Source organism: Enterobacter sp. CP102 (genome assembly GCF_025152625.1).
In the GTDB taxonomy this organism is placed as follows: domain Bacteria; phylum Pseudomonadota; class Gammaproteobacteria; order Enterobacterales; family Enterobacteriaceae; genus Enterobacter; species Enterobacter soli.
Window position 1 is genome coordinate 400,931 of the sequence record NZ_CP104014.1, and the last position, 56,261, is coordinate 457,191.

At 54.6% G+C, this 56,261-nt stretch carries 58 protein-coding genes (2 of these 58 running past the window's edge); 37 read left to right on the forward strand and 21 right to left on the reverse strand.

Translation table 11 applies throughout. The features are described 5' to 3' along the window. The 14 genes from nsrR to rlmB form a co-directional block, all read left to right on the forward strand. A protein-coding gene (gene nsrR, locus N1249_RS01905; protein ID WP_014068620.1) for a nitric oxide-sensing transcriptional repressor NsrR crosses the window boundary here: on the forward strand, positions 1-274 show its 3' portion. The gene continues 152 nt to the left of window position 1, outside the view; 274 of the gene's 426 nt are visible here — the last part of the coding sequence; its start codon lies off the left edge, out of view; it ends in the stop codon at positions 272-274. Positions 275-312: 38 nt separating this feature from the next. Then, positions 313-2,754 (forward strand): ribonuclease R, encoded by a 2,442-nt coding sequence (gene rnr, locus N1249_RS01910; RefSeq protein WP_259834081.1) that lies wholly within the window; start codon positions 313-315, stop codon positions 2,752-2,754. A 212-nt stretch (positions 2,755-2,966) separates the two neighbouring features. Then, positions 2,967-3,971: a D-cysteine desulfhydrase gene (locus N1249_RS01915; RefSeq protein ID WP_259834083.1), complete on the forward strand. Its 1,005-nt coding sequence runs from the start codon at positions 2,967-2,969 to the stop codon at positions 3,969-3,971. Continuing rightward, entirely contained in the window at positions 3,964-4,683 is a 720-nt protein-coding gene (locus N1249_RS01920; RefSeq protein WP_259834084.1) for an aspartate/glutamate racemase family protein, read from the forward strand. Before N1249_RS01915 ends, N1249_RS01920 begins: the two co-directional genes overlap by 8 nt. 57 nt (positions 4,684-4,740) lie before the next feature. Next, positions 4,741-5,748: a glycine betaine ABC transporter substrate-binding protein gene (locus tag N1249_RS01925; RefSeq protein WP_259834085.1), complete on the forward strand. Its 1,008-nt coding sequence runs from the start codon at positions 4,741-4,743 to the stop codon at positions 5,746-5,748. Then, the gene (locus N1249_RS01930) at positions 5,745-6,515 is read left to right on the forward strand and encodes an ABC transporter permease (RefSeq protein WP_063144093.1); all 771 of its coding nucleotides are present in this window, start codon (positions 5,745-5,747) and stop codon (positions 6,513-6,515) included. Before N1249_RS01925 ends, N1249_RS01930 begins: the two co-directional genes overlap by 4 nt. Further along, on the forward strand, positions 6,515-7,291 hold the full coding sequence (locus N1249_RS01935; RefSeq protein ID WP_259834087.1) for an ABC transporter ATP-binding protein: 777 nt from the start codon (positions 6,515-6,517) through the stop codon (positions 7,289-7,291). The genes N1249_RS01930 and N1249_RS01935 overlap by 1 nt, the downstream gene beginning before the upstream one ends. Positions 7,292-7,344: 53 nt before the next feature. Beyond that, on the forward strand, positions 7,345-8,562 hold the full coding sequence (locus N1249_RS01940) for a M20 family metallopeptidase (protein ID WP_259834089.1): 1,218 nt from the start codon (positions 7,345-7,347) through the stop codon (positions 8,560-8,562). A 22-nt stretch (positions 8,563-8,584) separates the two neighbouring features. Next, a complete protein-coding gene (locus N1249_RS01945; protein ID WP_259834092.1) occupies positions 8,585-10,147 on the forward strand; it encodes an ABC transporter substrate-binding protein in 1,563 nt (520 codons plus the stop codon). Positions 10,148-10,159: 12 nt separating this feature from the next. Beyond that, a complete protein-coding gene (locus tag N1249_RS01950) occupies positions 10,160-11,116 on the forward strand; it encodes an ABC transporter permease (RefSeq protein WP_259834094.1) in 957 nt (318 codons plus the stop codon). Continuing rightward, positions 11,113-11,973 (forward strand): ABC transporter permease, encoded by an 861-nt coding sequence (locus N1249_RS01955; RefSeq protein ID WP_259834096.1) that lies wholly within the window; start codon positions 11,113-11,115, stop codon positions 11,971-11,973. The genes N1249_RS01950 and N1249_RS01955 overlap by 4 nt, the downstream gene beginning before the upstream one ends. Then, positions 11,966-12,955 carry an ABC transporter ATP-binding protein gene (locus N1249_RS01960; protein WP_259834098.1) on the forward strand — a complete coding sequence of 330 codons (990 nt, stop codon included), beginning with the start codon at positions 11,966-11,968 and terminating at the stop codon, positions 12,953-12,955. The genes N1249_RS01955 and N1249_RS01960 overlap by 8 nt, the downstream gene beginning before the upstream one ends. Next, positions 12,952-13,752 carry an ABC transporter ATP-binding protein gene (locus tag N1249_RS01965; protein WP_259834099.1) on the forward strand — a complete coding sequence of 267 codons (801 nt, stop codon included), beginning with the start codon at positions 12,952-12,954 and terminating at the stop codon, positions 13,750-13,752. Before N1249_RS01960 ends, N1249_RS01965 begins: the two co-directional genes overlap by 4 nt. 107 nt (positions 13,753-13,859) lie before the next feature. Beyond that, on the forward strand, positions 13,860-14,591 hold the full coding sequence (gene rlmB, locus N1249_RS01970) for a 23S rRNA (guanosine(2251)-2'-O)-methyltransferase RlmB (RefSeq protein ID WP_058840431.1): 732 nt from the start codon (positions 13,860-13,862) through the stop codon (positions 14,589-14,591). A gap of 82 nt (positions 14,592-14,673) precedes the next feature. On the opposite strand, the gene N1249_RS01975 is transcribed toward rlmB, so the two are convergent. Next, complete coding sequence (locus N1249_RS01975; RefSeq protein WP_259834101.1) at positions 14,674-15,963, reverse strand: MFS transporter; 1,290 nt, start codon at positions 15,961-15,963, stop codon at positions 14,674-14,676. 192 nt (positions 15,964-16,155) lie between these two features. On the opposite strand from N1249_RS01975, the gene N1249_RS01980 reads away from it, so the two are divergent. Continuing rightward, positions 16,156-17,778: an isovaleryl-CoA dehydrogenase gene (locus tag N1249_RS01980; protein ID WP_259834103.1), complete on the forward strand. Its 1,623-nt coding sequence runs from the start codon at positions 16,156-16,158 to the stop codon at positions 17,776-17,778. On the opposite strand, the gene N1249_RS01985 is transcribed toward N1249_RS01980, so the two are convergent. The 3 genes from N1249_RS01985 to bsmA form a co-directional block, all read right to left on the reverse strand. Beyond that, positions 17,775-19,706: a methyl-accepting chemotaxis protein gene (locus tag N1249_RS01985; RefSeq protein ID WP_259834107.1), complete on the reverse strand. Its 1,932-nt coding sequence runs from the start codon at positions 19,704-19,706 to the stop codon at positions 17,775-17,777. The genes N1249_RS01980 and N1249_RS01985 overlap by 4 nt on opposite strands. 170 nt (positions 19,707-19,876) lie before the next feature. Continuing rightward, entirely contained in the window at positions 19,877-20,164 is a 288-nt protein-coding gene (gene yjfN, locus N1249_RS01990; RefSeq protein ID WP_014068625.1) for a DUF1471 family protease activator YjfN, read from the reverse strand. 136 nt (positions 20,165-20,300) lie between these two features. Next, positions 20,301-20,630, reverse strand: a complete 330-nt coding sequence (gene bsmA, locus N1249_RS01995; protein WP_014068626.1) for a biofilm peroxide resistance protein BsmA — start codon at positions 20,628-20,630, stop codon at positions 20,301-20,303. Positions 20,631-20,767: 137 nt separating this feature from the next. On the opposite strand from bsmA, the gene yjfP reads away from it, so the two are divergent. Next, a complete protein-coding gene (gene yjfP, locus N1249_RS02000) occupies positions 20,768-21,499 on the forward strand; it encodes an esterase (protein WP_259834110.1) in 732 nt (243 codons plus the stop codon). On the opposite strand, the gene ulaR is transcribed toward yjfP, so the two are convergent. Further along, positions 21,496-22,251 (reverse strand): HTH-type transcriptional regulator UlaR, encoded by a 756-nt coding sequence (gene ulaR / locus N1249_RS02005; protein WP_259834112.1) that lies wholly within the window; start codon positions 22,249-22,251, stop codon positions 21,496-21,498. The genes yjfP and ulaR overlap by 4 nt on opposite strands. Before the next feature lie 110 nt (positions 22,252-22,361). Next, the gene (gene ulaG, locus N1249_RS02010) at positions 22,362-23,426 is read right to left on the reverse strand and encodes an L-ascorbate 6-phosphate lactonase (RefSeq protein WP_010427455.1); all 1,065 of its coding nucleotides are present in this window, start codon (positions 23,424-23,426) and stop codon (positions 22,362-22,364) included. Positions 23,427-23,784: 358 nt separating this feature from the next. On the opposite strand from ulaG, the gene ulaA reads away from it, so the two are divergent. From ulaA to N1249_RS02040, 6 genes are read left to right on the forward strand one after another with little or no spacing between them, the layout of a single operon-like run. Further along, positions 23,785-25,185: a PTS ascorbate transporter subunit IIC gene (ulaA, locus tag N1249_RS02015; RefSeq protein ID WP_259834114.1), complete on the forward strand. Its 1,401-nt coding sequence runs from the start codon at positions 23,785-23,787 to the stop codon at positions 25,183-25,185. 12 nt (positions 25,186-25,197) lie between these two features. Further along, a complete protein-coding gene (ulaB, locus tag N1249_RS02020; protein WP_259834116.1) occupies positions 25,198-25,503 on the forward strand; it encodes a PTS ascorbate transporter subunit IIB in 306 nt (101 codons plus the stop codon). Between the two features lie 9 nt (positions 25,504-25,512). After that, on the forward strand, positions 25,513-25,980 hold the full coding sequence (gene ulaC / locus N1249_RS02025) for a PTS ascorbate transporter subunit IIA (protein WP_259834118.1): 468 nt from the start codon (positions 25,513-25,515) through the stop codon (positions 25,978-25,980). A gap of 12 nt (positions 25,981-25,992) precedes the next feature. After that, on the forward strand, positions 25,993-26,643 hold the full coding sequence (gene ulaD, locus N1249_RS02030; protein ID WP_008502901.1) for a 3-keto-L-gulonate-6-phosphate decarboxylase UlaD: 651 nt from the start codon (positions 25,993-25,995) through the stop codon (positions 26,641-26,643). Between the two features lie 9 nt (positions 26,644-26,652). After that, positions 26,653-27,519: an L-ribulose-5-phosphate 3-epimerase gene (locus tag N1249_RS02035; protein WP_259834119.1), complete on the forward strand. Its 867-nt coding sequence runs from the start codon at positions 26,653-26,655 to the stop codon at positions 27,517-27,519. Then, positions 27,506-28,192 (forward strand): L-ribulose-5-phosphate 4-epimerase, encoded by a 687-nt coding sequence (locus tag N1249_RS02040; protein WP_259834120.1) that lies wholly within the window; start codon positions 27,506-27,508, stop codon positions 28,190-28,192. Before N1249_RS02035 ends, N1249_RS02040 begins: the two co-directional genes overlap by 14 nt. 139 nt (positions 28,193-28,331) lie before the next feature. Here the strand turns inward: N1249_RS02040 and yjfY are convergent, their stop codons facing one another. Further along, the gene (yjfY, locus tag N1249_RS02045) at positions 28,332-28,607 is read right to left on the reverse strand and encodes a DUF1471 family protein YjfY (protein WP_014068636.1); all 276 of its coding nucleotides are present in this window, start codon (positions 28,605-28,607) and stop codon (positions 28,332-28,334) included. A gap of 343 nt (positions 28,608-28,950) precedes the next feature. Here yjfY and rpsF point away from each other — a divergent pair, with 343 nt between their 5' ends. The 5 genes from rpsF (at position 28,951) to N1249_RS02070 (ending at position 31,471) form a co-directional block, all read left to right on the forward strand. Then, on the forward strand, positions 28,951-29,346 hold the full coding sequence (rpsF, locus tag N1249_RS02050; protein ID WP_182063393.1) for a 30S ribosomal protein S6: 396 nt from the start codon (positions 28,951-28,953) through the stop codon (positions 29,344-29,346). A gap of 6 nt (positions 29,347-29,352) precedes the next feature. Further along, positions 29,353-29,667, forward strand: a complete 315-nt coding sequence (gene priB / locus N1249_RS02055) for a primosomal replication protein N (protein ID WP_014068638.1) — start codon at positions 29,353-29,355, stop codon at positions 29,665-29,667. 4 nt (positions 29,668-29,671) lie between these two features. Further along, positions 29,672-29,899: a 30S ribosomal protein S18 gene (gene rpsR / locus N1249_RS02060; protein ID WP_000135199.1), complete on the forward strand. Its 228-nt coding sequence runs from the start codon at positions 29,672-29,674 to the stop codon at positions 29,897-29,899. A gap of 41 nt (positions 29,900-29,940) precedes the next feature. Beyond that, entirely contained in the window at positions 29,941-30,390 is a 450-nt protein-coding gene (gene rplI, locus N1249_RS02065) for a 50S ribosomal protein L9 (protein WP_047346138.1), read from the forward strand. A 151-nt stretch (positions 30,391-30,541) separates the two neighbouring features. After that, positions 30,542-31,471 (forward strand): DMT family transporter, encoded by a 930-nt coding sequence (locus tag N1249_RS02070; RefSeq protein WP_259834121.1) that lies wholly within the window; start codon positions 30,542-30,544, stop codon positions 31,469-31,471. A 45-nt stretch (positions 31,472-31,516) separates the two neighbouring features. Here N1249_RS02070 and N1249_RS02075 read toward each other — a convergent pair whose 3' ends face one another. Then, positions 31,517-32,167: an OapA family protein gene (locus N1249_RS02075; protein WP_259834123.1), complete on the reverse strand. Its 651-nt coding sequence runs from the start codon at positions 32,165-32,167 to the stop codon at positions 31,517-31,519. A gap of 233 nt (positions 32,168-32,400) precedes the next feature. On the opposite strand from N1249_RS02075, the gene fklB reads away from it, so the two are divergent. Together fklB and cycA are read left to right on the forward strand one after the other, a co-directional pair. Beyond that, entirely contained in the window at positions 32,401-33,021 is a 621-nt protein-coding gene (fklB, locus tag N1249_RS02080; protein WP_168714509.1) for an FKBP-type peptidyl-prolyl cis-trans isomerase, read from the forward strand. Between the two features lie 312 nt (positions 33,022-33,333). Further along, entirely contained in the window at positions 33,334-34,743 is a 1,410-nt protein-coding gene (gene cycA / locus N1249_RS02085; protein ID WP_259834126.1) for a D-serine/D-alanine/glycine transporter, read from the forward strand. 86 nt (positions 34,744-34,829) lie between these two features. On the opposite strand, the gene ytfE is transcribed toward cycA, so the two are convergent. Continuing rightward, positions 34,830-35,492 carry an iron-sulfur cluster repair protein YtfE gene (gene ytfE / locus N1249_RS02090; RefSeq protein WP_259834129.1) on the reverse strand — a complete coding sequence of 221 codons (663 nt, stop codon included), beginning with the start codon at positions 35,490-35,492 and terminating at the stop codon, positions 34,830-34,832. A gap of 247 nt (positions 35,493-35,739) precedes the next feature. Here ytfE and N1249_RS02095 point away from each other — a divergent pair, with 247 nt between their 5' ends. Beyond that, positions 35,740-37,389: a methyl-accepting chemotaxis protein gene (locus tag N1249_RS02095; RefSeq protein WP_259834131.1), complete on the forward strand. Its 1,650-nt coding sequence runs from the start codon at positions 35,740-35,742 to the stop codon at positions 37,387-37,389. Between the two features lie 78 nt (positions 37,390-37,467). Here N1249_RS02095 and N1249_RS02100 read toward each other — a convergent pair whose 3' ends face one another. The 3 genes from N1249_RS02100 to N1249_RS02110 all read right to left on the reverse strand — a co-directional run bounded on the left by N1249_RS02100 (position 37,468) and on the right by N1249_RS02110 (position 40,263). Next, on the reverse strand, positions 37,468-38,433 hold the full coding sequence (locus N1249_RS02100) for a DMT family transporter (protein ID WP_259837959.1): 966 nt from the start codon (positions 38,431-38,433) through the stop codon (positions 37,468-37,470). Positions 38,434-38,508: 75 nt separating this feature from the next. After that, on the reverse strand, positions 38,509-39,333 hold the full coding sequence (locus tag N1249_RS02105) for an AraC family transcriptional regulator (RefSeq protein WP_259834139.1): 825 nt from the start codon (positions 39,331-39,333) through the stop codon (positions 38,509-38,511). 81 nt (positions 39,334-39,414) lie between these two features. Further along, positions 39,415-40,263 carry an SDR family oxidoreductase gene (locus tag N1249_RS02110; RefSeq protein WP_259834141.1) on the reverse strand — a complete coding sequence of 283 codons (849 nt, stop codon included), beginning with the start codon at positions 40,261-40,263 and terminating at the stop codon, positions 39,415-39,417. Positions 40,264-40,347: 84 nt separating this feature from the next. Here N1249_RS02110 and N1249_RS02115 point away from each other — a divergent pair, with 84 nt between their 5' ends. From N1249_RS02115 to N1249_RS02125, 3 genes are all read left to right on the forward strand, one after another. Continuing rightward, the gene (locus N1249_RS02115) at positions 40,348-40,731 is read left to right on the forward strand and encodes a helix-turn-helix domain-containing protein (RefSeq protein ID WP_259834142.1); all 384 of its coding nucleotides are present in this window, start codon (positions 40,348-40,350) and stop codon (positions 40,729-40,731) included. Between the two features lie 80 nt (positions 40,732-40,811). Continuing rightward, positions 40,812-41,045: a ParD-like family protein gene (locus N1249_RS02120; protein WP_259834143.1), complete on the forward strand. Its 234-nt coding sequence runs from the start codon at positions 40,812-40,814 to the stop codon at positions 41,043-41,045. Further along, positions 41,017-41,352, forward strand: coding sequence for a type II toxin-antitoxin system RelE/ParE family toxin (locus tag N1249_RS02125; protein ID WP_259834145.1), 336 nt, complete (start codon positions 41,017-41,019; stop codon positions 41,350-41,352). Before N1249_RS02120 ends, N1249_RS02125 begins: the two co-directional genes overlap by 29 nt. Positions 41,353-41,398: 46 nt before the next feature. Here N1249_RS02125 and N1249_RS02130 read toward each other — a convergent pair whose 3' ends face one another. After that, complete coding sequence (locus N1249_RS02130) at positions 41,399-43,342, reverse strand: bifunctional 2',3'-cyclic-nucleotide 2'-phosphodiesterase/3'-nucleotidase (protein WP_259834148.1); 1,944 nt, start codon at positions 43,340-43,342, stop codon at positions 41,399-41,401. A gap of 190 nt (positions 43,343-43,532) precedes the next feature. Here N1249_RS02130 and cysQ point away from each other — a divergent pair, with 190 nt between their 5' ends. Continuing rightward, a complete protein-coding gene (cysQ, locus tag N1249_RS02135) occupies positions 43,533-44,273 on the forward strand; it encodes a 3'(2'),5'-bisphosphate nucleotidase CysQ (protein ID WP_166718341.1) in 741 nt (246 codons plus the stop codon). On the opposite strand, the gene N1249_RS02140 is transcribed toward cysQ, so the two are convergent. Continuing rightward, positions 44,267-44,824, reverse strand: coding sequence for a YtfJ family protein (locus tag N1249_RS02140; RefSeq protein ID WP_259834151.1), 558 nt, complete (start codon positions 44,822-44,824; stop codon positions 44,267-44,269). The two genes, cysQ and N1249_RS02140, sit on opposite strands and share 7 nt — an antisense overlap. A 325-nt stretch (positions 44,825-45,149) precedes the next feature. Here N1249_RS02140 and N1249_RS02145 point away from each other — a divergent pair, with 325 nt between their 5' ends. Next, a complete protein-coding gene (locus N1249_RS02145; RefSeq protein WP_003856054.1) occupies positions 45,150-45,356 on the forward strand; it encodes a DUF1107 domain-containing protein in 207 nt (68 codons plus the stop codon). Between the two features lie 70 nt (positions 45,357-45,426). Here N1249_RS02145 and N1249_RS02150 read toward each other — a convergent pair whose 3' ends face one another. From N1249_RS02150 to N1249_RS02175, 6 genes are all read right to left on the reverse strand, one after another. Further along, on the reverse strand, positions 45,427-46,764 hold the full coding sequence (locus tag N1249_RS02150) for a hemolysin family protein (RefSeq protein ID WP_259834153.1): 1,338 nt from the start codon (positions 46,762-46,764) through the stop codon (positions 45,427-45,429). A gap of 233 nt (positions 46,765-46,997) precedes the next feature. Then, the gene (locus N1249_RS02155) at positions 46,998-48,545 is read right to left on the reverse strand and encodes an MFS transporter (RefSeq protein ID WP_259834156.1); all 1,548 of its coding nucleotides are present in this window, start codon (positions 48,543-48,545) and stop codon (positions 46,998-47,000) included. A gap of 81 nt (positions 48,546-48,626) precedes the next feature. Further along, entirely contained in the window at positions 48,627-49,649 is a 1,023-nt protein-coding gene (locus N1249_RS02160; RefSeq protein ID WP_259834158.1) for a Gfo/Idh/MocA family protein, read from the reverse strand. Between the two features lie 12 nt (positions 49,650-49,661). After that, positions 49,662-50,729: a Gfo/Idh/MocA family protein gene (locus N1249_RS02165; protein WP_259834161.1), complete on the reverse strand. Its 1,068-nt coding sequence runs from the start codon at positions 50,727-50,729 to the stop codon at positions 49,662-49,664. A 2-nt stretch (positions 50,730-50,731) separates the two neighbouring features. After that, positions 50,732-51,910: a Gfo/Idh/MocA family protein gene (locus tag N1249_RS02170; RefSeq protein ID WP_259834164.1), complete on the reverse strand. Its 1,179-nt coding sequence runs from the start codon at positions 51,908-51,910 to the stop codon at positions 50,732-50,734. 16 nt (positions 51,911-51,926) lie between these two features. Continuing rightward, entirely contained in the window at positions 51,927-53,081 is a 1,155-nt protein-coding gene (locus N1249_RS02175) for a Gfo/Idh/MocA family protein (protein ID WP_259834166.1), read from the reverse strand. Between the two features lie 192 nt (positions 53,082-53,273). Between N1249_RS02175 and N1249_RS02180 the strand changes: the two genes are divergently transcribed. Further along, positions 53,274-54,332: a LacI family DNA-binding transcriptional regulator gene (locus N1249_RS02180; protein ID WP_259834168.1), complete on the forward strand. Its 1,059-nt coding sequence runs from the start codon at positions 53,274-53,276 to the stop codon at positions 54,330-54,332. Here the strand turns inward: N1249_RS02180 and msrA are convergent, their stop codons facing one another. Further along, positions 54,333-54,974, reverse strand: a complete 642-nt coding sequence (gene msrA, locus N1249_RS02185) for a peptide-methionine (S)-S-oxide reductase MsrA (RefSeq protein WP_259834170.1) — start codon at positions 54,972-54,974, stop codon at positions 54,333-54,335. It lies immediately after the preceding gene. A 224-nt stretch (positions 54,975-55,198) separates the two neighbouring features. Here msrA and tamA point away from each other — a divergent pair, with 224 nt between their 5' ends. Further along, a protein-coding gene (tamA, locus tag N1249_RS02190) for an autotransporter assembly complex protein TamA (protein ID WP_259834172.1) crosses the window boundary here: on the forward strand, positions 55,199-56,261 show its 5' portion. The gene runs 671 nt beyond the window's last position; 1,063 of the gene's 1,734 nt are visible here — the first part of the coding sequence; its start codon is at positions 55,199-55,201; the stop codon falls past the right edge of the window.

The window sequence follows — 56,261 nt, forward strand, 5'->3', positions numbered from 1 at the left end:
TGCCGGATATGTTGCTGCCGTCCGCGGGAAGAATGGCGGGATCCGCCTTGGGAAACCGGCGCAGAGTATCCGGGTTGGGGATGTGGTACGTGAACTGGAGCCATTGTCTCTGGTGAATTGCAGCAGCGAGTTCTGCCACATTACGCCCGCTTGTCGTCTGAAACAGGCGCTTTCTAAGGCCGTGCAAAGTTTTCTCAAGGAACTGGATAACTACACGCTGGCCGATTTGGTTGAAGAGAATCAACCGCTTTATAAATTATTGCTGGTGGAATGAAGAAAATTTCCACTGGAGCTGACAACGGAGGAACCGCTATGTCACATGATCCTTTCCAGGAACGCGAAGCCGAAAAATACGCGAATCCAATCCCAAGCCGCGAGTTCATCATTGAACACTTAACAAAACGCGAAAAACCCGCCAATCGTGAAGAACTTGCCGTTGAATTAAACATTGAAGGTGAAGAGCAAATTGAAGCCCTTCGCCGCCGTCTGCGCGCGATGGAGCGTGACGGGCAACTGGTCTTTACCCGCCGCCAGTGCTACGCCCTGCCAGAGCGCCTCGATCTGCTGAAAGGGACCGTCATTGGTCACCGCGATGGCTTCGGCTTCCTGCGCGTAGAAGGCCGCAAAGACGATCTGTACCTCTCATCTGAGCAGATGAAGATGTGTATCCACGGCGATCAGATCCTGGCGCAACCGCTGGGCGCGGACCGTAAAGGCCGCCGCGAAGCGCGCGTGGTGCGTGTGCTGGTGCCAAAAACCAGCCAGATTGTTGGCCGCTACTTTACCGACGCGGGCGTGGGCTTTGTGGTACCGGACGACAGCCGCCTGAGTTTCGATATCCTGATCCCGCCTGAAGAAGTCATGGGCGCGCGGATGGGCTTTGTGGTAGTCGTCGAACTGACCCAGCGCCCGACTCGTCGCACCAAAGCGGTAGGTAAAATTGTTGAAGTGCTTGGCGATAACATGGGCACGGGTATGGCGGTTGATATGGCGCTGCGTACCCATGAAATCCCCTACGTTTGGCCAAAAGCCGTTGAAGAGCAGATTGTCGGCCTGAAAGAAGTGGTGCCGGAAGAGTCCAAAGCAGGCCGCGTGGACCTGCGCTCCCTGCCGCTGGTCACGATTGATGGTGAAGATGCGCGTGACTTCGATGACGCCGTCTACTGCGAGAAAAAACGCGGTGGCGGCTGGCGCCTGTGGGTGGCTATCGCCGACGTAAGCTATTACGTTCGCCCGCATACGCCGCTGGATAATGAAGCCCGCAGCCGTGGTACTTCGGTTTACTTCCCGTCCCAGGTTGTACCGATGCTGCCGGAAGTGCTCTCTAACGGTCTGTGCTCCCTGAACCCGCAGGTTGATCGCCTGTGTATGGTGTGTGAGATGACTATCTCCACCAAAGGCCGCTTAACGGGTTATAAATTCTACGAAGCGGTGATGAGCTCTCATGCGCGTCTGACCTATACCAAGGTCTGGCATATGCTCCAGGGCGACCAGGATCTGCGTGAACAATACGCACCGCTGGTCAAGCACATCGAAGAGCTGCACAACCTGTACAAGACGCTGGATCAGGCGCGCGAAGAGCGCGGCGGGATCTCGTTCGAAAGCGAAGAGGCGAAGTTTATCTTCAACGCCGAACGCCGTATCGAGCGTATTGAACAGACGCAGCGTAACGATGCGCACAAACTGATTGAAGAGTGCATGATTCTGGCGAACATCTCTGCGGCGCGTTTCGTTGAGAAAGCCAAAGAGCCGGCACTGTTCCGTATCCACGATAAACCAAGCACCGAAGCGATTACCGCATTCCGTACTGTTCTGGCCGAGCTGGGTCTTGAACTGCCGGGCGGCAACAAGCCGGAGCCGCGTGATTACGCTGAACTGCTGGAGTCCATCGGTGACCGTCCCGACCATGAAATGCTGCAAACCATGCTGCTGCGCTCCATGAAGCAGGCCATTTATGATCCAGAAAACCGGGGTCACTTTGGCCTGGCGTTGCAGTCTTATGCGCACTTTACGTCGCCTATCCGCCGTTACCCGGATCTCTCCCTGCACCGTGCGATCAAGTATCTGCTGGCGCAAGAGCAGGGACATAAGGGCAACACGACGGAAACGGGTGGTTATCACTACTCGATGGAAGAGATGCTGCAACTGGGCCAGCACTGCTCCATGACCGAACGCCGCGCTGATGAAGCCACGCGTGAAGTTTCCGACTGGCTGAAATGTGACTTTATGCTGGATCAGGTCGGTAACGTCTTCAAGGGCGTGATCGCCAGCGTGACCGGCTTTGGTTTCTTTGTCCGTCTCGACGATCTGTTTATCGATGGTCTGGTGCATGTGTCCAGCCTGGATAACGATTACTATCGCTTTGACCAGGTTGGCCAGCGTCTGATTGGTGAGTCCGGCGGCCAGACTTATCGCCTGGGCGATCGCGTAGAAGTGAAAGTCGAAGCCGTTAACATGGACGAGCGTAAAATCGACTTCAGCCTGATCTCCAGCGAGCGTGGCCCACGTAATGTTGGCAAAACCGCGCGTGAGAAGGCTAAAAAAGGCGGAAACGGTAACCCGAGCGGCAAGCGCCGTCAGGCCGGTAAAAAGGTAAACTTTGAGCCGGACAGCGCCTTCCGTGGCGAGAAGAAAAAGAAACCGAAGGCCGCGAAGAAAGAAGCTCGCTCAGCGAAAAAACCTTCCGCTAAAACGCAGAAAATAGCTGCCGCGACCAAAGCGAAGCGCGCGGCGAAGAAAAATACCGCGCAGTAATTTCGTCCCCATAACCCCTTTCCAACGAAAGGGGTTATTCTTTTTTGCCGTAAGACATTCCAGAACAGAATAGATAGCGGCCTTATCAACCCGTTTTTCCTGCTTATTCATTTTCCGGTAATCGTTATTTATTATTTTTGATTAGCCGTGTTATTCAGATGTGTATAGTGAATTTCACTTTTATAAAGCCCCCTTTTTAGCAAGGAGCGTTTATGCATCTGGCCCGTTTTCCCCGAATTTCGCTCGGTCATTTTCCTACGCCACTGGAACCGTTAAATAATTTAACCCAATTATTAGGCGGGCCCAAAATATGGATAAAACGCGACGATGCAACGGGCCTTGCAAGCGGCGGGAATAAAACCCGCAAGCTGGAATTTCTGTTGGCGGATGCGCTGCAGCAAAAAGCCGATATCATCGTGACGCAGGGCGCAACCCAGTCTAACCACGTACGTCAAACGATCGCCGGTGCCGCACGCCTTGGCCTGCAGGCAAAAGCGCTGCTGGAAAAACGCGTGACTGATTTTGGTGAGGATTATCAGCGCTCGGGTAACGTGCTGCTGGATACCCTTCTGGGCGGCGAGATTGTCGCACATCTGCCAGGCGGTACCGATATGCAAAAGGCGATGGAAGAGTACGCCGCAACGCTTCGCGAACAAGGCCACCGTCCGTACGTTATTCCTGGCGGAGGTTCGAACCCCATCGGGGCGCTGGGCTACGTCGCCTGTGCGGAGGAGCTGCTTTACCAATCATCAGAGCGTCGTTTGCGCATCGATCACGTTGTCCATGCGACGGGCAGTACCGGTACGCAGGCGGGGCTGGTTGCGGGGTTCACCGCCACCAACAGCCACATTCCGGTGCTCGGCATCAGCGTGCGGGCACCCAAAGATAAACAGGAAGAGAACGTCTGGAATCTGGCATCCAGAACGCTGGATCTGTTGGGCGTACCGGGGGAACTGTCGCGGCATGCGGTCGTCGCTAACAGCGATTATGTCGGTGACGGATACGGTTTGCCGACGGAGGGCACGCTTGAAGCACTGAGGCTGCTGGCCCGCCATGAAGGTATCCTGCTCGATCCGGTTTACTCCGCAAAAGGGATGGCCGGGCTTATCGATCTGATCCGCAAAGGGCATTTCCGTCAGGATGAAAATATTGTCTTTATCCACACGGGTGGGTCAGCAGGGCTATTTGGCTATCGTCAGGTGCTGGAGCATGGCTAAGCCTTTTCTGCTTGGCGTGCTGGGTGGTATGGGCCCCCTTGCGACGCTGGATTTTCTGCGTCGCCTGCTGGAGGCTACGCCTGCGCAGAGCGATCAACAGCAGATCCCAACGGTCGTCTGGAATGTACCGCAAATTGCCGATCGCCAGAACGCGCTGGCAGGTACGGGCCCTTCGCCCTTGCCGCAACTTCTTCACGCTGTCGAGAAACTTAACCAGGCGGGGGCAAGCCATATCGCAATCCCGTGTAATACGGCTCACCACTGGTACGATGCGCTGAGTGAAGCCAGCAACGTCCCTATTCTGCATATCGTTGATGCGACGCTGGAGGCATTGTCGCAGGCTGAGGAAAAACCTCAGCGGGTTGGTGTCATTGCCACTAAAGGCACGCTGGACGCGGGCTGGTATCAGGAACGACTGGCCGCGCAGGCTATAGAGGTCGTCGTGCCGACCCCCGAGGAGCTGACCCAATGGTTTGTACCGGGCTGTTACGCGGTAAAGCGTGGCGCGCTGGTTGACGGCGGCGAACTGCTGGTGTTGCAGGCTAACGCATTGTTTGCCCGTGGCGCGCAAAAACTGGTGCTGGCCTGTACCGAAGTGCCTGTTGCGCTGGAGGCTGCCAGGGCTCCGTTTCGTCATCTCACCTGGGATCCGGCTCAGGCACTGGCAGAACGATGTTCGCAGTTATGGCAAACCAGCAGACCATTTAATTAGCGCACCGTCCGGTACGATCACGGACATTATATTCAGATCAATCACAGGATAAATAAAATGAAAAAAAGTCTCTGCTTATTAATTGCAGTGGGCGGGCTATGGGCAAATATGAGTTTTGCCGATTCACCTGCTGAGGTTCGTGTGGCATATAGCGGCGGTTCTCAGGTATTAATGCTGGCAAAAGCCGATGGCTCTCTTGATAAAGCGTTAAACAGTAAAGTGAAGTGGGTGCAATTTGCATCGGGTGCCGATGCGCTTAATTATTTTGCCAGCAACGCGATTGATATTGCCAATTTTGGATCCAGTCCAGCGACGGCAGGCATTGTCCGCAAATTGCCGGTCGAAATTATTGGCGTGTCGGGCGTGATAGCCAGCTATGAACGCCTGATCGGCAAAGATGGCATTGTGAAAATTAATGATATCGAAGGGAAGCGTGTCGCCTACCCACCCAACTCAACGGCTCAATATGCTCTCGAAGCCGCGATCAGCGTGAACAAACTGGACCGCAGCAAAATCACGTTACTGCCGCTGCGTCCTGCAGAAATGGTCGCGGCATGGAAGCGTGGTGATATTGATGCTGGCTATGTCTGGGCACCGTTTGCACAAGAGCTGGAGGCGTCGGGTGGGCACCAGGTCTTTGCCACCAAGGATCTGCAGAAAGACGGCTATCTTATCTACAACAACTATGTGGTACGGAAAGCCTTTGCTGAGAAGTACCCAGAAGCGGTCACTGCGTTTCTTCGCGTGCATCAGCAGAAGGTGGATGAGTTTAAGAAAGACCCGGAGCGTGCGGCAGGCATCGTTGCTAAAGAAGTTGGGGCACCGGTTACCACGGCAGCAAATACGCTGGGTGGGCTGGAATATCCAACGCTTGCTCAGCAGGGTACTGCGGACTGGCTGGGTAATGGCACGCAGACCACCGACAGCGGTATCGGCAAAGCCTTAACCAAAACCTCCGGCTTCCTCGCCGGTATTGGCGAAATCCGCAAGCGCGATATCCCTGCAAACTGGGATACCGCCATTGATTCTCGCTATATCCGTGATGCGGCGGTGGCGGCGCAATGAGATTGAGTCAGCATATCGCCATCAGCGTAGTGTCGGTGGCGGTTTTCTTTATTGTCTGGCAGGTGGCGGCAACGCAGCAGTGGGTCGATCCGCTGCTGTTACCGTCGCTAACGGACATTGGTTTGACGACCGAAGAGCTGCTTGCCGATGGCTATCGTCAGGTACCGCTCTGGGAACACATTGCGGTGAGCCTCGCGCGAGCGCTGAGCGCATTTACCGTGGCGATTATCATTGGTATTCCGCTGGGATTACTGATGGGGTTGTCTGACGGCCTGGCGGCGGTACTTAATCCTTTCGTTCAGTTTCTGCGTCCTTTACCCAAAATTGCCCTCATCCCCCTGGCCGTCGTGTGGCTTGGGATTGGCGAGGCCTCCAAATTCTTCCTGATCTTTATTGCCACGTTTTTAAGCGTGGTCGTGGGGGCGTCGGCTGCAGTTGAACGCATTGGTCGTTCACGTATTCGCGTGGCGCAGACGCTGGGCGCTTCCCGCAGACAAATCTTCATGCGCGTCGTCCTCCCGGACGCGCTGCCGGACCTTTTCACCACCGTCAGGCTCTCCATTGGTATTGGCTGGACATCGTTGATTGCCGCGGAGATGGTCGCAGCCAGTTCCGGTCTGGGCTGGATGGTCATCAACGCCAGCTCTTATTTGCGTACTGATATCGTCATGCTCGGCATTTTGCTGCTGGGCGGCATTGGCTACCTTCTGGATTTATTACTGCTGGGGCTACAGCGGCTGACAGTGCCCTGGGCGGGGAAAGAATAATGAGTGCTATCACCCTTGAAAATGTATCGCTCTCTTTCGCGGCGAAACCCCAGCCGTTTAAGGTGCTGGAAGATATCAATCTTAGCCTGAACAGCGGTGAGTTTGTGGTCCTGCTTGGGCCGTCTGGCTGTGGCAAATCCACCATTCTGAACCTTGTCGCCGGGTTTAATAAGCCAGACCGGGGGCGGGTGGCTGCTGGCGGGAAAGATATTAGCAAGCCTGGTCCTGAACGCGGAATGATATTCCAACAACCCAACCTTTTCCCGTGGCTCTCGGTGTTGGAAAACGTCACTTTTGGCCCGCGCCTGGGCAAATACCGTAAGGACGAAACCAATGCCCTGGCGCAGACGTGGCTTGAACGCGTGGGTCTGAAAGGCTTCGAACATCATGCACCCTGGCAGCTTTCTGGCGGTATGAAGCAGCGCGTGGCGCTCGCTCGCGCCTGGCTCCCCGGCCCGGAAGTGCTGCTGCTGGATGAACCGTTCGGTGCGCTGGATGCGCAAACCCGACTGATGATGCAGGAGTTGCTGCGCGAGGCATGGCTCTCTACCGGCACCACACTGCTCTTCGTCACGCACGATGTGGAAGAGGCGCTTTTTTTGGCTGACCGCATTCTGATCATGTCGGCAAAGCCGGGAAAAATCGTTGATGAGATCGTTCTGCCCTTTGGGCGGGAGCGAGATATCGAAACGCTGGCAGAACACCCTGCCTATAGCGAGATCAAGCATCACGTCCTGCATCGGGTACGCCAGGAGGCGAAGCGGCACTTACGTTAAATACAGTTCCCGGTGTCGGGAATGAATCAACTGTCATGACTGAGGTGGAAGCAATGAGCAATAGCGAATTACGAGACCGTCTTGAAACAAGTATTCAACAGCATCGGGATGAGTATGTGGCGATAGCCAAAGATATTCACGCCCACCCTGAAACCGGCAATAACGAGTATTACGCCAGCGGCCAACTGACACAGCTGCTGGAACAACAGGGCTTTGCCGTCACGCTTAATGTCGCCGGTCATGAAACGGCTTTTTATGCGGTGAAGGAGAGCGGCAAGCCCGGCCCAACCATCGCGTTCCTGGCGGAATACGATGCGCTTATTGATATCGGGCACGCCTGTGGTCACAACATCATTGGGGTTACCAGTATTGCTGCAGCGATTGCGCTTAGCGAAACGCTGGACGCGACAGGTGGCAAGGTCGTGGTACTCGGTACGCCTGCAGAAGAGGGCGGGCTGCGTGGCAAAGGTGGTCCAAACGGTAATGTGAAAGCCCGCTTCGTAGAGCATGGCTTCCTTAACGATGTCGATGTGGCATTGATGGTCCACCCCGCGGGGAAAACGCGATTGTCCGGCCCGTCACTGGCGAATAACCATCTCTACTTCCATTTCTATGGCAAACCTTCCCACGCGGGCAGCTCACCTCATAAAGGGGTGAACGCGCTGGATGCGCTGGTGTTGCTCTATAACGGTATCAGCGTTCTGCGTCAGCAACTGCCGGATGGCATCCGCGTTCACGGCATTATCACCAACGGTGGTCAGGCTCCGAATGTGATCCCGGAATATGCGTCGGCGCACTATTACATTCGTGCCCATACCCGTGAAGAGGTGGTTGCGCTGGAGCCACGCATTCGCGCCATTGCGGAAGGCGTCGCGCTGGCAACCGGTACCACGGTCAAGATTGAGCATCAGATTGGGCCGCGTGATTTCAACATCAACCACACACTGAACGGTGTACTGCTGGAAGAATTCACCGCTGCAGGGGAGACGGTCGAGCTGAAGGAAAAAGAGGGGTTGGGCTCAACCGATGCTGGCGATATCAGCCATGCGGTACCGACAGCGCATCCTTACATCAAGATTGGCCCCGATGAATTGATTGGTCACACCGTGGCATTCCGCGAGGCCGCTAATTCAGTACAGGGTTATGACGCGCTAGTGACAGGCGCGCAGGTGCTGGCCCGAACCGGGCTGCGACTGTTAACCGATGCTGCGTTGCTGCAGGAAGTGAAAAACGAATTTGCCGGGCAAACCGCCGCCACGCAAGCTGCATGACCTAAACCGGAGCACCATAACAATGAAAATGCTGTTTTCTGCCGCCGCACTGATGCTGGCGGTGGTTTTACCCCTGGGAAGTGCGCAGGCCGAGAGTATCGATCGTAACGCCGTGCTGAATATTGCCTACGGGAACCGGCCTGGAACGCTGGACCCTTATCTGACGACCAATAACGCCACCTCCGACGTGGACAGGCATATTTTCGAAACATTGTTCACCATCAACGCCAAATTTGAGCCTGTACCGGAGCTGGTGGAGAGGTACACGCTGAGTGACGATCGTAAAACCTACACCTTTGTGTTACGTGACGGGATCCATTTTCATGACGGACAACCGCTGACTGCGGATGACGTTGTGGCTTCAATGAATCGCTGGCTGGCAGTTTCCACGCAGGGGAAAGCTAATTTGCCCGGCGTGCAGTTCAGTAAGGTGGATGATAAAACCGTCACCTTTACGCTTCCTTCCCCGTCACTGATTACGCTCAACGTGCTGGCAGACGTGAAGAACATCGCCGCTATTATGCCGAAACGCATTATTGATGAGGCCAACAGCAGCAAGAAGCCCGTGACCGAGCTAATTGGCACGGGCCCTTACAAACTGGCTGAGTTCAAACCCGGTGATTTTCTGCACTTAACCCGTTATGACCAGTATCAGTCCCGCACGGAGCCTGCAAGCGGTTTGTCGGGCCAGAAGAAAGCGGATGTGAAGGACATCTGGTTCCGCTACATTACCGATGAATCCACTCGCCTGGCCGGGGCGATGACCGGGGAATACGATCTGGTATTCCAGCTGCCGAAGGACAATATCGACACGCTCAGCAGCGTGCCGGATCTGTCGCTCTTCCAGCCCAAAAGCGGCGGCTCGCTCATTACCTATCTGTTCAATAAAAACCAGGGGCCGTTTGCCAATGTGAAGCTGCGCCAGGCATTTAACCTTGCGCTTAATGTCCATCAAACGCTGCTGGCGGGCTACAGCGATCCGCGTTTCTTTAAGGAAGATCCGTCACTGGGCTTTCCGGAACAGGTGGACTGGTACAGCGAGGCCGGTAAACCTTTCTGGAACCAACATCGGCTCGACGAGGCGCGCGCGCTGGTGAAAGACTCGGGCTACAACGGTGAAGAAGTGGTAATCATCGCCACGAAAGAATATGCAGAGTTGTATAACCTGGCAATAGTGGCTCAACAGGTGCTGAAGCAGATTGGGGTGAAGTCACGCCTGGACGTCTACGACTGGCCGACCGTTCTGCAGCGCCGCCAGGATCCGAAAAACTTCGACCTCTGTGCGCTGGAGTTTTCAATGCGTCAGGTGCTGCATCAATATCCCTTCCTCGATTCGCGCGCGAAGTTTCCCGGGCTGAGCAACAACCCGGAGATCGATAACGTGCTGGATGAAATCAAGCAGGCGCCTTCCCTGAAAGAGGCGAAACCGCTGGTGGATCAACTGAACAAGTTGAGCTGGCAATATCTGCCGGTCATTGTGCTTGGCCGCACGACGCCGGATGCGGTGGCGCTAAAAGGCAATGTAAAAGGCTATCAGGACCTGATTGGCCCTATTTTATGGAACGTGAGCGTGACGAAACCCTGACGGGAGAAGGCGATGAGAAGATACCTTTTTCACCGCCTGCTGGCACTTCTGCCGGTGCTGCTGGTGGTGTCGGTAGTGGTGTTTTGCTTGATTCATCTCGCACCGGGCGATCCGGCGCTGGTGATCCTGGGGAATGATGCCAGTCCTCAGGATATTGCTGCGCTGCGCCAGCAGATGGGGCTGGATCGGCCCCTGCTGGTGCAGTTTTTCAGCTGGTTTGGCGAGATCCTTACCGGGGATTTGGGACATTCCCTGTTTTTAAATACCAGCGTTATGTCGCTATTTTTACAGCACCTGACGCCGACGCTGGCGCTGGCATTCTATGCTCAACTCATTGCGCTCATTCTGGGGCTGATGGGGGGCGTGATAAGCGCCTGGCAACATGGCGGCATCACGGATCGCATCATTCGTATGCTGGCGACTTTTGGCATGTCGGTGCCGGGTTTTTTGCTTGGCCTCGTCCTCATCTTCTTCTTTGCCGTTCAGCTGCGCTGGTTTCCGGTGGTGGGGTATCGCTCTACCAACGATGATTTCTGGCTTAACGTCTGGTACCTAACCTTACCTGCTATCGCGCTGGGGCTCCGCATCGCCGCACTGATTGCCCGCATGACCCGTGCCGTGATGCTGGATGTATTGCAAGAGCCTTTTATCAACACTGCGCGGGCAAAAGGGGTCCCGGAGTGGCTTGTGCTTTTACGGCACACGCTCAAAAACAGCCTGATCCCCATACTGACCATCTGCGGTGAATCCTTCGCGTCGCTGGTAACCGGCACGATCGTGATCGAAAGCGTGTTCGGTATTCCCGGCGTGGGATCGCTCATTGTAGATTCGATCGAGCGTCGTGACGTGACGGTGATCCAGGGTGTGGTGCTGCTGATCACCGTTTGCTACGTGTTGATCAACCTGGCAGTGGATCTGCTGAACTATCTTGCCGATCCGCGTCTGTCCGTCGACGGAGGGGAAAAATGATTACCTGCAGAAATCCGGGGCTTTTAATTTGGCCCGCCGTGCTGGCCGCCATTGTACTACTGTCATTTTTTGCAAGCCTGGTAAGCCCTTACGATCCCTACAGCCTCGATCCGTTAAGCCGGTTGACCCCTCCCTCTACAGAACACTGGTTCGGCACCGATAACTTCGGGCGGGATCTTTTTGTCCGTGTGGCGCTGGCGGTGCGCGTGTCGCTCTCGGTGGGCGCAGCGGTAGCGGTGATAGCAGGTGTGACGGGGATGATCGTCGGTCTACTGTGCGCCTGGTATCGCCCGGTAGACAGGATCCTGATGCGCGTCTGTGATGGTCTTTTTGCCTTTCCGTCTTTGCTACTGGCGATCGCCATTGTCGGCGTGCTCGGACCGAATATCGTCAACGTGGTGCTGGCGCTATCGTTGGTATACGTGCCGTCGGTTGCGCGGGTGATCCGAGGTGCGGCCAAGGTGATCAAAGAGAAGAACTTTATTGAAGCCCTGCGCGCGCAGGGCGCAGGTGCCTCGCGCATTATCTGGCTGCACCTTTTGCCTAACGTTATCTCGCCGTTTATCGTGCAGGTCAGCTGGGTGTTTTCGGTGGCCATTCTTACCGAAGCAGCCTTGAGCTTTCTCGGTTCTGGCGTGCCAGCCCCAATGCCAAGCCTGGGCAACTTATTACTCGAAGGAAAGGCTGTGATCTTCACCGCCTGGTGGATGACCTTCTTCCCGGGGATCGCCATTGTGTTGCTGATCCTCGGTTTAAATATTATTGGCGATGACCTGAGAGACAGTGCTGACCCGGGCCTTAAACCTCTGCCTCGCCGCGTGTTGCGTCTGCTTAAACAAGGAGGACGCCATGGCTGAAGCCTTACTTGAGGTTAATAACCTTGAGGTTACATTCGCGACGAGAATGGGCGTTGTCTCCCCGGTGCGTGGCGTTTCTTTTCGGGTAAACACCCATGAAACTCTCGGCATCATCGGGGAATCAGGCTGCGGCAAGAGTGTGACTGCTCAGGCGTTAATGGGACTGCTTTCATCCCGCACCAGCCGGGTCAAGGGTGAGGTCATTCTGGGGGGGAAGGCGCTGCACTCGCTGTCGGCAAAAGTACGCCGTCAACGGAGTGGGCGAGAGATGGCGATGATTTTTCAGGATCCGCTCGCCAGCCTTAATCCGGTGATGACCATTGGTGCTCAAATTGATGAAAGCCTGCGGCTGCATACCTATCTGAAACGCGCCCAGCGTCAGCAGAAAACGATCGACCTGTTGACCCAGGTTGGTATTGTCGATCCTGCCCGCTGCGCCAATGCCTGGCCGCATGAGCTTTCAGGCGGAATGCGTCAGCGCGTAATGATCGCCATGGCCATTGCGACCTCTCCTTCTCTACTGATTGCTGACGAACCGACTACGGCACTGGATGCCACCATTCAGGCGCAGATCCTCGATTTACTCGACGGACTTAAGCAGCAGACGGGCATGGGGATTGTCATTATCACCCACGATTTAAGCGTCGTTGCGCGGCTTTGCCAACGCGTGGCCGTACTGTATGCCGGACAGGTTGTGGAAGAGACTGATGTTCATACGCTCTTTACACAACCGCGCCATCCTTATACCCGTGCGCTGCTGGCTGCTCGTCCTTCGGTGGATCATCCTCCCAAAACACCGCTGGCCGAAATCAGCGGTCAGGTTCCGTCATTGCATGCATTTCCTTCAGGATGTAGCTACGCCGATCGCTGTCCGCTGGCGCAACCCCGCTGCCGCGCGCAGGCCCCCGAGCTGCAGACGGTGGGATACAAGGCACAGCAGGTTCGCTGCTGGCGGGCCGAGGAGACAGGAGCGGCTGGATGACGATACCTTTATTAAGCGTGAACAATTTGTCGAAAATATTTCATCGCCGTGGGCAGCAGGTGCATGCGGTGGATAACGTCAGCTTTACCCTGAACGCGGGTGAAACCTGGGCGCTGGTCGGTGAGTCTGGCAGCGGTAAGAGCACTATCGGCCGTCTTGTGCTGGGGCTAACCGCAGCCAATGCAGGCGACGTCGCGTTTGAAGGCCGATCGCTGACAGGACTGAATACCGCAGGATGGCGCAGCGTGCGCCGTGACATGCAGATGATTTTTCAGGATCCCCTCTCGTCGCTCGACCCTAAACGCACCGTGGGTTATAGCCTTGAAGAGCCACTGACGATTCACGGCATAGGCAATCGAAAAGCGCAGGTTACTCATATACTCGAGCAGGTTGGCCTGCGCCCCCAGGATGCCGCCCGTTATCCGCATGAGTTTTCTGGCGGCCAGCGTCAACGAATCGGTATTGCCAGGGCGTTGATACTGAAGCCGAAACTGATTGTTTGCGATGAGCCGGTTTCAGCGCTTGATGTCTCCATTCAGTCGCAGATCCTGAATCTGCTTATGCGGTTACAGAAAGAGCATGGGCTGGCATATCTCTTTATTTCCCACGATCTCAACGTTGTCAGGCACATAGCAGACAGGGTCGGGGTGATGTACCGGGGATCGCTGGTTGAACAGGGCGAGACGGCGCAACTCTTTAGTGCGCCTCAGCATGAGTATACGCGCTATCTGATGGATGCCATTTTGCCCGCCTGTCCCGTAAAGGAAGAGGAAACGCGCGTGGTTGCCAACGGGTAAAAACTATCAGGGTCGATTTGAACGCCGGGTCGGTTATAATAGGCGCAAGCGATCTCTATCACGACCCAATTTAACCCGGCGCACACCGCCTAAAACGAGTAAGTTCAATGAGTGAAATGATTTACGGCATCCACGCGGTGCAAGCCCTGCTGGAGCGCGCGCCGGAGCGTTTTCAGGAAGTCTTTATTCTGAAAGGGCGTGAAGATAAACGCCTGATGCCGCTTATCCACGCGCTTGAAGCTCAGGGCGTGGTGATCCAGCTGGCGAACCGCCAGTTCCTGGATGAAAAAAGCGAGGGTGCGGTTCACCAGGGCATTATTGCGCGCGTGAAGCCGGGCCGTCAGTACCAGGAAAACGATCTGCCTGATCTGATTGCCGAACTGGATAACCCGTTCTTCCTGATCCTGGACGGCGTGACCGATCCGCACAACCTGGGCGCGTGTCTGCGTAGTGCTGATGCGGCCGGTGTGCACGCGGTTATCGTGCCAAAAGATCGCTCTGCGCAGCTGAACGCCACGGCCAAGAAAGTGGCCTGCGGCGCGGCAGAGAACGTTCCGCTGATCCGTGTGACCAACCTGGCGCGCACCATGCGTCTGCTTCAGGAAGAGAACATCTGGATCGTGGGTACCGCGGGTGAAGCCGACCATACCCTGTATCAGAGCAAAATGACCGGCCGCCTGGCACTGGTGATGGGTGCAGAAGGTGAAGGGATGCGTCGCCTGACGCGCGAGCACTGCGATGAGCTGATCAGCATCCCGATGGCGGGCAGCGTGTCGTCCCTGAACGTTTCCGTTGCGACGGGCATCTGCCTGTTTGAAGCGGTGCGTCAGCGTAGCTGATTTTCGCCCGGTGGCGCTTCGCTTACCGGGCCTACGGTTTTGTAGGCCGGGTAAGGCGAAGCCGCCACCCGGCAAAACAACCTCACTCCTCTAACGACCGCAAATGGTCATCCTTCCTGAGCGTCATCAGCGCCACAATGCTCACCACCGCCGTGGCCATAACGTAATACGCCGGAATATCCAGGTTGCCTGTCTCTTTAATCAGCCCGGTGATAATCAAACCCGCGCAGCCCGAAAAAATAGCGTTCGACAGCGAATAGGCCAGCCCAAGCCCGGTGTAACGCACACGGGTCGGGAACATTTCAGAGAGCATTGCAGGCCCCGGTCCTGCCAGCATTCCCACCAGACCGCCCGCAACCAGCACGACAATTGCTTTTACCGCCAGGGTGCTGGACTCCGCCTGGAGGATTTTAAGCAGCGGCAAGGCGAGGATCAGAAGCAACCCGGTGGCAATGAGCATCACGGTACGCCGGCCAATCCGGTCGCTGAGGATCCCGGAAGGAATAATGGTCAGTGCAAAGCCGATATTGGAAATCACCGCAATCAACAGCGCCTGATTAAACCCGGTATGCAGCGCCGATTGTAAATAGGTGGGCATGATCACCAGGTAGGTATATCCCGCCGCCGACCACACCATTACCCGGCCAATCCCCATCACGATGGCTTTCAGCGTTGCCGCAGTGTGCGCCTGAGTGACAACCGGTTTTGCTTGCTGCTGGACGAAGCTTGGCGTCTCTTCCATGCTGACGCGCAGCCACAGGGCAACCACGCCCATCGGCAGGGCCAGGAAGAACGGAATGCGCCAGCCCCAGTCGTGCAGTGCCTCCGGGGTAAGCAGCGCAGAGAGGAGGGCGACAATACCCGCGCCCGCCAGCAGCCCCAGCGCCACGGTAAAAGATTGCCATGCGCCGTACAGGCCACGTTTGCCGCGTGGCGCAAACTCGGTCATTAGCGAGACAGCACCACCGTATTCACCCCCGGCGAACAGCCCCTGCAATATGCGGAGCAACGTAATCATCAGCGGTGCGGCAATCCCGATGTTCGCATACACTGGCACAATGCCAATCGCGGCGGTGGCGAGCGTCATCAGCACCAGGACAATAATCAGCGTGGGTTTGCGGCCAATCCGGTCACCTATGCGGCCAAACACAACAGCCCCCAGCGGGCGAAAGAAGAAGGCGATGGCAAACGAGGCGTAGGTGAGGATCAGGCTGGTCAGCCCCGCGTCCCCTTCCAGCTGGAAGAAGTTCTTCGCAATCACGGTCGCCAGAAAACCGTACACCGCAAATTCATACCATTCGATGAAATTACCAATAGAGCCGGCAATGAGCGCGCGCTTGTGCGCATCCGGCGCAGAGTGTGAAGGTTGCATAAGGATCCTCACTGGAAAGGTTAGAATAAATTATTCAACAAATAACCGGCCATGAAATAGTTTATTCTTATGTTATGTGAGCTATTTCACGAATGATTTCAGTGGGATTGCCACCCTGTGACCCCACTCCCATGCAGCGTTAGCCTGTGCTGTCCATACTTACCTTCATTGCCACTGAAGGAGGGACACAACATGAACTGGCAAACGCATACGGTTTTTAATCAGCCTGTGCCACTTTCCAACAGCAATCTTTTCCTCTCGGATTGCGCATTGCGTGAAGCGGTAAACCGCGAAGGGGCGGAGTGGGACATGGAGCTGCTCGCCAGCATCGGCCAGCAGTTGGGTACGGCAGAATCCCTGGAGCTGGGCAGGCTGGCGAACGTCAATCCGCCGGAGCTTCTGCGCTATGACGCCACGGGCGAACGGCTGGATGATGTGCGTTTTCACCCTGCCTGGCATTTACTGATGCAGGGGCTATGCGCCAACCGGGTTCACAACCTGGCGTGGGAAGAGGACGCGCGCAAAGGCTCGTTCGTCGCCAGGGCGGCACGCTTTATCCTCCATGCTCAGGTAGAAGCGGGCACGCTTTGCCCCGTCACCATGACCTTCGCCGCCACGCCGTTGCTCCAGCAGGCACTGCCCAAAATTTTTCGTGACTGGCTCACGCCTTTGCTCAGCGATCGCTATGACCCGCATCTCGCGCCCGGAGGACAAAAACGTGGGGTGTTGATTGGTATGGGGATGACCGAAAAACAGGGTGGATCGGATGTGCTCAGCAATACCACCAAAGCGGAAAAATGCAGTGACGGCAGTTACCGGCTGGTGGGCCACAAATGGTTTTTCTCGGTGCCACAAAGTGACGCACACCTGGTGCTGGCCCAGGCGAAAGGGGGGTTATCCTGCTTTTTTGTCCCGCGCTTTTTACCTGACGGGCAGCGCAACGCCGTACGTCTGGAGCGGCTGAAAGATAAGCTGGGCAACCGTTCCAATGCCAGCAGCGAAGTGGAGTTTCAGGACGCCGCCGGCTGGCTTTTGGGGGAGGAGGGCGAAGGTATTCGACAAATCCTCAGGATGGGCGGCATGACGCGCTTCGACTGCGCGCTTGGCAGCCACGGCCTGATGCGCCGGGCGTTATCTGTGGCGCTGTACCATGCCCATCAGCGACAGACATTTGGTAAGAACCTTATCGATCAGCCTTTAATGCGCGATGTACTGAGCCGGATGGCGCTGGTGCTTGAGGGGCAAACCGCGCTGCTGTTTCGCCTTGCCCGTGCCTGGGACTCGCGGGAAGACGTGCAGGAAGCGGCCTGGGCGCGGCTTTTCACCCCGGCGGCAAAATATGGCGTGTGCAAAGCCGGTATCCCGTTTGTGGCAGAGGCGATGGAGGTGCTGGGCGGGATTGGCTATTGCGAAGAGAGCGAACTTCCACGCCTGTACCGGGAAATGCCGGTGAACAGCATCTGGGAAGGCTCGGGCAACATCATGTGCCTGGATGTTCTGCGGGTACTGACAAAGCAGCCCGGTATTCTCGAGCTGCTCACCGACGATTTTGCTCAGGTAAAAGGGCAGGATCGGCATTTTGATCGTAGCTGGCGTCAGCTTCAGCAAAAACTGCGTAAACCTCAGGAGGCGCAGGGCAGGGAGATCACGCAACAGCTCTTTTTGCTGGGCGCCGGAAGCCAGATGCTGCGGCACGCATCACCGCCGGTCGCGCAGGCGTGGTGCCGCATGATGCTTGATACCCGTGGTGGCTCACTTCTGAGCGAACAGGTACAAAATGACCTGCTGCTGCGTGCCACGGGCAGGGTAGGTTAGTCTTTTAACTGGAACAGGCTGACCAGTTGGGTGAGGTGTGAGCCTTTCTCACGCAGCGTTTGTGCGGTTTGCTCGCTGCGTGAAACACGGTCGGCGTTGATATGTGAAGCTTCGCCAATGTGCGTCATGGCAAGGTTAACCTGATGGATCCCCGCCGACTGCTCGTGGGAAGCGTGGTTAATCTCCGTGACCAGCTGGCTGATGTTATCGATATGAAGGATGATGGCATCCATCGCCAGACGCGTCTGTTCAGACAGCGCGTGGCCTTCGCTCACTTTATTCAGCGTGTCGCCAATCAGCTGCTCAATCTCTTTCACCGCATTGGCGCTACGTGCCGCCAGGGCGCGAACTTCTTGCGCCACCACGGCGAAACCTTTGCCATGTTCCCCGGCGCGTGCAGCCTCAACCGCCGCATTGAGCGCCAGAATATTGGTCTGAAATGCAATAGACTCAATCACGCGCGTGATGTCTTCGATACGTTTCGAGGCGTCGCGAATATCATCCATGGTAGCTACCGCGTGGGTGACCGTCTTGCCGCCCTGATGCACGGCCTGTGAGGTTTCGCCCACCAGTTGCTGTGTTTGCTCCATATTGGCGGCATTTTGCTGCACGGTCGCGGCCAGTTGCTCCATGCTGGCAGAGGTCTCTTCCACGCTGCTGGCCTGTTTGTTGATCTGCTCTGAGATCTCTCCGCTATCCGAAGCCAGGGCGTTTGTGCCCATGTGGATCTCGCCCGCGGCTTCCCGAACCTGAAGAACGATTTTTTGTAATCCTGCGCCGATCCCGTTAATGGCGGTGATCAACTGGCCCACTTCATCACGACGGGTAACGGGCAGGTTGGCGCGGAGGTCACCGGCGGCATATTGGCGCGCCAGGTGGATAACGTCGCGCAGCGGACGCGTCAGCATCCTGCGAATGATAAGGACAAACAGGCCCGCGAAGAGCGCGGATAACACCACACCCGCCAGCAGGAAGCGGTCACGTAACGTAGTCACGCTGGCGAGAAGTACCGATTTATCCACTTCACCCACAATGGTCCAGTTCCAGCCAGGCATCGGCGTCCAGGCCATTTTTAAGGTGCGGCCATCATCGCTTTCGCGCTCCAGCGTGCCGGATTTATCGCTCATCAACTGCTGCTGGATTGCGTTGCTCCACTCAGGTAACTGGCCCTCTTCGCTGGAATGGAACAGGAATTGCCCGTGTGTTTTTCCGCTGCTGCGATCCAGAACAAAGAAATGGCCGCTCTCACCCAGACGGCGGTTGAGGATTTTCTCGCGCATGACGTTCCAGGAGTGGGTGATATCCACGCCGACGAACATGATGGCAATTACCTGGCCATCGCTGTTTTTAACGGGCTGATATTGGGTGATGTAGCGTTTGCCGAACAACAATGACAGGCCGCGATACACTTCCCCCTTGCTGACGGCGGCGAAGGCCGGGCTTGCCGTGTCCAGCACGGTGCCGATGGCCCGATCGCCGTTCTCCTTGCGCAGTGAGGTGGCGACGCGGATAAAGTCGTTACCGCTGCGCACAAACAGGGTTGAGATAGCCCCTGTACGGCTCAGGAAATCATCTGAAAGACTATTGTTTTCATGGAGTTCCGTTTCACCGCCTTTCAGCAGGGGGACGTTCATCCCATTGATTGTGCGATTCTGGCTGTTATCGATGTTAAGCGGCTGAGGTAAAAAGGTGCTGAACAGCCGGGTATAACTTTCGACCTCTTCGCTCAGGCTGGTGTTAAACATCTGAACCATATCAACCATGCCGGTGGACTGGTTGTGCAGGTCTTCGACTGCAAGGGCTTCAAGTTGCTGGCTGGTTTTATGGCTAAGCAGAAAAGTAAAGAACAGGAAAAGAATAGCGACACTCACGCCGGTAAGCAGCGATAGCTTAGTGCCCAGACCCGCACGGCGGAAAAAACTGATCATAAATTGCTCATTATTGAAAAGGTATGGCTCTTCAACGGCAGGGCAGAGATAACATTTATCTCCTTAATGTAACGAAATGTTATTCAATTGTTTTTGAAAGGTTTATTAAAGGATAAAATATTTGCAAAAACGAAAAGCCACTAAAAATAAGTGGCTTTTATCTGGAGGGATTACACATAGAGAATGGCCTGTACCCGCCACTGATCGACATGGTTATCTTCCTGCATCTGGATGATGCGATACCAGGAAGCACCCTGTTCATCTGCTTTTAATGCAACTACACGTTCAACGTCTTGCGGGCTCCCCGAAATGTTATTCACGGAGATCTGGCCAATTTCATTGAGGCCAGTAACACAATCAGCACTGGCGAATTCAGCTGACTGCGCAGTCGTGCTCACAAGGCCTGCAGAGAGCAACAGAGAGGTCAAAGCAAGAGTTCGTTTCATCGTCAGCTCCATTTCACATGTCTCCGGTATCCGCCGGGCACTCCTTCGCAAATAAACTCACTTCCATTGTTGCGGGCATGGAGTTTATTGTGGACAGGAAAATGTCTATGGACGCAAAGCAGTGTAAATGTCGTTCAAATGAAGCCCATTACTTACGGTACAAAATCGCCTGTGAGTACCACTGTCCCGTAATGATGGTTTCATCAACCATGATGATGACGTAATAATCTGCTTTTGCAGCGACGGCCTGGGCTTTTATTGCGGCTTGCGCATCATCCGGCGAACCGCGAACAAGCGCGGAAACAGTACCCATTCGTTGTAATCCTTCCGTCTGATTACGACGAATTTCCTGCGGGTGATCGGCAACCGGGGGAGCGGGCTGTGGCGTGCCTTGCAGCGCGCTACAGCCACTAAGCAGTGACACCAGCAATAAAGCAGCAAACCTGCGCATAACCATATCTCGTTTCCTGATAGCCATAGTGTAGTTGTCTGTAAATTTAGTTTTGGGGGAATGTTCCCGAAGTGTTATCTGGGGCGTAAATTTCGAATGAAAATGTCGTGAAAGCGTAACCCAGTTCTCAACATTATGAATCATTCAATTGCAAAGGATCGACAATGATAGAACTTGAAACACAACGACTCGGTGACCACGAAATCTTACATGCTTTTCCGGCGGGAAAAGGTCAGCAACCGTTGCCCGTTGTGGTTTTTTATCATGGCTTTACTTCATCTAAGCTGGTTTACAGCTACTTTGCAGTCGCGCTGGCACAGGCGGGTTTTCGTGTGGTAATGCCAGATGCCCCCGATCACGGAGCCCGCTTTACGGGTGACGAACAGGCTCGTCTTGGGCAGTTCTGGCAAATTCTTCACGGCAGCCTTACCGAGTTCGCCGCGCTGCGCGATGCCTTGCATCAGGCGGGGCTGGTGGCGGATAACCGCCTGGCGGTGGCTGGGGCCTCAATGGGGGGCATGACGGCTCTTGGGATCATGACCCGTCATCCAGAGGTGAAATCTGTGGCCTGCCTGATGGGATCCGGGTATTTCACTTCCCTCTCGCAGACGCTGTTCCCACCCCGCGAGCAGGATGATGTTGAGGCTGTGATGGCGCCACTGGCGCAATGGGAGGTAACCCATGCATTGCCAGTGCTGGCGAGCAGGCCGCTATTCCTGTGGCACGGCGAAGCAGACGACATTGTGCCTGCGGTTGAAACCTTCCGCTTGCAGCAGGCACTCAAAAGCGAAGGGCTGGACGGGAAGTTAACCTGCCAGTGGGAAGCCGGAGTGCGGCACCGCATTACGCCAGCCGCGCTGGATGCCACGGTCGCGTTTTTCCGTAAGCACCTTTAAACACGCAGAATTGTGACGCCCTGATCTTCCAGCTTCTGGAGGATCACGGGATCGGCATTTTTCCCGGTGATGACCATGTCAATTTGCTCTGCCCGGCTGAACAGCATTCCGGCGCGCTCACCCACTTTGCTGCTGTCGACCAGCACAACAAGCTTGCCCACCACGTTAAGCATGTTTTGCTCGGCCATCGCCGTCAGCATATCGGTTTTATACAGGCCTTCAGCGGTAAGGCCCTTGCCGCTGGTAAACATCCAGTGTCCGGCGTAGAGGCTGTTTTCGCTGTCCTGTGGACTTAGGGTGATGGACTGGCTCTTGTTGTACTGACCGCCCATGATCACTACGCTCTCGTGCTCCTGGTCGATCAGATAGTTGGCCAGCGGCAGATAATTAGTGATGATCTGCACCGGTTTCCCGCACATCTCCCGCCCCAGCAGAAACGCCGTCGAGCCACAGTTGATCACCACGCTCTCGCCGGGATTCACCAGCTGCGAAGCAGCTCTGGCGATACGTACCTTTTCATCGTGATTCAGCGCCTGATGGATGTTCATCGGCGTCCAGCGTGGGCGCTGCTGGCTAATGGCTTCCGCACCGTTGCGGACTTTTTTCAGTTTGCCACTTTCATCCAGCTTGTTGATGTCCCGTCGGGCCGTTGCCGGAGAAATGCCTAATCGTTCGATCACTTTCTCAACGGTTATAAACCCTGTTTGCGCCAGGAGTTCCAGTAAAATTTGATGTCTTTGCGCTTCCGTCATGAGCTATTCCGATAAGAATTGATTTGAAAAGATGATATTTGAAATAGCGTGAAATTACTAAAATAAATATGACATCGCCAGACACAAGGTCTGGCGATATGACTTCACAATCAGAGGAAGGACTTGAACGGCAGGTCAGGCTCAATGGTGAAGCAATCATCGAAACCTCGTGGGTAGTGATATTCCAGATTATCTTTGTCCAGTGGCCAGGTGAACTTGCCGCCGACCTGCCAGATGAACGGTTTGAAGCCGTATTTCAGGCGGTCTTTTTTCATCTCCCACAGCACGCGGATTTCCTGCGGGTCTGCCTGGAAGTTTGACCAGATATCATGGTGGAACGGAATAACCACTTTGGTGTTCAGCGCTTCCGCCATGCGCAGCATATCGGCGCTGGTCATTTTGTCGGTGATACCGCGCGGGTTTTCACCGTAGGAACCCAGCGCGACATCGATTTGGTGCTCGTTGCCGTGCTTCGCGTAGTAGTTGGAGTAGTGGGAATCACCGCTGTGATAGAGGGAACCGCCAGGGGTTTTAAACAGGTAGTTCACCGCGCGCTCGTCCATACCATCCGGCAATACGCCAGCCGCTTTCTGGTCAGCAGGCAGGGTAATCAGGGCAGTACGGTCAAACGCATCCAGCGCATGGATCTCAATGTCCTTAATTTTCACCACGTCACCCGGCTTCATCACGATGCAGCGCTCTTTTGGCACACCCCAGCCGATCCACAGATCCACGCAGGTCTGCGGCCCAATGAACGGCACATCGTCCGCGCAGTTTTGCATCACCGCAGCAGCCACGTTCACGTCGATATGATCGTTGTGATCGTGGGTAGAGAGGACGGCGTCGATCTGACGAATCGCAAACGGATCGAGCACAAACGGCGTAGTGCGCAGGTTCGGCTGCAGTTTTTCCACGCCCGCCATGCGCTGCATCTGATGACCTTTTTTCATCAGCGGGTTGCCGTGGCTCTGTTTACCGGTGCCGCACCAGAAATCGACGCAAATATTCGCACCACCCTCTGATTTCAGCCAGATCCCGGTACAGCCCAGCCACCACATTGCAAATGTGCCAGGAGCAACCTGTTCCTGCTCGATCTCTTCATTCAGCCAGCTGCCCCATTCAGGGAAGGTGCTCAGAATCCATGATTCACGGGTGATGGTGTTCACTTTACTCATCGTTTTGACTCCTGGTTTAATCAAAAGTAATCACGTTATGATTTGTTGTGATTGATGCTGGCATCATTTGACGCGTTTTGCAATGGTGAAAATGGTGAATTTTATCTGTTCGACTTCACGGATTATCCGCTTTTTACTTGTTAGACTATCCGGTATTAATCATTAATTACATGAATTATAAAGATTAATTTATTCTTCATGTACGGTAGTGAAAATCATTACTAACACCATGGAAATAATTTGCGTGATACGTCACAAATAATCAAATACAATCTTGTGGTGATTATTTGTGATTACTAGAGTGATGGCACCAACCGCACAGGGATTACCCCTCGTGTTCTCATTTCTGGAGAGAGTTATGGAGATCCTCTACAACGTCTTTACCGTATTTTTTAATCAGGTAATGACTAACGCGCCGCTGTTGCTGGGTATCGTGACGTGCCTGGGCTACATCCTTCTGCGTAAAAGCGTGAGCGTTATTATCAAAGGCACCATTAAAACCATTATCGGTTTTATGTTGTTACAGGCGGGGTCCGGCATTTTAACGGGCACATTTAAGCCGGTGGTCGCCAAAATGTCGGAAGTGTATGGCATCAATGGCGCCATCTCTGACACCTACGCCTCAATGATGGCCACCATCGATCGTATGGGTGATGCCTATAGCTGGGTGGGGTACGCCGTGTTGCTCGCGCTGGCGCTGAACATTATCTATGTTCTGCTGCGGCGTATAACCGGCATTCGCACCATCATGCTTACCGGCCATATTATGTTCCAGCAGGCCGGGCTGATTGCCGTGTCCCTCTATATCTTCGGTTATCCGATGTGGACAACGATCATCTGCACCGCGATTCTGGTTTCGCTGTATTGGGGGATCACCTCCAATATGATGTACAAGCCAACGCAAGACGTGACCGATGGCTGCGGTTTTTCAATTGGTCACCAGCAGCAGTTCGCCTCCTGGATTGCCTATAAAGTCGCGCCATTCCTGGGGAAAAAAGAAGAGAGCGTCGAAGATCTGAAGCTCCCTGGCTGGCTGAATATTTTCCATGACAACATCGTCTCTACCGCGATTGTGATGACCATTTTCTTCGGTGCGATCCTGCTCTCTTTCGGCATCGATGTTGTCCAGGCAATGGCGGGCAAAACGCACTGGACGGTCTACATCCTGCAAACCGGCTTCTCGTTCGCGGTGGCGATTTTCATCATCACCCAGGGCGTGCGTATGTTCGTGGCGGAACTGTCAGAAGCCTTCAACGGTATCTCCCAACGCCTGATCCCTGGTGCTGTACTGGCGATTGACTGTGCCGCTATCTATAGCTTCGCGCCAAACGCTGTCGTCTGGGGCTTTATGTGGGGCACCATCGGCCAACTGATTGCGGTAGGCATTCTGGTGGGCTGCGGCTCTTCCATTCTCATCATTCCTGGCTTTATCCCAATGTTCTTCTCCAACGCCACCATCGGCGTGTTTGCTAACCACTTTGGCGGCTGGCGCGCGGCGCTCAAGATTTGCCTGGTAATGGGCATGATCGAAATCTTTGGCTGCGTGTGGGCGGTCAAACTCACGGGGATGAGCGCCTGGATGGGCATGGCGGACTGGTCAATTCTGGCACCGCCGATGATGCAAGGTTTCGCCTCTGTCGGGCTGGTATTTATGGCCGTCATCATCCTGATCGCCCTTGCTTATATGTTCTTCGCTGGCCGTTCGCTGCGGGCGGAAGAAGATGCGGAAAAACAAACAGCAGAAGTTTCTGCTCACTAAGGAGTTTCGATTATGACCGTACGTATCCTGGCTGTGTGTGGCAATGGGCAAGGTAGCTCCATGATCATGAAGATGAAAGTGGACCAGTTTTTAACCCAGTCAAACATCGACCACACGGTAAACAGCTGCGCGGTGGGGGAATACAAAAGTGAACTGAATGGCGCGGACATCATCATCGCCTCTACCCATATCGCCGGGGAAATTACTGTTTCAGGTAATAAATATGTGGTGGGCGTGCGCAACATGCTGTCGCCTGCGGATTTCGGCCCAAAACTGCTGGAAGTGATCAAAGAGCACTTCCCTCAAGACGTGAAGTAAGGACGAAACATGAAATTACGTGATTCGCTGGCAGAAAATAACTCCATCCTTTTGCAGGCGGAGGCCAGCACCTGGCAGGAGGCGGTGAAGCTGAGCGTGGATCTGCTGGTTAAGGCTGACGTTGTCGAGCCCCGTTACTACCAGGCCATTCTTGATGGCGTTGCGCAGCACGGCCCGTATTTCGTCATTGCACCAGGGCTGGCGATGCCGCATGGCCGCCCGGAAGAGGGCGTCAAAAAAACAGGTTTCGCGCTGGTGACATTAAAAGAGCCGCTGGTGTTCAACCATGAAGATAACGACCCGGTCGACATTCTGATCACCATGGCGGCCGTTGATGCCAACACCCATCAGGAAGTCGGCATCATGCAGATCGTCAACCTGTTTGATGATGAAGCCAATTTTGACCGTTTACGCGCCTGCCGCACCGCGCAGGACGTGCTGGATTTAATTGATAACGCCACTGCGGCGGCTGTTTAAGAGGGATTTGAAATGTCACTACCAATGTTGCAGGTTGCGCTGGATAACCAGACGTTGTCTCACGCTTATGAAACCACCCGCCTGATTGCGGAAGAGGTGGATATTATCGAAGTCGGCACGATTCTGTGCGTAGGTGAAGGCGTTCGCGCGGTTCGCGACCTGAAAGCGCTCTATCCACATAAAATCGTGCTGGCGGACGCGAAAATCGCCGATGCGGGAAAAATCCTCTCCCGCATGTGCTTTGAAGCTAACGCCGACTGGGTCACCGTTATCTGCTGTGCGGATATCAACACCGCCAAAGGTGCGCTGGATGTCGCAAAAGAGTTTAACGGCGACGTGCAGATTGAACTGACCGGCTTCTGGACCTGGGAGCAGGCGCAGGAGTGGCGCGATGCGGGCATTCAGCAGGTGGTTTATCACCGTAGCCGTGATGCGCAGGCGGCGGGTGTGGCCTGGGGCGAAGCGGATATCAGTGCCATCAAGCGTCTGGCGGATATGGGCTTCAAAGTCACCGTGACCGGTGGCCTGGCGCTGGAAGATTTGCCTCTGTTTAAAGGCATTCCAATCCATGTCTTTATTGCTGGTCGCAGCATTCGCGATGCAGCCTCTCCGGTGGAAGCCGCACGTCAGTTCAAGCGCTCAATTGCTCAGCTGTGGGGCTAAGGAGTGGGTATGTTGTCAAAACAGGTCCCGCTTGGCATTTATGAAAAGGCGCTCCCCGCGGGGGAGTGCTGGTCAGAACGACTGCAGCTTGCAAAGCAGCTGGGATTCGATTTTGTCGAAATGTCAGTAGACGAAACCGATGCGCGTCTCTCCCGGCTGGACTGGAGCCGCGAACAGCGCCTGGCGCTGGTGAATGCGGTGGCAGAAACCGGCGTGCGTGTACCCTCTATGTGCCTGAGCGCTCACCGTCGTTTTCCACTGGGAAGTGAAGACGATGCGGTACGCGCTCAGGGTCTGGACATCATGCGTAAAGCCATTCAGTTTGCCCAGGATGTGGGGATCCGCGTCATCCAGCTCGCCGGATACGATGTCTATTATCAGCAAGCCAATGATGAAACGCGCCGCCGCTTCCGCGATGGGCTGAAAGAGAGCGTTGAAATGGCCAGTCGTGCCCAGGTGACGCTGGCGATGGAAATCATGGACTATCCGCTGATGAACTCCATCAGCAAGGCGCTGGGTTACGCACACTACCTGAATAACCCCTGGTTCCAGCTTTACCCTGATATCGGCAACCTGTCGGCATGGGATAACGATGTACAGATGGAGTTGCAGGCGGGGATGGGGCATATCGTGGCGGTGCACGTCAAAGATACGCGTCCGGGGGTGTTCAAAAATGTTCCGTTCGGCACCGGGGTGGTGGATTTCGAACGGTGCTTCCAGACTCTCAAGCAGACCGGCTATTGCGGGCCCTATCTGATTGAGATGTGGAGTGAAACATCGGACGATCCGGCGGGTGAAGTGGCAAAAGCACGAGACTGGGTGCGCGAGCGCATGGCGCGGGCAGGGTTACTGGAGGCCGGGCATGAAGCAGCTTAAGCAGCAGGTCTTTGACGCCAATATGGATCTCCCGCGTTATGGCCTGGTGACATTCACCTGGGGCAACGTCAGTGCTATCGATCGTGAGCAAGGGCTTGTGGTGATTAAGCCAAGTGGTGTGGCCTACGACACCATGAAAGCTGACGATATGGTGGTCGTTGATCTTGAAGGGAATGTCGTCGAGGGCCGATGGCGGCCATCATCGGATACGGCTACTCATCTGGCGCTTTATCAGCGGTATCCGTCGCTGGGTGGTATCGTGCATACCCACTCAACACATGCTACCGCCTGGGCACAAGCAGGGTTGGCTATCCCGGCGTTGGGCACCACCCATGCAGACTATTTCTTCGGCGATATTCCTTGCACACGCGCGCTTACTCAGGCGGAAGTGGAAGGACAGTATGAGCTCAACACCGGACAGGTGATCATCGAAACACTCGGTGAGCGGGAACCGCTGCACACGCCTGGCATAGTGGTCTATCAGCACGGCCCATTCGCCTGGGGAAAAGACGCTCACGATGCCGTGCACAATGCGGTGGTGATGGAAGAAGTGGCGCGAATGGCCTGGATTGCCCGCGGGATTAACCCACAGCTTCAGGTTATTGATGATTATCTGATGAACAAGCACTTCATGCGTAAGCATGGTCCGGATGCCTATTACGGGCAGAAGTAAACATGCGCTCTGGAATACCGAAATCGTTGTAACCGGTGGTATTTCAGAGCCATCTGCAAAAAAAAGCCCCCGGGCAGGGGGCAAGTCAAACTATGGCTATGTTGTCTTTGTTGGCTTTCCTGGTGCTAGCGTTAAAGCGTTATCGGTAAATATCTGCACTTGCGTGCATGTTGCCGTTGCTGCCGGGCTCACGCATCAGAATGACGTGATAGTATTTTGCGCCCTGGGCATCGGTTTCTTCGTTAATTGCCTGATCTGCTTCACTTTCAGTGGCGAAATTATGATTGATGTAGATTACGCCTAAGCTTTGCACATCATCCATGTTTCTGGCCTGCCGGCCGTCTATCTTGATGGCTGCCATCGCGTTTGCACTAAGCAAAAGCGCAGCCATAATGGCGATTGCGATTTTTTTCATGATATGCGCTCCACGACTGCGTGCTGTGTGACGGTTTAAACATCTCCTTCTGCCTTCGGATGAACTCTGATTAAAGTTTAATCGCTTCTCTGGAGGGTATTGGTGACCATTTCTGATGCTGTTGTTCAAAAAAACAACGCTTCCTGATGTGATTAATTTTAAATCATCCACTTAGTCCAGCTTTGCGCTTTGTGCGAATTTTTTGTTCAATCAGCTTGAGTTTCCGGGGGCACACAAGTATTATGACGCGTCAATTTTTCAGCCGACCTTTAACACGTTCCTTGCCTCCCCGGGCCTCGGCTGACCCAGACAGGAGGCTGAATAATCCGTAAGGAGCAATTCGATGCGTCATTACGAAATCGTTTTTATGGTCCATCCTGACCAGAGCGAACAGGTTCCGGGTATGATCGAGCGCTACACTGGTGCAATCACTGCAGCAGCGGGCACGATCCACCGTCTGGAAGACTGGGGCCGCCGTCAGCTGGCTTACCCGATCAACAAACTGCACAAAGCTCACTACGTTCTGCTGAACGTTGAAGCTCCGCAGGAAGTGATCGATGAGCTGGAAACTAACTTCCGCTTCAACGATGCCGTTATCCGCAGCATGGTTATGCGTACTAAAAACGCAGTTACCGAAGCATCTCCGATGGTTAAAGCGAAAGACGAGCGCCGTGAGCGTCGCGATGATTTCGCAAACGAAACCGCAGATGATTCTGATGCTGGGGATTCTGAAGAGTAATTTCTGATGACCAACCGTCTGGTGTTGTCAGGCACTGTGTGCAGGACCCCCCTTCGAAAGGTCAGTCCATCAGGAATTCCGCATTGCCAGTTCGTGCTTGAGCATCGTTCTGTGCAAGAGGAAGCCGGGTTTCACCGGCAGGCGTGGTGCCAAATGCCCGTTATTATTAGCGGACACGAAAACCAGGCCATTACTCACAGTATAACGGTCGGTAGTGCAGTAATCGTTCAGGGGTTCATTTCTTGCCACAAGGCAAAGAACGGTCTGAGCAAAATGGTTCTGCATGCCGAGCAGATTGATTTGATAGATTCTGGAGACTAGCCATATGGCACGTTATTTCCGTCGTCGCAAGTTCTGCCGTTTCACCGCGGAAGGCGTTCAAGAGATCGACTATAAAGATATCGCAACGCTGAAAAACTACATCACCGAAAGCGGTAAGATTGTCCCAAGCCGTATCACCGGTACTCGTGCAAAATACCAGCGTCAGCTGGCTCGCGCTATCAAACGCGCTCGCTACCTGTCCCTGCTGCCGTACACTGATCGTCATCAGTAATCGGGCACGGTCCATTAATACGACTTTAAGAGGATAAGGTAATGCAAGTTATTCTGCTTGATAAAGTAGCAAACCTGGGCAGCCTGGGTGATCAGGTAAACGTTAAAGCGGGCTACGCTCGTAACTTCCTGGTTCCACAGGGTAAAGCTGTTCCAGCTACTAAGAAAAACGTAGAGTTTTTCGAAGCACGTCGTGCTGAACTGGAAGCCAAACTGGCTGACGTTCTGGCGGCTGCTAATGCTCGCGCTGAGTCAATCAACGCACTGGGCACCGTTACCATCGCTTCCAAAGCTGGCGACGAAGGTAAACTGTTCGGTTCCATCGGTACCCGCGATATCGCTGATGCAGTTTCTGCAGCAGGCGTTAAAGTGGCTAAGAGCGAAGTTCGTCTGCCGAACGGCGTTCTGCGTACCACTGGTGAGCACGAAGTTGACTTCCAGGTTCACAGCGAAGTATTCGCTAAACTGGTTGTTAACGTTGTAGCTGAGTAATTTTTTACTCTGCTCGCGTCGAAGCGCCGGCCTTGTGCCGGCGTTTTGCGTTTTAAGCTACCAGTAATCATCTTTTCTTCTTGTATGGTAGCTATTCCTGCCGCATTCTCAGATAATAAAATGAAACGCAATTTTATCTTTGAGATTTGCTATGGACACCCCCTTATCCGTACCGATTTTCGCCCGCAAAAATGTCGCTTATGCCTGTGCCACACTGTGCTGTTTGCTCTGGGGAAGTTCTTACCCGGCAATAAAAAGCGGATATGAACTCTTTAGTATCGCGACTGATGATATTCCGTCAAAAGTCGTTTTCGCCGGATACCGTTTTCTTTTCGCGGGGCTTCTCCTGTTGCTGTTTGCACTGGCGCAGCGCAAACCTATCGCCCGGCTGACAACAAAGCAGTTCGGCCAGCTCACCCTCCTCGGTCTGACACAGACCTCGATTCAGTACACCTTCTTCTATATAGGGCTGGCCTACACGACAGGCGTCAACGGCTCGATCATGAATGCCACTGGCACTTTCTTTAGCGTGTTGCTGGCGCACTTTATCTATCACAACGACAAACTCAGCTATAACAAGACGCTGGGCTGCATTTTGGGGTTTGCAGGGGTCATGCTGGTGAACTTCCACAGCGGGTTAAGTGAATTCCGCTTTGTCTGGAACGGCGATGGCTTCGTGGTTCTGGCGGCCTTTATTCTTTCTGCCGCCACGCTATACGGGAAACGGATCTCCCAGACGGTCGATCCTACGGTAATGACAGGCTGGCAGCTTGCTATCGGTGGACTGGTGTTGGTGGGTGGAGGATATGCAACAGGCGGAACGCTGGAAGTGCACAGTATGAAGGCCATCGCCGTGCTGGGGTATCTGACGCTGCTCTCATCCGTAGCCTTTGCGCTGTGGAGCGTGCTGCTGAAAGTAAACCGCGTCAGTATGATTGCGCCGTTTAACTTCGTTGTGCCGGTGGCAGGCACAGTCTTATCCGCCATTTTCCTCGGGGAAAATATTCTGGATATCAAATATGCGATTGCGCTGGTATTGGTCTGTTCGGGGATCAGGTGGGTGAATAAGCGGAGTGCCTGAGAACAGTGTGCCGGGTGGCTGCTACACCTTACCCGGCCTACAGAACTAGCGTGCGCGAATAAAACTGCCATCGGGCTGGCGCGTAAACAGCACCTGCTGACCATTCCCGGTATCAATCGTTAACCCGGTCACAACGCCGCTGGCATTCTGGCGGATCTGCACCAGTTGGCCATTCTGCAAGTTGCTGAGCGGTTTACCCGCCCCTTCAACCTGTGCCATGGCATAGACATCTGTTGGCGGCAGATTATGGTCGCGGAACAGCTGCGCGAGCGTTTTACCCGGCTCTACACGATACGAACGCCATTGCTGCTCGATACCTGTCGGCTGCTGAGTCTGGGCTTGCGGTTGCGCAGGAGTAGATGCCTGCTCCTGCGGTTGTTCGTCCTGGACTGGCTCTGGCTCAACGGGAGCGACCTGGCCCGGATCGTTAGAGGGGGTGACCAGCTGAGTCTGCATTGGCTGAGGGTCTGGCTGCGGCCGCGCCTGAGACTGGATATCCAGCTGCGCGTTGCGGGCGACTGGCGCGGTATCGCTGTTATCGCCACCAGAAGGAAGCAGGAAGCCCAGAATGACCAGCAGCGCCCCAATGATGATGCCTTTGCGATGCAAAGACGGCAGCGGGTCCATGAGGCGAAAATTGTCTGGTGCTTGCCAGATTTTCGCCAGGGTAGGTTTCAGTTCAAATCGCCCGGGCATGGCTTTCCTCCTGCTCCGCGTCTTTTTTATCCTGTCCTGAGAAGTGTAGTTTGCTAACTGCCTGAAGGGCGTAACAAAGTCGGCTTCCGTGACACATATTTAGGAAATATCCTGACGGGCTCTATTGTTTCTGTTTCCCCGCGATTTGTCATCCTAACTTAAGACAAAGTTTTACCCGATGGGGTGTGACTGTTATGCTGCCCGCTACTTTAAATGTGATGGAAGGAAAACCCATGACCACCCCGACTTTTGACACTATCGAAGCGCAGGCAAGCTACGGTATCGGCTTGCAGGTAGGCCAGCAGCTGAGCGAATCCGGCCTGGAAGGACTGTTACCGGAAGCGCTGGTGGCGGGTATCGCTGACGCGCTGGAAGGCAAACACCCTGCTGTTCCTGTAGATGTTGTGCACCGTGCGCTGCGCGAAATCCACGAACGTGCTGACGCCGTACGTCGCTCACGTTTCGAAGAGATGGCGGCAGAAGGCGTTAAATTCCTGGAAGAGAACCGCGAGCGTGAAGGCGTGAACAGCACTGAATCTGGCCTCCAGTTCCGCGTAATCAACCAGGGCGATGGCGCAATCCCGGCTCGTACTGATCACGTTCGCGTGCATTACACCGGTAAGCTTATCGACGGGACTGTGTTCGACAGCTCTGTTGCGCGCGGCGAACCGGCTGAGTTCCCGGTGAACGGCGTCATTGCTGGCTGGATCGAAGCACTGACCCTGATGCCAGTGGGTTCCAAATGGGAGCTGACTATCCCGCAAAACCTGGCCTACGGCGAGCGTGGCGCTGGCGCGTCTATCCCACCGTTCAGCACCCTGGTGTTTGAAGTCGAGCTGCTGGAAATCCTGTAATCGGCTTTTCTTATTTCCTCTCTCCACCCGGGGAGAGGAAAATAGTGATAAAACCTATAGTTACGACGGAATCAACATTTTATCTTGCAAACGAAACTGTTGCGTGTATTTTTGTGAGCTGTTTCGCGCTGTATGAGTGATATGACACTCACTTTCAACATATTGTTAACATAATATCCAATTCATAGTATTCATCCCGCCGATTCTTACCTAATATCGATTAGCCCTTACACGGGGAACGTCATTTTTTGACGTATTTAAAGGCCAGAAGAGCCTTAACAACACAGACAGGCATAAACAGGAAAATATCACATGGTAGATCAGGTCAAAGTCGTCGCTGAAGAAGAAGCGCCGTCTGAACAGTCGCTACGGCGCAATCTCACAAACCGTCATATTCAGCTTATTGCCATCGGGGGTGCCATCGGTACCGGGCTGTTTATGGGGTCGGGCAAAACCATCAGTCTTGCCGGTCCGTCGATCATCTTTGTCTATATGATCATCGGTTTTATGCTCTTCTTCGTGATGCGTGCAATGGGTGAATTGCTGCTCTCGAATCTTGAATACAAATCCTTCAGCGACTTCGCATCCGACCTTTTAGGGCCGTGGGCAGGTTATTTTACGGGCTGGACTTACTGGTTCTGCTGGGTAGTCACAGGGATGGCCGACGTGGTTGCCATTACCGCATACGCCCAGTTCTGGTTCCCCGGCCTTTCTGACTGGGTGGCATCGCTGGCGGTGATTGTTCTGCTGCTGAGCCTCAACCTGGCCACCGTGAAAATGTTCGGTGAAATGGAGTTCTGGTTTGCGATGATCAAAATCGTCGCCATCGTGGGGCTGATTGTGGTGGGGCTGGTCATGGTTCTCACGCACTTCCAGTCACCTACGGGTGTTCAGGCTTCCTTTACCCATCTGTGGAATGACGGCGGCTGGTTCCCTAAAGGGCTGAGCGGCTTCTTTGCCGGCTTCCAGATTGCGGTGTTTGCGTTTGTGGGTATTGAGCTGGTGGGCACCACCGCTGCGGAAACCAAAGATCCGGAGAAATCCCTGCCACGCGCCATTAACTCCATCCCTGTGCGTATCATTATGTTCTACGTGTTTGCGCTGATCATCATCATGTCGGTCACGCCGTGGAGCTCTGTTGTGCCAACCAAGAGCCCGTTCGTCGAGCTGTTTGTGCTGGTGGGGCTGCCGGCGGCGGCAAGCCTGATTAACTTCGTGGTGCTCACCTCTGCGGCCTCTTCGGCAAATAGCGGCGTGTTCTCTACCAGCCGGATGCTGTTTGGCCTGGCGCAGGAAGGCGTAGCGCCGAGCGCGTTCGCGAAATTGTCTAAGCGTGCGGTACCGGCGAAAGGGTTGACCTTCTCCTGTATGTGTCTGCTGGGCGGCGTGGTGATGCTCTACGTTAACCCAAGCGTGATTGGCGCGTTCACCATGATCACCACGGTGTCTGCGATCCTGTTCATGTTTGTCTGGACCATCATCCTGTGCTCATACCTGGTGTACCGCAAACAGCGTCCGCACCTGCATGAAAAATCGATCTACAAGATGCCGCTGGGCAAGCTGATGTGCTGGGTGTGCATGGCGTTCTTCGCGTTCGTTATCGTGCTGCTGACGCTGGAGGATGATACCCGTCAGGCGTTGCTTGTTACGCCGCTGTGGTTCATTGCGCTGGGTCTGGGCTGGCTGTTTATCGGTAAGAAACGTATGGCGGGCGTGCGTTAAGCATGTTGCCGGGTGGCGCTGACGCTTACCCGGCCTACGTTCGAGGATGTTGTAGGCCCGGTAAGCGCTAGCGCCACCGGGCTTTTTTATTCACCCGCTAATGCACGCGGGAACAGAACGTTATTTTCAAGGCTGATGTGTTCCATCAGATCGTCGATCATCTCGTTAATGCCGTTGTACATCGCTTTCCAGGTGGTACAGGCTTCTGGCGGCGGAGTGACGTTGTTGGTGGTGTGTTTGATCACTTCCAGCAGTTCGCCCGCATCGTCGTGCTCGCTTTCCATCACGCTGATTGGCCCCATCGCCTGGCTGCCCATTCCCTGTTTGATCATCGGGAAGAGGATCTGCTCTTCTTTCATCATGTGGCTGGAAAGTTCTTCATGCAGCATGGTCAGGTATTTCGCCAGACCACGTGGAACCGAAGGTTTGTCAGCATGAACACGTTCAACTTTGGTCGCCTGTAAAATCAGTTCAGGCAGTTGTTCACGGTGACGGTCGTGGTAACGCACGATGATGTGGTCGATGATTTCTGCAAGCTCAACCTTGCGCCAGTCTTTCCCGACAGGCTGCTCGGCCAGTTTTGCCAGCTCCGCTTCAATAACCTCTACATCCAGCTCTTTGCGCGAAGCCGCGCGCGCCAGTGTTTGCTTACCGCCGCAGCAGTAATCCATGTCGTATTTACGAAACAGCGCAGAAGCGCGAGGGATGGAGAGCGCCAGCTCGCCGAGTGGTTGGTCGCGGAAGGCCATAGCAGTTACCTCATCATCAATAATATAAGATGCATTTTAAATGCATCTTTAAGGCGATGCTATAACCCTTTAGTGGCACGCACGAAAACGTGAGGGGAATCACAAAAATTTCTTATGTTTTAAGCTTCTGAATGAATTCAAAAAATTCCAGGTAAGGGGGTTTTGAAACTGAAGAAACATTAAACAACACGGCCTGCCTGCCGATAGTTACACGTCAGACAATATCCTGCATATAAAAAGGCGACGAATGTTTAAACGTATAAAAGTGATTACCCTCCTGGTCTCGGTGCTGCTTGTGCTCGGCATCATGCAACTGATCTCCGCCGGCATTTTTATTAATGCGCTAAATAACGACAAAGATAACTTCACCGTTTCTCAGGTGGCGAGCCAAAACGTCGCGGAGTTCACCGATGCGTGGATCAGCCTCAACCAGGCGCGTGTCACCCTGAACCGTGGGATGTTGCGCCTGCAAAGCAGCGTGGCGACCCAGATTAACGGCGGTCAGCTGAATGAACTGGTAGAGACGGCAAAAAATCTGCTGGCTGATGCACAGGCGCATTTCGATAAATACTACGCGCTGCCAAATACGCCGGGGCTGGGTGAAGAATTACCTAAGCAGCTGGAAGAGCAGTACCGTATTTACTCCGCCACGCTGACGCAAATGAACGTACTGCTGGCGCAGGGCAATCTGGAAGACATGTTCAAACAGAATGCCGAGCAGAAGCAGAACGCCATGCAGAAAGTCTATCACGAGTGGCGTACTGCCCAGGCGAAGCTTGCCAACAAAGGGATCAAGGATAATGAAAGTGACTACAAGCGCATCCTGTGGGCGCTCTCTGTCATTATGCTGATCGTCGTGGGTGTGATTATCGCCAGCTGGATTGCAATGCGTCGAGTGCTGCTGCTGCCGTTGCAGGATGTCATCGGCCATATCCGTGCCATTGCTGCTGGTGATTTGACTCAGCCCGTCGACGCCAGCGGTAAAAATGAGATGGCGCTGCTGGCCCACAACGTCCAGGAGATGCAAAAAGCGCTGGCAAATACGGTCGGTGTGGTGCGTCAGGGTGCAGATACCATCTACACCGGTGCCGGCGAAATTTCAGCGGGCAGCAATGACCTTTCTTCCCGTACTGAACAGCAGGCCGCTTCTCTGGAAGAAACCGCAGCCAGCATGGAACAGCTGACGGCAACTGTTAAGCAAAACGCCGACAATGCACGTCAGGCTTCCCGCCTGGCACTGGATGCCTCTTCAACTGCGAAGAAAGGTGGCAACGTGGTGGAAGGCGTGGTGCGTACCATGGACGAAATCGCTACCAGCTCCAGCAAAATTGCCCAGATCACAAACGTTATCGACGGTATCGCTTTCCAGACCAATATCCTGGCGCTGAACGCAGCGGTTGAAGCGGCGCGTGCAGGTGAGCAGGGCCGTGGCTTTGCAGTGGTGGCGGGTGAAGTTCGTACCCTGGCACAACGCAGTGCCCAGGCTGCGAAAGAGATCAAAGCGCTGATCGATGATTCCGGCGAACGCGTTAGCGCGGGCTCTCAGCTGGTGAACGAAGCGGGTGCCACGATGGCGGAAATCGTCAATGCCGTGACCCGTGTGACGGACATTATGGGTGAGATCGCCTCTGCGTCTGACGAGCAGAGTCGAGGTATCGACCAGGTCGGTCAGGCTGTTGCGGAGATGGATCGCGTGACTCAGCAAAACGCCTCGCTGGTGGAAGAGTCTGCCGCAGCTGCGGCTGCGCTGGAAGATCAGGCTGCACGTCTTAACGAAGCGGTCGCGGTATTTAAAATTGCGCGCGGCCAGGCAGTGAAAGCGGCTCCGGTAAAAACCTATGTGCCAAAAGCGCAGCCCGTAGCGGCGGCGACTGAAGCCAACTGGGAAACGTTTTAACATCATGCTGGGTGGCGCTGACGCTTGCAGGGCCTACTGTTTTGTAGGCCCTGCAAGCGCAGCGCCGCTGGGCAATGCTCACATCTCAGACGCCGGAATCACCATCGGTTTTTCCGGCTTTGCCCTCACCGCAATTACCACGCCAACCACCAGCAGAACTATTCCGCAGGCTGTCAGCAGCGGCGGCACGCTCTGGCGCATCAGGAAGGTGTAAAGCAGCCCGGCAAGGGTTTCAAAGACAATCAGTGGCCCCAGGATCACCGTGGGTAACTTCTGGCTGGCGATGTTCCAGCAAAGCGCACCCACCCAGGAGCAGAGCACCGCGATAGCCACCATTAAGCCGACAAACACCCACGGGCGCGGCCCGAAGGGCAGGGCGAATTCAGGTTGTTGCACGCCTAACCACGCGCAGGCTCCCACATAGCCCACCAGCGAGACGGGCAGCGTAACCAGCGCCTGCGCCGTGGCCCACATCATCGGATGTTTGTCCGGGTTTTCCCGCAGCCAGCGGGCATTACGCAAGGCATACCACGCCCAGCACACCACGGAAACCAGCGCCAGTAAGATGCCAGAGCCATAACGCCACCAGCTGAAATCAGCCAGCCCGTGACTGAGCTCGGCAACGTTCACGCACACTAACCCGGCAGCAATACAGGCCAGTGCAGGCACCATTTTTGACCACGGCAGCTTGCCATCACGATGACTGTAAAGCAGGTTGGCAAACACCGGGATCACTACCGGCAGCGTGCCGATAATCATGGTGGAAACCGGCGCGCCCGTGCGCTGAATGGCACTGGCGAGGCACACGTAATAGATGAGGTTCCCCATCATGGTTAATGCCAGCGCGGTTCCCCAGTCCTGGCGGCTAAGCTGGCGTAACCGCCCGCGACCAAACCAGGCCAGAGGAAGGGCAATCAGCCCAAGCGCCAGATAGCGCCCGGTGGACTGCAAAATCGCCGGGTATTCCGGCACGATAACTGGGCCGACAAATATCAGCCCCCACATTAAACCTGCAAGCAGGGCATACAACACGCCGCTAATCATTTTTCCATCCACATTCATTCACTCTGCCATCAGTGTAGAAAGGGATAAAACCGCCGTATTGTATGAGATTGCGCATTAGCGCTTAACGACCTGCTTCTGGTAGCGTACCGGTGTAATGCCGTAGCGACGGGTGAATGCACGGGTTAAATGGGACTGATCGGTAAGGCCGGTTGCAGCGGCGACTTCGGCGGCGGGCATCCCGTGAGTCAGAAACGCTTTGGCGCGCCAGAGGCGGATCGCCATCAGCATCTGATGCGGAGTGACATGGAAATGGGCTTTGAACTGGCGCTGAAAATGGTACGGGCTTAGCGACACCACGTTCGCCAGCTCATCTAATGTGAGTGGGTGCATATAGTTGTCGTGCAGATATTCACGCACGCGCTCGAAGCGGTGTGCGCCTTCCTGAATCACGGGCGCGTGGCGGGCGAGCGGCTGGAATGTCTCAATCAGCTCCAGCAACATCCCTTTTTGCGCCAGCGGATCGTCCGTGTGCCACAGGCCGTATATCAGCTGGCCGATGTGCTGTGAGCGAAGGGGATCGTGGCGTGTCACATCGCTAAACCACCAGTGGCGAATGCCGGTCACCTCTTCGAGGAGCTGGGGTTCAAGATAGACCATCCGATAGCGCCAGCCATCGTCAGTGGCAGACTCGCCGGTGTGGATCTCGTCCGGGTTCATGGTGACGACAGATTGCGCAGGGGCAAGATACTGAGTCCCGCGATAGCGAAAGCGCTCGGCACCGGTTTCTATGGTGCCGATACCAAAGGCTTCGTGGGTATGAGGCTCAAAGGCGTAGTCTGAAATATGTGCATGATACAGTTCGATGCCCGGCACCTGCGCCAGATGGCGAAAGCGCGCGCTGTCTCTCTCATCAGTAAACTGTTCTGGTACGCCTTGCACGGTGAACCTCCTCACGGGTCATCTCTTCATTATCAGAGATGACCCGAGGGGATGCCACAAAAAATAACCAGTTTGTAACAATTACAGGATGGCTTTGACGCTCTCAGCCAGTGGCGTCGTTGGGCGGCCAATCAGCTTGCTCAGGGTATGGCTGTCGTCGAACAGGCCACCTTTAGACGCGCCGGTGTCGGAATCGGCAAGCATATCTGCCAGCCCGGCAGGCAAGCCAACGCCTTTCAGCGCGGCGGCAAAATCAGCTTCGCTCAGGTTCTGATACGCCACGTTTTTACCGCTCTGTTTGCTCAGCTCAGCGGCCAGTTCGCTCAGTGTCCAGGCGTTGTCGCCCGCCAGTTCATACACCTTACCCGCGTGGCCATCCTGGGAGATAACCGTTGCGGCGGCGGCGGCATAGTCTGCGCGGGTCGCAGAGGCAATTTTGCCCTCACCGGCGGCACCAATGAATACGCCGTGCTCCAGCGCAGGCGGCGCGCTTGCCAGATAGTTTTCGGTGTACCAGCCGTTGCGCAGCAGGGCGTAAGGCACGCCAGATTCTGCCAGCGCTTTCTCGGTGGCCACGTGCTCAACGTGCAGCCCCAGCGGGGATTTATCGGCGTGCAGCAGGCTGGTGTAAGCGATGAATTTCACACCCGCAGCTTTAGCGGCGTTAATGACATTCTGATGCTGCGTGGCACGCTGGCCCACTTCGCTGGACGAGATCAACAGGAGTTTATCCACGCCGTTCAGCGCCGCAGTAAACGCTGCCTGGTCGGTATAATCCGCCTGACGCACAACAATGCCTTGCTGGCTCAGTCCCCCGGCTTTTGCCGGATTACGCACAATGGCCACAATCTGACTGGCCGGAACAGTTTTCAGCAGGTGTTCAATAACGAGTTGGCCAAGCTGGCCGGTAGCACCGGTAATTGCGATCATGAGGGAACTCCTTCGTGTTTGTCTTGTGTTGTGGCACACTATCACCAACACTAACTTTTAGTAAGTACGCACAAAAAGGTAAGTATGAAAACGACTCCAACGCTCAGTGAACAGTTACGGGACGGAAACCTGTTTGCCGAACAGTGCCCATCGCGTGAAGTGTTAAAGCATGTCACCAGCCGCTGGGGCGTGCTGATCCTGGTGGCGCTGCGTGATGGCACGCATCGCTTTAGCGACCTGCGCCGCAAAATGGGCGGCGTGAGCGAGAAGATGCTGGCCCAGTCGCTTCAGGCGCTGGAGCAGGACGGGTTTATCGATCGCGTTTCGTATCCGGTCGTGCCGCCGCACGTAGAGTATAGCCTGACGCCGTTAGGGAAAGAGGTCAGCGAGAAAGTGGCTGCACTTGCAGACTGGATTGAAGTAAATACGCCTCTGGTGCTGGCGAACCGGGACGATCGCGCGGCGTAAAATGCGACAATTTGTTGCGTGTTGCAATCAAAAGGCGCAAACTTATTACGTCAACTGTGTGACGTTCAGGATAGATGATTATGGCTATTAGCATTCGTTTGGATGAAGACTTCGTTTCGGACGTGAAAATTCATGCCGAAGCGGCCAGCCGGAGCGTGCCTAAACAAATCGAGCACTGGGCCAGGATTGGCAGGATCGCTGAAGAGAATCCGGATTTACCGTACAGTTTCATTCTGGAGACACTTCTTGCGCGTAGCGAAGTCGATAATGGAAAGGTAACGCGTTATGTGCGAAGGACGAAACGAACCGATTGAGGTTATTCAGACGCGTCGTTTTGAAAAAGCGTTGGATAAATTAAGTGATGCCGTGCTTAAGCTCGTGGAAGACGAAATTGACAAGATTATCGTTGACCCACATCTCGGAGATCTAAAAAAGGGAGATTTGAACTATCTGCGGGTGCATAAATTCCATATACAGAAACAACTTATGCTGCTCGGTTATTCATGGCTGGAACAGAAACTGGAACTGTACCTGTTGAGTGTCTCCTCCCATGAAAATTTCTATAAAGAAATGAAGCGCGCCCGAAGCGCTGACCTCCATTTCATTGTTTCTCCGGAATGATGACTTCCTGGGCCGGGTAAGCGAAGCCCACCCGGCACACACTGCGCTATTTGCTCAAATCCACCTGATAGATTGCAAACCCGATATCGTCTGTCCCGACCTGAGTCATCGGGTACTGCGCCTTATCCTTGATGAACGTTGCTGCCTTATCGGATGGTGACGTTTCAATGCGGATATCCAGCTTCGTGTCGCTGTGGATCGGCGCCAGACGCCAGTTGTTATCCACCGCCGGATGAATTTCACCCGCCTTCTTCGACTCTGCGCTGATCCAGGCCGCCAGTACGGAGCGGTTCTCGTCTGGTGAGGCAAAGGCGATATGGCTGTCACCCGTTCCGGCAAACTTTCCGCCGTAGGCGCGGTAGTTATTGGTGACCACCAGGAAGGTAGCATCCGGGTCAAGCGGCTTACCGTTGAAGGTCAGGTGTTTGATTCGTTCTGCCTGCGGATTGATTGTCTGGCACTCGCCGTCATATTTTGCGGGTTGGGTGACATCAATCTGATAATCCACACCGTCGATCACGTCGAAGTTATAGGTGCGGAACCCGTCCCAGTTAATCAGCGACTGCGGTTTACTGCTGTTCGGATCGATCTGATTAAACTGCCCGGCAGAGCACTCAAGCCAGTCTTTCACCTCTTTACCCGTTGCTTTTACGACCACCAGCGTGTTCGGGTAGAGATAGAGATCGGCGGCATTTCGGAAAGTGAGCTGGCCCTTTTCAACTTCAACATAGCTTGCCGGGTCATTCTTACGCCCGCCCACTTTGAACGGTGCAGCGGCAGAAAGCACCGGCAGTTTTGCCAGGTCCGGGTCGCCCTGAATAAAGTGTTCCGCGTAGGCTTTCTGCGCCATGTTGACGACCTGTACCGTCGGGTCATCCTGTACAAGTGCCAGGAAGCTGTACATGTTGTCGGCGGATTTACCGATCGGTTTGCTGACGAATTCGCGCGTGGCGTCATGGTCGTGCTTCAGCACGTCGACCAGCTTTTTATCTTCTGCGGCCAGTGATTTTTTGGCGGCGGCATCATAAATCGGGCGCGCTTCGGCTTTCGACTGGGTAACTTTCCAGCTGCCGCTGTCGTTATTCAGCACCAGATCAACCACCCCAAGATGATCGCCCCACATGCCCGGCATCACCGACGGCACGCCGTTCAGCGTCCCTTTTTCAACATCCGCACCTTTGATGCTGGCGAAATCTTTGCCCGGGAAGACGGCATGAGCGTGACCAAACAGAATGGCATCTACCCCCGGCACTTCACTCAGGTAGTAAACCGAGTTTTCCGCCATCACCTGATACGGGTCGGCTGAAAGCCCCGAATGGGCGACCACCACCACCAGGTCTGCTCCTTTCTCGCGCATCTCCGGCACATATTTGCGCGCGGTTTCGGTGATGTCGTTAACGGTCACTTTGCCGCTGAGGTTGGCTTTATCCCACGTCATAATCTGTGGCGGTACAAATCCGATATAACCGATTTTCAGCGACTGCTTTTTACCGTCTTTATCGACGACTTCAGTTTCTTTAATCAGGTAAGGGGTAAATAAGGGCTTTTGGGTCTTAACGTCGATGATATTGGCGTTAACGTACGGGAACTTCGCGCCAGCCAGCGCATCGTGAAGGTATTTCAGACCGTAGTTAAACTCGTGGTTACCCAGGTTGCCAACGGTATAATCCAGGGTGTTCAACGCCTTATACACCGGATGGATCTCGCCTTTTTTCAGCCCCTTAGCGGCCATATAGTCGCCAAGCGGGCTGCCCTGAATTAAATCACCGTTATCTACCAGTACGCTGTTTTTCACTTCAGCACGCGCGGAATTGATCAAACTTGCCGTGCGTACCAGTCCGAATTTTTCCGTTGGCGTATCTTTGTAGTAATCGAAGTCCATCATGTTGCTGTGCAGATCGGTGGTTTCCAGAATGCGGAGATCCACCGTCGCCGCCTGTACACTTGCCGCGATCAGCGTTGCCAGGAGCGTTGCGCTAAACTTAATCATCAGAGGAGTCCTTTTTTCGATCCAAGCCACAAAAGAATATGTATGTATATTTTGTTGCTTACAGAATTGTGAATCCTGCCAGAAAAAAGCGTTTTGAAATCAGTATTGCCTCACAGATAGCGGAATTGTTCACATTACGATATAAATAAAACAACGAGTTATGCCCACTGCGTTAACGAAGAGGTGGAGAATGTTAGATAAGATTTGTCAGCTCGCACGGGATGCGGGTGATGCCATTATGCAAGTATATGACGGTGCCAAACCGATGGACGTTGTGAGTAAAGCGGATGATTCCCCGGTCACCGCGGCAGATATCGCGGCGCACGGCGTGATCCTGAAAGGGTTACAGGCGCTGACGCCTGATATTCCCGTACTCTCTGAAGAGGCGCCGCAAGGCTGGGACGAGCGCCAGCACTGGCAGCGCTACTGGCTGGTAGACCCGCTGGATGGCACCAAAGAGTTCATTAAGCGTAACGGTGAGTTCACCGTCAATATCGCGTTGATTGAAAAAGGGAAAGCGATACTTGGCGTAGTGTACGCGCCGGTCATGAAGGTGATGTACAGTGCAGCCGAAGGCAAAGCCTGGAAAGAAGAGTGCGGCGTGCGTAAGCAGATCCAGGTGCGCGATGCGCGTCCGCCGCTGGTGGTGATCAGCCGTTCGCACAGTGACAATGAGCTGAAAGAGTACCTGCAACAGCTGGGTGAGCACCAGACAACGTCGATTGGCTCATCGCTGAAATTCTGCCTGGTGGCAGAGGGTCATGCCCAGCTTTATCCTCGTTTCGGGCCAACCAACGTCTGGGATACAGCCGCAGGCCATGCCGTGGCCGCCGCAGCCGGTGCGCATGTTCATGACTGGCAGGGCAAGCCGCTTGACTACACCCCGCGCGAGTCGTTTTTAAACCCAGGCTTCAGGGTATCTATTTACTGAGCCAATAGCTTGTGCAGCAGGGCAACAACCTGCTGCACCTCTTCCTGCGTCAGTGCGCCATCTTTGGCCCACTGCACGCGGCCGTCTTTATCCAGTACCACAATCGCAGAACTCTCTTCTTCCAGCTGCCAGGCCTTACGCGTCACACCATTACTGTCGACAATAAACTGCGACCACGGGTAGAGCTTTTTATTGCTCTCCAGGCTTGAGCGCACGAACATCCCGGAGCCCGGGATGGCATCGTCGGTGTTAACAATGGTGGTGGTCTGGTAGCGGTCATGAGGGAATTTTGCGGCCTTGATCGCTTCTACCAGGGTTGCGTTTTTTTCTTTTGCAGATGTACGACCGGCAATATGTTGTACAACTCTCACTTTGCCCGCGAGCTGCGCGCTATTCCAGGGTTTGTAGCTAAACTTATCATTGTCGAGAATCAATTCTCCCCGGTCAGCAATACCGACTGGCGGCACACGTTGTCCGTTTTCAAAGTTGTGTGCGCAGGCCCACAGCGGCAGAAGCAGAAATGCGGCTGCCAGGATGTTACGAAGGGTCATGGTGTTTCCTTATTTTTTAGCAGGTGATCCGACCACTTGGTCATACGCTTTTAAGCATAAGTGCGATCAAGAGGGTTTTCCCGCAATCCCAATGCCAGTTTGCGGGCGAACGCACATATCCACGAAAAAACGACGGCTTATACTGCCCTTAGTCACGGTTTGCAAAGAATATTCTGATTAATTGTAATCAAACGGTAAATAAACTTATGCACACTGGGTATCAACGGTAGTTCTGGTCTATAGTCATTGGGCAATAAATTTGCGCTCAGGACAGTCGGGCCGATTGTGGCACCGCAAGAGCGTATGATTCGCAGGAGATACAAGAATGAAAATTTTCCAACGCTACAACCCGCTTCAGGTGGCGAAGTACGTGAAGATCCTGTTCCGTGGACGGTTGTATATCAAGGATGTTGGCGCTTTCGAGTTCGATAAGGGCAAGATCCTTATCCCGAAAGTGAAGGATAAGCAGCACTTGTCTGTGATGTCCGAAGTCAACCGTCAGGTTATGCGTCTGCAAACTGAGATGGCTTAACCAACGTGCTATGCAGTAGTTAAAAAGACGGCTCCCACGGGAGCCGTTGATGTTTTTACGCTAAACAACGTTACGCAGAAACCTGCTCCTCCGCGTCTGGCAGCTTCGGCACCAGCACGGTGGGTTTGTTGTCGATACGCGTCACCAGCAGCTGGTCGATGCGGTAGTTATCAATATCCACCACTTCAAACTTATAGCCAGAGAACTTCACCGAGTCGGTACGTTTCGGGATTTTACGCAGCATAAACATCATAAAGCCGCCGATCGTCTCATAGTTGCCGGACTGCGGGAATTCGTCGATATCTAGCACGCGCATCACGTCTTCAATCGGCGTACCGCCATCAATCAGCCACGAGTTCTCGTCACGCTGTACAATTTGCTCTTCCATGCCCTGGCCAACCAGGTCGCCCATCAGGGTGGTCATCACGTCGTTCAGCGTGATAATACCCACCACCAGCGCGTATTCGTTCATGATAACCGCGAAGTCTTCACCGGCGGTTTTGAAACTTTCCAGCGCTTCAGAAAGCGTCAGGGTATCGGGCACAATCAGCGTATTGCGGATCTGTACGCCGCTGTTCAGCGCCAGGCTCTGGTTCGCCAGCACGCGGTTCAGCAGGTCTTTGGAGTCCACATAACCGATGATGTGGTCGATATCTTCGTTACAGACCAGGAACTTAGAGTGCGGATGCTCCGCAACTTTGCTCTTCAGGCTCTGTTCGTCTTCGTGCAAATCGAACCAGATAACGCTTTCACGGCCCGTCATTGACGACGGCACGGTACGGGATTCCAGTTCAAAAACGTTCTCGATTAACTCATGTTCTTGTTTGCGCAGAACACCCGCCAGCGCACCGGCTTCCACCACCGCATAAATATCATCGGAGGTGATGTCATCTTTACGCACCATTGGCAGTTTAAAGACGCGGAAAATCATGTTCGCCAGGCCATTGAAGAACCACACCAGTGGGCGGAACACGAACAGGCAGAAGCGCATCGGGTTGATGATACGCAAAGCCACAGCTTCTGGCGCAATCATACCGATGCGTTTCGGGGTCAGGTCGGCGATCAGAATGAACAGACCGGTCACCAGCGAGAAAGAGAGAATAAAGCTCAACTGCTCGGCAAGCTCTGCATTCATGTACTGAATAAAGAGGCTGTGGAACGCCGGAGAAAACGCCGCATCGCCCACGATACCGCCCAGGATAGCGACCGCGTTCAGGCCAATTTGCACCACGGTGAAGAACATTCCCGGGTTTTCCTGCATTTTCAGAACGCGGGAAGCGTTGATGTTGCCTTCGTCGGCAAGCAGCTTAAGTTTGATTTTACGGGACGCAGCCAGCGAGATCTCCGATATCGAGAAAAATGCACTGACGGCAATAAGACAAAGTATTACTAAAATACTGTTTAACATAGTTTATCCGGCTTCTCGCCAGATCCTCGGAAGGGAAGTTGATCACGTTTGTGTGAAGACACATTGAACACCAGCTCGTAGCGTTGAGCCGATTATTTCAGCGGGTAGTATAGCGTAAAGGAGTGTAAACCTGCCAGAGGTCACATTTTGAGTGGTTTTGTGCAGGGAAGAGCCGGGTAAGCAGAGCGCTTACCCGATGTGAAAGGCATCCGTGGTTGATATATATGCGCTGCTTATTCAGCACCCGTCAGGCTGACGTTAACCCCGGAGCGCTGTGTTGCATTACCGCCCCAGACCTGGTCGTACTCGTAGCCCGTCAGCTGCTTAATGACGATGCGGGTGCTTTCGTCACAGTCGCAATAGTCCCCACCCAGCTTGCGGCGGGCTATTTCTTTCAGCAGCAGTTTGTGGGTCTCGCGGGTGAGTTTGAATTTGTAAGTGGTAAAGAAACTCACCGCCAGCAGCGCCGTCGTGGCGAACACCATCAGGCCGATAATGGCATGAAGGGCGTTTTCCGGCTGCGCGCCACTGCCTTTCACAAAACCGGATTCCTGCAGAACGAGGCCGACAATCATGATGGCAATCGCCACCGTGCTCTTACGGGTAAGCACCATGACACCGGCAAAGATGCCTTCCCGGCGCTGCTGGGTAACGATTTCATCAATATCAGGAATAAAGCTGTAGATATTCCACGGGATGTAATACAGACCAGAGCGCGCCGCCCCAAGCAGAATGAAGACCGCAGAGAACAGCATCGCGGGAACCTGCGTCCCGGTGATATAGATGCTGAACAGGAAGGCGAGCACGCAGAAAATACAGCCGTAGGAGAGACGCAACGCGGCAGACGGGGTGACATTTAAGCGATTTAACAACAGCATAAATCCGTAAGTGCCTGGCACCGAAGCAAAAGCGGCAATACTCAGCCAGCCGGAAACGGCCGCGGCATCCTGGCTCAGGCAATAGACAACGTAGTAAGTAAAGACCGAGCCGAAAACATCCATCGCCGTAAACGAGAAGATATAAATAATAATGTGCAAGCGGAAGGCCCTGATACGAAATGACGAGAACAGATCCAGCACCAGATATTTCAGGTGATTGAGTATTCCGCTGCTGCGTTGATTATCCGCTTTGAAATCCGACGCCTGATGAACATCTTTGGCTTCCCAGGTGCAACGCCAGGTAATAAAAACGGCGATGCAAAAGACACAAGAAAAGAGTAATCCGGTCAGGGTGTAGGTAAACGGATTATCTTTTCCGGTGAACTGCATAATGACGCCAGGAACCGAGACAGCAAGAAATCCGCCCAGTTGGGAGCAAATCATGCGCACGCCCGACAGACGGCTGCGCTCCTCATAACGGTTGGTCATCTCTGCCGCCAGCGTTTCCCACGGCACCAGTACCATCGCCGAAAGTAGCTCAATAGACAGGTACGTACCCAGGTAATACCAGTAGCCCATATCGGTCAGCCACAGCAGGGCATACAGGAACATTAACGGTGAGCTGATTAATAAGAAGAAACGGCGGTGGCCGAATTTACGCCCAAGCCAGGTGTTGCCAAAGTTGTCGGTGATATACCCCATTATTGGGCTTAATAACGCATCAATAATACGCGCCACCGCAAAAATAGAACCGGCTTCCAGCACGGTTAGCCCGCAGTAGGTGGTGTAAAAAAATAAAAGCCAGGTGCCGATAATCGCAAATGCGCCACCGCCAAACAGGTCGGTTATGCCGTAGCCAAGCGCCACGCCATAACCAACTCTACGTTCAGTTGGTTTGACCATAATATTTTCTTCCAGGTGTAGGGTAGCTATTAACCCGTTTTCGGGTCGTTTTTTATTTACTGCTGGAATACAAATTACGTTCTAATTACTTATCTCAATCCATTGCCGTATCTGAGATGAACGATAAATAGCCTCCACTAGGTTGAGTGATTTTCCGGCGGTGCGGATATCGGTGTAATCCGCCTTTTCCGGGTGATGAATGGCATGATAAAAGCGGCTGATAGCCTGCTGGTGGCCCACACCCCAGTAACTTTTGCTGGAGCCATCCGGCGAGGCATCGCTCGCCAGCGCTACCCGTTCCCCCTGGATTAAGCGCCAGAGCGTATTGTCGTTAAGCTGTAGCGTGCCGTGTTCGCAGTGGATCTCCAGCAGCAGCGGGGAATCTGTGGTGTGGCAGTTGCTGGCATAAAACAGGCCGCGAGCGCCGTTGGCAAAATGCAGCGTTGCCATGGCGCTGTCTTCACCTTCCGTAACGTCGGCCAGTTCGCCTCTGTCTACGACCCCTTTCAGCCGTGTAACTCCTCCGCCGAACCACTGCATCAGATCGAGCGTATGTATCGCCTGATTGATCAGCAGGCTGCCCCCTTCCGTTGCCAGCCTGCCGCGCCACGGGCTTTCGGTGTAGTAAGGCCCTGAACGTGACCAGGTGAGCACCGCTTTAATGCTGAGCATCCTGCCGAGCGAGCCTTCCGCCAGCGTCTCCATAATGGTCTGGCTGGTGGGGTTTAGCCGGTTCTGATAGCAGACGCCAAGCAACCCCGGAGCATGGTCAGCCGCCAGCGTGATCTCGCGGATTTCTCTGCCGTTCATGGCGACCGGTTTTTCGCAGAACACGTGTTTTCCGGCGGCAAGCGCCGCCAGAATCATCTCCTTATGTTCGAAGTGGGGCGTGCAGATGTGCACCACGTCGATATGTTCATCCAGCAGCATTTCCCGGTGATCCTGATAAAAGCGGCACTGATAATCCTTTGCCAGTTTCAGCCCTTTTACGCTGTCAGTGTCGACCAGCGCCCGCAGGGTTACGCCAGGGATATGGCGCAGCGCATTCACATGGCAACCGTGGATGGCGCCGCCGCCGATAATGGCCGAGTTCAGGACTTTCATCTGCGCCTCCCGTTATCCCGCGGCGTTAGCCAACATTTGTGCCTTCACGCACAGCTCGGCTGCTTTGAAGGCGTGGGCCTGGCTCATGGCATTTTCAGTGCGATGCAGGCAGTCGAGGATCAGCTCACCAAAGAACGGGAAGCCGACCTGGCCCGCTACCGGATAGCGGAACTCGCCCTCTTTATTGACGAGGTACACCACATCCTGCTCGCCGTGGGTTAAATCGATATACTTGCGGATCTCAATGTATCCCTCGGTGCCCAGCAGCGTGAGGCGGCCATCACCCCAGGTGGACAGCCCGTCTGGCGTGAACCAGTCGCAGCGGAAGTAGCCGCTGGCCCCGTTTTCCCCTTTGAGCATCGCATCGCCGAAATCTTCAAATGCAGGATGCTGCGGGTGGCTGGTATTGCGGGCCTGGCTGGCGATCACGGTCGCATTGTGATTTCCGGTGTAAAACAGGAATTGCTCAATCTGGTGGCTGCCGATATCACACAGGATGCCGCCGAAATAACGACGATCGTAAAACCAGTCTGGTCTGCCTTGTCCTTCCCGGTGCGGGCCGGTGCCAAGCGTGTGGATCACGCGGCCAATCGCACCCTGTTGCACCAGCTGCCCGGCAAACACCGCGCTTTCAACGTGCAGGCGCTCGCTGTAGTAAACCGCATATTTCTTGCCGGTCTTCCCGACCATTGCTTTGGCATCGGCCAGTTGTTCAAGGGTGGTGAGTGGTGCTTTGTCGGTGAAATAGTCTTTACCTGCGGCCATCGTTTTCAGCCCCAGCGCGCAGCGCTCTGAGGGGATGGCGGCGCCTGCGACAAGATGCACTGCGCTATCGGTAAGGATCACCTCCAGCGAATCCGCGACCTGAACCTGCGGATACTGCTGCACAAATTTATCCACTTTCGCCGGGTCGGGGTCGTAAACCCATTTCAGCGTTGCGCCCGCTTCAATGAGCCCGTTGCACATCCCGTAAATATGGCCATGGTCGAGCGCGGCGGCGGCAAAGACGAATTCGCCTTGCCGGACAACAGGTTGAGGTTTGCCAACCGGTGCGTAGTTCATTCCGTCATTCTTGTTCATGTTCAGATTCCTCGATCCAGATCTTTGCCCAGAGGGATAGCGCCCACTTCGCTGAAGTTGGCAACGCTTGCGGATTTTTCATAAAAACGGGGGGCGAGGGCGTTTGTCCCGCCGGTACGGTAAAACGGGTCATCCTGATGAATGGGCAGCGACACCACCGCCCGGGTGATCGCGGATTTATAAATTGCGGTAATCAGCTCCAGCGAGCGTTTGCCCTGCTGGCCATCGACGAGCGGGTCTGCGCCTTTTTCGATGCTCTGGAGCAGGTCGTGGATCTGACCGGTGTGCAGCGTCCACCTGAGCGGCGGGGTATCCTGAAAAACGGCGTTGAGCTGTTCTTCGCGCTGCGTGTCATGGGTCTCCTGAGGGAAGCCGTTATCAGCACTCACGCTGGCGATGGCCTGCCAGGGTGCAGAGATGCGGGCTTTCTCCCCCTGGATGATAATTTTCTGATCCTCACCGTGGTGCACTACCGAAGCGGTAAGCTGGGTGAGCGCGCCGTTGGGATATCTGAAGATAGCAGCGCTCAGGTCTTCCACTTCGGCGTTGTCATGCGCCACGTTGGTCATCATCGCCACCACGTCCATCGGGAAGCCCAGCATCCACTGGATAGCGTCGATGTGGTGTACCGCGTGGTTAAGCGTGCAGCCACCGCCCTCTTTTTCCCATGTGCCGCGCCACCACAGGTCGTAGTAGCAGTGTCCACGCCACCAGAAAGAGTCCACCTGCGCGTGGCAAATCTTGCCCGCGAGGCCAGAATCAATCGCCGCCTTTAAGCGCCAGAAGGCATCGGTAAAACGGTTTTGCGCAATCACAGAAAGCGTTTTCCCGCTCGCCTGCTGGGCGGCGATCATCGCATCACACTCTTCAAGCGAGGCGGCCATCGGCTTTTCGCACAACACGTGGCAACCGGCATTGAGCGCATCAATACTGATTTGTGCATGGACGTAAGGCGGCGTACAGACATCGACGATATCGAGATGGGGCTCGCACGCCAGCATCTGCTCATGGCTTTCATACACGCTGGCCTCCGTCAGGCCGTAACGTGTTTTTTTCTCTTGTGCTTTTTCCGGGTAGATATCCACTAGCGCAACAATCCGGCAGCGCTGACCAAACTGCAAATAGCCCTGAATATGGTTATGCGAGATATTCCCTGTTCCCACGATGGCGACATTTAACATCGATTTTTCTCCGGTGTTACCAGCTTCCTGATGCGTCAAGCGTTCGGCTGACGTTCTCTTTTTCTACCGAGGTGGTGATGCGCTGCTGAAGCAGGCGCAGATACTGCTTTTCGTTCAGCGGCAGGTCGACCCAGTCATCTGTCCAGGTGGAAAGGTGCATGGCGTTGGAGAGCGTCAGCCCGCGAATACCTTCAAGACCCGGGGCAATCAGTGGCTCGCCGCGCAGGACGGCCGCGCAGAAATTGGCGGTGATGACATGGTGCTCGCTGCATTCAGGCGCAACGGGGAGCGTGACTTCCCAGCATTCAGGTTCGCCAAAACCGTTCTGCCAGCGGGCATTAAACGCAGGTTCTGATTCGCGCAGTCGCCAGTAGCGCAGCGTGCCGTCTTCAACCACCACTTTGCCGCGATCGCCGGTGATTTCCAGGCGGTTGGTCCCCGGCGTTTCCGCCACGCTGGTGATGAAGACGCCGGTCGCGCCATTGGCGTATTCCGCATAGGCGGTCACTTCATCTTCAACTTCAATGTCACGATGTTTGCCAAACTGGCAAAACGCGCGCAGGCGCACCGGCATTCCCGCCAGCCACTGCCAGAGGTCGAGCTGATGCGGATCCTGATTAAGCAGGACGCCACCGCCTTCGCCTTTCCAGGTAGCACGCCAGCCGCCAGAGTTGTAATAGCTCTGAGAGCGATACCAGTTGGTGATAATCCAGTTGGAGCGGCGGATCTCACCCAGCTCGCCGCTGTCGATGAGATCTTTCACTTTTTGATAGAGCGGGTTGGGGCGCTGGTTATACATGATGCCGAACACCACCTCACACTCGCGTGCGCAGTCGTTCATCTCCTGCACCTGCGCGGTATACACACCCGCCGGCTTCTCGCACAAGGTATGGATGCCGTTACGCATGGCCAGAATGGACAGGCGAGGGTGATCGTAATGCGGTGTCGCCACAATCACGGCGTCGATAAGGCCGCTCTGGAGCATCTCCTGCGCGTCACTGAACAGCGGGACGCCGTCACCCACCAGCTGGCGAATGGCCGGATGTTTTTCCGGCGCATTGTCGCAAACGGCCGTCAGACACGCGTCTTTAACGGTCCCCGCCAGTAAATAGCGCGCGTGAACCGTACCGATATTACCTATACCAATAATGCCAAACCGTACCTTCTCCATGTCGCACCTTAATTTCAGTCGAAAAGAGTGATGACCGGAAAATAGGAAAGGCGAACCACGGCGACAATGTGTTTTTGTGAGAATACTCGCAAGGTATTTAAGTAAACCCCAACGCTTTTGAAATTTGGTTTTAAAATCAACACGCTGTTTCTGCAAATATTTGCAAAAACTGATTGAGAGCGAGGTCACACTATGCCGGGAAGGTTAAAAATGGAGGAGATCGCGTCCCTGACAGGCTATTCCGTCAGCACGGTGTCCAGGGTCTTAAGCGGCAAATCCTATACCAGTGACAAAGCCCGGGATGCCATCGTACAGACTGCGCGGGAGCTGGGTGTGCTTGAGTCCATGGCGAGCGGGCGGCTGCTGATTAATGGCATTGCGGTATTTGCGCCCGAAAGAACCTTTCAGGGACGCGGTGATATTTTTTATCTGGAAGTGACCAAAGGGATCGCCGAAGCCAGCGCCCCGCATAATGTGTGGATCACTTACAGTGGATTAGAAGAGCAACATGCCGATGTGAAACTGTTCCTCGAAAAGGCCAGCCATAAAAACATCAATGCGATCATTATTATTGGCACGGACGATGCCACCATATTTAAGCTTGCCAGCACCCTCAATAAGCCCTGCGTATTAATCAATTCAGTCGACAGGGATAACGTTCTCGATTCTGTTTCGCCCGATCATCGCGCCATTGGCTTTACCACGATGCGTTACCTCTTCGAGCAGGGGCATCGGCGGGTGCTGACGCTCACCTGCCTGCGGCGGGAGACGCTCTATGCGCGTCTGGACGGCATTAAAGAGGCGTACCGGCATTTTCATGTCGCTTTCGAGCCCCAGCGGGATTTGCTGGTGACGGAGTGGTTTACCGCGGATGAGGCCGAGCGAGCCCTGGATGAGTGGCTGTTAAGCCACGACAGGCAGCAGTGGCCCGAGGTTATCTTCCCTAACAGCACCAGCATGACGGAAGGGGTGTTCAGGGCGCTGCGGCGTCATGGGCTGCGTGTTCCTGAAGATATCTCCATCATCACCACTGATTTTGCCTGGAATTTAGCAAACCGGCTGGAAAAACCGGTCACCGGGATCACGGTGCCCTGCCGCGATCTGGGCATTGAGGCGGTACATTTGCTGCAAACGCGGCTGAACAGACCGCAGGCGCCGGTGTATAACCTGCTGTTACAGGGGAAGGTGATGGATTACGGTTCGGTAAGCAATGCAACGCGCCACGCGGCTCGCGTGGCGCTATACAAGTGATCAGGCCAGCTGTGGCGGCAGGCACACGCCGATGCCACCAATGCCGCAGTAGCCGTACGGATTTTTATGCAGGTACTGCTGGTGATCGTCCTCGGCATAGTAGAACGGTTTTGCGGAAGCGATTTCCGTCGTGACCTGGCGGTCATCCCCGGCGTCACGCATGGCACTCTGGAAGCGTTCCAGGCTGGCGTGCGCAGCGGCATCCTGCTCTGGGGTCAGCGGGTAGATAGCGGAACGGTACTGGGTACCGTGGTCGTTGCCCTGACGCATCCCCTGGGCCGGGTCATGGTTTTCCCAGAATACCTGGAGCAGTTGTTCATAGCTAATGACGGACGGATCATAGACCACACGAACCGCTTCGGCGTGTCCGGTTTCGCCTGAGCACACTTCGCGGTATGTTGGGTTCGGTGTGTAACCGCCGGTATAACCGGCTGCGGTGCTGTAAACCCCCGGAAGTTGCCAGAACAGGCGTTCCACACCCCAGAAGCAGCCCATGGCGAACAGGGCGATTTCCATTCCTTCCGGGACGTTAGTCATTGAATGATCGTTTACGGCGTGTAAAGTCGCTACAGGCATTGGGGTGTTCCGTCCCGGTAATGCATCTGATTGAGAAACTAGATGCTTTTTGTCGAATAAACTCACGGTTTGGCCTCCCGGGCAGCGATGTTTCGGTTAAGGTTGTCATGAAGCGTTTAATTGAACACAATAAATACGCTGAATGAGTCTAGATTTAATCATAAGAAATATTTGGGTGTTTACCCCTTTTTCAACCCGAGAATTGGGTTTTGGGCTGTAAAGCCGTATGGAGCCGCGGAGCGGCACTTCATTTGCTTCCAGGGTGGAAACAAGGATATTCAGGAGAAAACGTGCCAAAGATCCGCCAGTTATGTTTGGTCAGTTTATTGCTGACAAGCGGAGTCGCCAGCGCGGCGAATGTCCGTTTGCAGGTTGAGGGGTTGTCCGGGGCGCTGGAAAAGAACGTGCGTGCACAGTTGTCTACGATTCAGGGAGACGAAGTGACGCCGGACCGGCGTTTTCGCGCACGTGTGGATGACGCGATCCGTGAAGGGTTAAAAGCGCTCGGCTATTACGAGCCGACCATCGATTTCGATTTACGTCCGCCACCGGCCAAAGGCCGGCAGGTATTGATCGCCCGTGTATCGCCAGGCGAGCCGGTACTGATTGGCGGCACGGATGTGGTACTGCGCGGCGGTGCGCGTACCGACAGGGATTATCTGGATCTGCTCGGCACGCGCCCGAAAATCGGTACGGTGCTGGATCACAGCGATTACGATCATTTCAAAAAAGAACTCACCTCGGTTTCGCTGCGTAAGGGCTATTTCGACAGCCAGTTCAACAAAAGCCAGCTGGGGATCTCGCTGGAAAGACATCAGGCCTTCTGGGATATCGACTTTGACAGCGGAGAACGCTACCGCTTCGGCGATGTGACCTTTGAAGGCTCGCAAATCCGCGAAGAGTATCTGCAAAACCTGATCCCGTTTAAGAAGGGTGATTACTATCAGTCGAGGGATCTGGCGGAGTTAAACCGTCGCTTGTCGGCGACCGGATGGTTTAACTCGGTTGTTGTCGCCCCGGAGTTTGATAAATCCCGCAAGACCAAGGTGTTGCCGCTGCATGGCGTTGTGTCGCCGCGCACCGAGAACACCATTGAGACGGGGATAGGCTATTCGACGGACGTGGGCCCCAGGGTGAAATCCACGTGGAAAAAACCGTGGATGAACTCCTACGGCCACAGCCTGACGACCAGTGCCAGTATCTCTTCGCCAGAGCAACAGCTGGACTTCAGCTATAAAATGCCGCTGCTGAAAAACCCGCTGGAACAGTACTATCTGGTGCAGGGTGGTTTTAAGCGAACCGATCTGAACGATACCGAATCAGATTCCACCACGCTTGCGCTGTCGCGCTTCT

Bases quoted from the DNA above. Each gene is read 5' to 3' on its own strand.
- N1249_RS02130 (WP_259834148.1), bottom strand. From the start codon at position 43,342: ATGATTAAGTTTAGCGCAACGCTCCTGGCAACGCTGATCGCGGCAAGT.
- N1249_RS01965 (WP_259834099.1), top strand. From the start codon at position 12,952: ATGACGATACCTTTATTAAGCGTGAACAATTTGTCGAAAATATTTCAT.
- N1249_RS02075 (WP_259834123.1), bottom strand. From the start codon at position 32,167: ATGCCCGGGCGATTTGAACTGAAACCTACCCTGGCGAAAATCTGGCAA.
- N1249_RS01960 (WP_259834098.1), top strand. From the start codon at position 11,966: ATGGCTGAAGCCTTACTTGAGGTTAATAACCTTGAGGTTACATTCGCG.
- N1249_RS01915 (WP_259834083.1), top strand. From the start codon at position 2,967: ATGCATCTGGCCCGTTTTCCCCGAATTTCGCTCGGTCATTTTCCTACG.
- N1249_RS02180 (WP_259834168.1), top strand. From the start codon at position 53,274: ATGCCGGGAAGGTTAAAAATGGAGGAGATCGCGTCCCTGACAGGCTAT.
- rpsF (WP_182063393.1), top strand. From the start codon at position 28,951: ATGCGTCATTACGAAATCGTTTTTATGGTCCATCCTGACCAGAGCGAA.
- N1249_RS02095 (WP_259834131.1), top strand. From the start codon at position 35,740: ATGTTTAAACGTATAAAAGTGATTACCCTCCTGGTCTCGGTGCTGCTT.
- N1249_RS01985 (WP_259834107.1), bottom strand. From the start codon at position 19,706: ATGATCAGTTTTTTCCGCCGTGCGGGTCTGGGCACTAAGCTATCGCTG.
- N1249_RS01980 (WP_259834103.1), top strand. From the start codon at position 16,156: ATGAACTGGCAAACGCATACGGTTTTTAATCAGCCTGTGCCACTTTCC.
- yjfP (WP_259834110.1), top strand. From the start codon at position 20,768: ATGATAGAACTTGAAACACAACGACTCGGTGACCACGAAATCTTACAT.
- bsmA (WP_014068626.1), bottom strand. From the start codon at position 20,630: ATGGCTATCAGGAAACGAGATATGGTTATGCGCAGGTTTGCTGCTTTA.
- ulaG (WP_010427455.1), bottom strand. From the start codon at position 23,426: ATGAGTAAAGTGAACACCATCACCCGTGAATCATGGATTCTGAGCACC.
- cycA (WP_259834126.1), top strand. From the start codon at position 33,334: ATGGTAGATCAGGTCAAAGTCGTCGCTGAAGAAGAAGCGCCGTCTGAA.
- N1249_RS02110 (WP_259834141.1), bottom strand. From the start codon at position 40,263: ATGATCGCAATTACCGGTGCTACCGGCCAGCTTGGCCAACTCGTTATT.
- N1249_RS01940 (WP_259834089.1), top strand. From the start codon at position 7,345: ATGAGCAATAGCGAATTACGAGACCGTCTTGAAACAAGTATTCAACAG.
- ulaA (WP_259834114.1), top strand. From the start codon at position 23,785: ATGGAGATCCTCTACAACGTCTTTACCGTATTTTTTAATCAGGTAATG.
- ulaB (WP_259834116.1), top strand. From the start codon at position 25,198: ATGACCGTACGTATCCTGGCTGTGTGTGGCAATGGGCAAGGTAGCTCC.
- rlmB (WP_058840431.1), top strand. From the start codon at position 13,860: ATGAGTGAAATGATTTACGGCATCCACGCGGTGCAAGCCCTGCTGGAG.
- N1249_RS02175 (WP_259834166.1), bottom strand. From the start codon at position 53,081: ATGGAGAAGGTACGGTTTGGCATTATTGGTATAGGTAATATCGGTACG.
- rplI (WP_047346138.1), top strand. From the start codon at position 29,941: ATGCAAGTTATTCTGCTTGATAAAGTAGCAAACCTGGGCAGCCTGGGT.
- N1249_RS02125 (WP_259834145.1), top strand. From the start codon at position 41,017: ATGTGCGAAGGACGAAACGAACCGATTGAGGTTATTCAGACGCGTCGT.
- N1249_RS01945 (WP_259834092.1), top strand. From the start codon at position 8,585: ATGAAAATGCTGTTTTCTGCCGCCGCACTGATGCTGGCGGTGGTTTTA.
- N1249_RS02170 (WP_259834164.1), bottom strand. From the start codon at position 51,910: ATGTTAAATGTCGCCATCGTGGGAACAGGGAATATCTCGCATAACCAT.
- N1249_RS02070 (WP_259834121.1), top strand. From the start codon at position 30,542: ATGGACACCCCCTTATCCGTACCGATTTTCGCCCGCAAAAATGTCGCT.
- N1249_RS02120 (WP_259834143.1), top strand. From the start codon at position 40,812: ATGGCTATTAGCATTCGTTTGGATGAAGACTTCGTTTCGGACGTGAAA.
- ytfE (WP_259834129.1), bottom strand. From the start codon at position 35,492: ATGGCCTTCCGCGACCAACCACTCGGCGAGCTGGCGCTCTCCATCCCT.
- fklB (WP_168714509.1), top strand. From the start codon at position 32,401: ATGACCACCCCGACTTTTGACACTATCGAAGCGCAGGCAAGCTACGGT.
- N1249_RS02035 (WP_259834119.1), top strand. From the start codon at position 26,653: ATGTTGTCAAAACAGGTCCCGCTTGGCATTTATGAAAAGGCGCTCCCC.
- yjfN (WP_014068625.1), bottom strand. From the start codon at position 20,164: ATGGAGCTGACGATGAAACGAACTCTTGCTTTGACCTCTCTGTTGCTC.
- N1249_RS02165 (WP_259834161.1), bottom strand. From the start codon at position 50,729: ATGAACAAGAATGACGGAATGAACTACGCACCGGTTGGCAAACCTCAA.
- N1249_RS02140 (WP_259834151.1), bottom strand. From the start codon at position 44,824: ATGACCCTTCGTAACATCCTGGCAGCCGCATTTCTGCTTCTGCCGCTG.
- priB (WP_014068638.1), top strand. From the start codon at position 29,353: ATGACCAACCGTCTGGTGTTGTCAGGCACTGTGTGCAGGACCCCCCTT.
- N1249_RS02115 (WP_259834142.1), top strand. From the start codon at position 40,348: ATGAAAACGACTCCAACGCTCAGTGAACAGTTACGGGACGGAAACCTG.
- N1249_RS02100 (WP_259837959.1), bottom strand. From the start codon at position 38,433: ATGATTAGCGGCGTGTTGTATGCCCTGCTTGCAGGTTTAATGTGGGGG.
- N1249_RS01950 (WP_259834094.1), top strand. From the start codon at position 10,160: ATGAGAAGATACCTTTTTCACCGCCTGCTGGCACTTCTGCCGGTGCTG.
- ulaR (WP_259834112.1), bottom strand. From the start codon at position 22,251: ATGACGGAAGCGCAAAGACATCAAATTTTACTGGAACTCCTGGCGCAA.
- N1249_RS02145 (WP_003856054.1), top strand. From the start codon at position 45,150: ATGAAAATTTTCCAACGCTACAACCCGCTTCAGGTGGCGAAGTACGTG.
- N1249_RS01955 (WP_259834096.1), top strand. From the start codon at position 11,113: ATGATTACCTGCAGAAATCCGGGGCTTTTAATTTGGCCCGCCGTGCTG.
- N1249_RS01930 (WP_063144093.1), top strand. From the start codon at position 5,745: ATGAGATTGAGTCAGCATATCGCCATCAGCGTAGTGTCGGTGGCGGTT.
- ulaD (WP_008502901.1), top strand. From the start codon at position 25,993: ATGTCACTACCAATGTTGCAGGTTGCGCTGGATAACCAGACGTTGTCT.
- N1249_RS01925 (WP_259834085.1), top strand. From the start codon at position 4,741: ATGAAAAAAAGTCTCTGCTTATTAATTGCAGTGGGCGGGCTATGGGCA.
- rnr (WP_259834081.1), top strand. From the start codon at position 313: ATGTCACATGATCCTTTCCAGGAACGCGAAGCCGAAAAATACGCGAAT.
- rpsR (WP_000135199.1), top strand. From the start codon at position 29,672: ATGGCACGTTATTTCCGTCGTCGCAAGTTCTGCCGTTTCACCGCGGAA.
- ulaC (WP_259834118.1), top strand. From the start codon at position 25,513: ATGAAATTACGTGATTCGCTGGCAGAAAATAACTCCATCCTTTTGCAG.
- N1249_RS01920 (WP_259834084.1), top strand. From the start codon at position 3,964: ATGGCTAAGCCTTTTCTGCTTGGCGTGCTGGGTGGTATGGGCCCCCTT.
- N1249_RS01975 (WP_259834101.1), bottom strand. From the start codon at position 15,963: ATGCAACCTTCACACTCTGCGCCGGATGCGCACAAGCGCGCGCTCATT.
- N1249_RS02155 (WP_259834156.1), bottom strand. From the start codon at position 48,545: ATGGTCAAACCAACTGAACGTAGAGTTGGTTATGGCGTGGCGCTTGGC.
- N1249_RS02160 (WP_259834158.1), bottom strand. From the start codon at position 49,649: ATGAAAGTCCTGAACTCGGCCATTATCGGCGGCGGCGCCATCCACGGT.
- N1249_RS02040 (WP_259834120.1), top strand. From the start codon at position 27,506: ATGAAGCAGCTTAAGCAGCAGGTCTTTGACGCCAATATGGATCTCCCG.
- N1249_RS01935 (WP_259834087.1), top strand. From the start codon at position 6,515: ATGAGTGCTATCACCCTTGAAAATGTATCGCTCTCTTTCGCGGCGAAA.
- N1249_RS02150 (WP_259834153.1), bottom strand. From the start codon at position 46,764: ATGTTAAACAGTATTTTAGTAATACTTTGTCTTATTGCCGTCAGTGCA.
- cysQ (WP_166718341.1), top strand. From the start codon at position 43,533: ATGTTAGATAAGATTTGTCAGCTCGCACGGGATGCGGGTGATGCCATT.
- yjfY (WP_014068636.1), bottom strand. From the start codon at position 28,607: ATGAAAAAAATCGCAATCGCCATTATGGCTGCGCTTTTGCTTAGTGCA.